Raw genomic sequence first — 55,662 nt, forward strand, 5'->3', positions numbered from 1 at the left:
AGTTGCCATCGGGGGGAAGGCGTCCGGAGATGGTGCTATTCAACACCGGGATTGCGGCGGAAGCCGGGCAACGCTGGGACCATGACGGGGCGATTGCTGCTAAATGCCACGCGTCACCATGCGGCGGGGGCCCCTTGCACAAGCGCCCAGGCCGCCCAGGGGGACGGCCATCCGGCTCACAACTCCTCGGGATCGGAGGGGTAGGGATCGCCGCCCTTGACCACATAGCCGCGTTCCGGGGGAAAGCGTTGCAGGGTCTTGGACACGGCCAGCTTGGCGCTGGAGGCCCACACCAGATAGCGCCGGCCCATGCGCCACGACGACACCACCGGCTCCGGCGCGCCGCGCGACAGCGTCTGGAAACTGGAATGGGTGATGGTGACGGTGAAGCCGCTGTCGTTGGGCATGCGGCGCTCGTCATAGACGTACAGCAGCGCCTCGTCCGCGCGGCGCGCCTCGGCCAGGCGGTCATGCTCGGTGACGCTGCTGCGCAGCTCCTCCAGCTCCGCCGTCATCTTGCGCTCCTCGCGCTTCAGATCCAGGGTCAGCTTGGCCTTGTCCCGCACCGCCTGGAACAGCTCATCCACCTGGCGGCGGCGGGCGCGGGTGTCGCGGCGCATGCGGCGGATGCGCCGGGCGGTGGAGCTGGCGACTTGCCCCGCGGCGGTGAGCCCGGCGGCGATACCGAACAGCAGGGAAAAGCTGATGGCCATGGCGCTCAGCCCCGCGGGGTGGAGGTGTCGGCCTCCGCCAGATGGATATCGCCGTCATCCATGCCCGGCCCATGATCCCCCGGGCTGTCTTGCGAGGGCTCGCGAATCTCGATGATGTGGAAGCCCATGGAGTGGGGGTAGTAGCTTTCCACCAGGGTCTTGGCGTCACCGACGTTGGGTGCCCAGGCATGGACGTTCTGGGTGCGCGCCCAACTGCGCGACAGGCCCATCACCTCTTTCTGCTCCATCACCGCGCGCTGCACATGACGGTTGATCACGGCCGCCACGAAATGGCGGGCCGGCCGGCCGGGGCGGGTGAAGGCATCCTCCTCCCCCAGCACGCGGATCAGCTGGTCGCGCTTGGCCTCCAGGTCGGCCACGCGGCGGGTGGACATGTAGTTTTGCCGCCGGGCGGATTTCAGCGCATTGTCCAGGCGGGCCACACGCGGCATGATCTTGCCGCCCCGGTCCTCGAACTTGCGGAACAGGATGTTGGCCTCCTGGAAGCGCTCGTCCACCCGGTCCACGCCTTCGCTCATGTGCAGATGACGTTCCACCAGGTGCGAAATGGCCAGCGCGGCGAGGTAGGACAGCCCCGCCACCATCATAAAGATCGCCACCGCCGTCAGCAGATCGCTCATAAGCCCGCTTTTAGTCGGATATGGTTGGTGAACTCCCCCACCCGCAAGGCAATCCCGGAGATCGGGGCGCTGTCAAGCGATGGCGGATCCAACCATTAGCATTACCCCCGCCGCTGCGATAGGTTTGCCGCCATGACCCCGCCCGCCCCCACCGCCCCCCGGCGCCTTGACGTGATCCTGGTCCCGGCGCTCAGCGACAACTACATCCACCTGCTGCGCTGCGCCGCCACGGCCAAGGTCGCCGTTGTGGACCCGGCGGAAGCCGCCCCGGTGGTAGCAGCGCTGGAGCAGCGCGGCTGGGGGCTGGATCTGATCGTCAACACCCACCACCACGGCGACCATGTCGGCGGCAACCTGGAACTGAAGGCCCGCTTCGGCGCCGCCATCGTCGGCCCCGCCGCCGACCGCGACCGCATCCCCGGCATCGACCGCGCCGTCGCGGATGGGGAGAGCTTCACCCTGGGTGCCTGCCCCTTCACCGGCATCGACGTGCCCGGCCACACGCGCGGCCACATCGCCTTCCATGGGGCTGAGGACGCCGTGCTGTTCTCCGGCGACACCCTGTTCTCCCTGGGCTGCGGCCGCCTGTTCGAAGGCACGCCGGACCAGATGTGGCACTCCCTGACCCGCCTGCGCGCCCTGCCGGCGGAAACCGCCGTCTATTGCGGCCACGAATATACCGCCGGTAACGGCCGCTTCGCCCTGACCCTGGAACCGGACAACGCCGACCTGGCGGCCCGCATGGCGGAGGTCACGGCCCTGCGGGCCCAGGACCTCCCCACCCTGCCCACCACCCTCGCCATCGAGCGGGCCACCAACCCCTTCCTGCGGGCCGACCTGCCGGCGCTGGCCGCCGCCGTGGGCCTGGACGGGCAGGATCCGGTGGCCGTCTTCGCCGAAATTCGCCGCCGGAAAGACAATTTCCGGGGATAAATGATCCTTGGCTCCCGCCTCTCTCGAAAGCCTGACCGTCCCATGAAGCTATTCTACAGCCAGACCTCCCCCTTCGTGCGCAAGGCGCTGATGGTCGCCCATGAGCGGGGCCTGGTTTCCCGGATCGAGCTGTCGCCCACCGATGTCTGGTCGCCGGACACGGTGGTGCCGACCCTGAACCCCCTGGGCAAGATCCCCACCCTGGTGACCGACGACGGCATGACCCTGTTCGACAGCCCGGTCATCGCCGAGTACCTGGACAGCCAGGGCACCCAGGGTCAGCCCCTGTTCTCCGCCGCCGGGACGGAACGCTGGCGCGCCCTGCGCCAGCAGGCCATCGCCGACGGCATCTGCGACGCCGCCATCCTGCGCCGGCTGGAGGGTCTGCGGCCGGAGAACCTGCGCTCCGCGAATTGGACGGAGCGCCAGCACCAGGCCATGACCCGCGCGGTCGAGCTGCTGGAGGCCGAGGCCGGCCAGTTGCAGGGCCTGACCATCGGTACCATCTCGGTCACGATCGCGCTGGCCTACCTGGACCTGCGGTGGGAGTGCGACCACTGGCGCCAGCGGGCACCCAAGCTGGCCACCTGGTTCGCCCAGGCCAGCGACCGGGAGAGCTTCCGCCTGACCGTGCCGCCCCGGGGGTAAGGAATGGAAGCCACTTCCCTGGACGCCGAGGGGATCATCCGCCTGCTGGGCCTGCGGCCGCATCCCGAGGGCGGGCACTATGTCGAGACCTATCGCCATGCCCCGGCGAACGGCGGCCGGGGTGACTCAACCGCCATCTACTTCCTGCTGAAAGCGGGAGAGCGATCGCACTGGCACCGGGTGCGCGACGCGGACGAGGTGTGGCACTGGCATGCCGGCGCGCCCTTGCGCCTGTCCCTGTCCGCCGACGGCGTCGCATCCACCCACCTGACCCTGGGCGCGGATCTCGCCGCCGGGCAACGGCCCCAGGGCGTGGTGCCGGCCGGCCAGTGGCAGGCGGCGGAGTCCCTGGGTAACTGGACCCTGGTGGGCTGCACCGTGGCCCCGGCCTTCGAGTTCCGCGCCTTCGAGATGGCGCCACCGGACTGGGCGCCTGGGGCGGGTTATCCGGCCTGATGGCGGACCTGCGTAACGGCGGTTTGCAATCCGGCCGTCTTTGCCCGATAAACGCGGCCAAAGCGGCCCCTTACACCTAGAGTATTCCCATGGGATTCAATTGCGGCATCGTCGGCCTGCCCAACGTCGGCAAGTCGACCCTGTTCAACGCACTGACCAGCACGGCGGCGGCGGAAGCGGCCAACTACCCCTTCTGCACCATCGAGCCCAATGTGGGCCGCGTCGGCGTGCCCGACCCGCGCCTGGACAAGCTGGCGGCCATCGCCAAGTCGCAGAAGACCGTCCCCACCCAGCTGGAATTCGTGGACATCGCCGGCCTGGTGCGCGGCGCCTCCAAGGGTGAGGGCTTGGGCAACCAGTTTCTGGCCAACATCCGTGAGGTGGACGCCATCGTCCACGTGCTGCGCTGCTTCGAGGACGGCGACATCACCCACGTCGAAGGCTCCATCCACCCCACCCGCGACGCGGAGACGGTGGAGACCGAGCTGATGCTGGCTGACATGGACAGCCTGGAAAAGCGCCTGCCCGCGCTGCAGAAGAAGGCCAAGGGCGGCGATAAGGAATCCAAGATTTTCGCCGACCTGATCGAGCAGGCGCTGGTCGTGCTGCGGGACGGCAAGCCGGCCCGGGTGGTCCAGGTGTCGGATGAGGACCGCCTGTACTGGCGCCAGCTGCAGCTGCTGACCGCCAAGCCGGTGCTGTACGTCTGCAACGTGGAAGAGGCCTCGGCCGCCACCGGCAACAGCCTGTCGGCCCAGGTGGCCGAGATGGCCAAGGCCCAGGGCGCCGTGTCGGTCGTCATCTCCGCCGCCATCGAATCGGAACTGGCCCAGCTGAGTGATGAGGACAAGGCCGAGTACCTGTCCTCCCTGGGGCTGGAGGAGCCGGGCCTGAACCGCCTGATCCGCGCCGGCTACGGCCTGCTGAACCTGCTGACCTTCTTCACCGTCGGCCCCAAGGAGGCCCGCGCCTGGACCGTGCGCCGCGGTGCCAAGGCCCCGGAGGCCGCTGGCGTCATCCACACCGACTTCGAACGCGGCTTCATCAAGGCCGAGACGGTGGACTTCGACAGCTACATCGCCCTGGGCGGTGAGGCAGGCGCCAAGGACGCGGGCAAGCTGCGCATCGAAGGCAAGGAATACGTCGTCCAAGACGGCGACATCTTCCATTTCCGGTTTAATGTTTGATCGCCGAGGCCCGCGGCTAAGGGCCATGGTTGCGCGAACGAAATGAAAAAGGGCGGCCAGGGAAACCCGGCTGCCCTTTCTGTTTTCAGCGCTCGCTGTCCAACGAGGCCATGGCGTGCGCGTTGTAGCGGTCGCCGGCGGCGCTGTCCTTGGGCACCGCCCGTTCGATGGCGGCCAGGTCATCGGGCGTGAGGGTCACATCCAGGGCGCCCAGGGATTCAGCCAGCCGATCGCGGCGGCGGGCGCCGATCAGGGGAACGATGTCCTGGCCCTGGGCCAGCACCCAGGCGATGGCGATCTGGGCAACGGTAACGCCCTTCTCCGCCGCCACCCGGCGCAATTCCTCCACCAGGGCCAGGTTATGGTCCAGGTTCTCCCCCTGGAAGCGGGGGCTGTGGGCGCGGAAGTCGACGCCTTTGCCCGTGTCATTCGTCCCCCGGCCCTTGCTCCAATGGCCGCTGATCAGCCCGCGCGACAGCACGCCATAGGCGGTGATGCCGATGCCCAGTTCCCGGCAGGTGGGCAGGATGTCCCGCTCCAGCCCGCGCGAGATCAGCGAGTATTCGATCTGCAGGTCGACGATGGGGTGCACGGCCGCAGCGCGGCGCAGGGTGTCCGACCCCACCTCGGACAGGCCGATGTGGCGGACGTAGCCGGCCTTCACCATGTCGGCGATGGCGCCCACCGTATCCTCGATGGGGACGTTGGGGTCCAGGCGGGCGGGGCGGTAGATGTCGATATGGTCCACCCGCAGGCGCCGCAGGGTGTAGGACAGCGCGTTCTTCACCGCCGCCGGCCGGGCGTCAAAGCCAATCCAGTTGCCGGCCGGGTCGCGCTGGGCCCCGAACTTCACGCTGATCTGCACATCGTCCCGCTTGTGGGTCCGGGTGAACCCGGCATCGGCCAGCGCGTCGCCGATCAGCATCTCGTTATGGCCCATGCCGTAGAAGTCGCCGGTGTCCAGCAAGACCACGCCGGCATCCGCCGCCGCGTGCAGGGTGGCGATGCTCTCGGCCCGGTCGCTGGGGCCGTACATGTCGGACATGCCCATACAGCCCAGGCCCAGGGCGGAGGTGGCGGGACCTTTGGCGCCTAACATACGCTGCAGCATCGTTTTTTCCTCAAGTGGCGGGAAGCTTGGCAACGGCGTCGGGCCGTTGATGAGCTGGACTATGCCGCCGAAGGTACCGCGTGATAATCTGGGCAATTATCAATGCGCTGTTCGATATTTCGAACAATGGCCCAGCCCGCGACAGACCCCATGCCCGCCCCCAATCTCGCCGACCTGGACCTTTTCCTGGCAGTGGCCCGCCACCGCAGTTTCCGCAGCGCCGCCAAGGAACGGGGCGTGGCGCCCTCCACCCTCAGCCTGGCGCTGAAGCGGCTGGAGGAGGATTTGGGCGTGCGCCTGCTGAACCGCACCACCCGCAGCGTGACGCCCACGGCGGCCGGGGAGCACCTGGTGGCCCGGCTGGCGCCGGTGTTCAGCGAGGTGGCGGAATCGCTGGATGAGGTGAACAGCTTCCGCGACACCCCCACCGGCCTGCTGCGCCTGAACGTTCCCATCGTCGTATCCTGGCTGATCCTGGCGCCCCTGGTGCCGCGCTTCCTGGCGGCCTATCCCGGCATCACACTGGAAATCATTGAGAACAACGCCTTCGTCGATGTCTTCGCCCAGGGCTTCGACGCCGGCATCCGCTATGGCGAGGCCCTGGCCCAGGATGTGGTGGCCGTGCCCATCAGCCCGCCGCAGCGCTACGTGCTGGCGGCCTCGCCGGCGCTGATCGCGCGCGACGGGGTGCCCGGCCATCCACGCGACCTGATCGGCCGCCCCTGCCTGCGCCACCGCTTCGCCGACAGCGCCGTGCAGCCCTGGGAGTTCGAGCGGGGGAACGAGGTGGTCCGCATCCAGCCCGACGGGCGCCTGGTGGGGAACAGCGTGCAGATCGCCATCAGCGCGGCCGAAGCGGGCCTGGGGTGGTTCTGCACCTTCGAAGGGTTCCTGGCGCCCTCGCTGGCCGCCGGGCGGCTGGTGCCGGCGCTGCAGGACTGGCTGCCCCCCTTCCCCGGCCCTTACCTCTACTACCCCAGCCGCCGCCACGTGCCGGCGCCGCTGCGCGCCTTCATCGACTTCATGAAGGAGAATTATGAGGCGGAGATGGGCGCCCGGTAGCGCGCCGGCGTCACGCCCGAGCGGCGGAAGGCGCTGACGAAGGCGCTGGTGCTGCCGTAGCCGGCCTCCAGCCCGGCTTGCGTACCGACAGGCCGGTACCCAACAGGCTGGCGGCGTGCAGCAGGCGCGGCGGTCGCGCGGCCCCGGACGGCGCTTACCAGCTGCTGTTGTCGCCACCGGAGCTGCCGCTGTCGAAACTGCTGGAGGACGACCCGCCATCGGACGAGCCACCCCAGCCGTCGCTGGACGATGAGCTGCTGCCGGAATCGTAATCCGGATCGGGGCGGCGGTCGTTCTCGTACACCCGGTTCTCGGTGACGTTGTTGATCACCGTCTCGTGCACCACGGTGTCGCGATGGCCGCCGCCGGACATCAGTTCGCCGGCCAGCACGCCGGTGAGGAAACCGGTGCCCAAACCCGGCTCCTGCACCACCACCGGGGCGTAGCCGGGCTGGCCGTAGGCCGGCGGATAGGGCGGCGGCACCGGGCCGGCGGTGGCGGGACGATAGGCGCCGCCGGAGGCCGGATTGGCCCGCCGAAAGACCAGGTAGATGGCCAGGGCGGCCAGCAGCAGCCCGCCCACCACCAGGATGACGGTCATGCCGTTGTCCGCCTCCGCGCGCGGTGGCGGTGCGGCCTGTACGGCGGTGTGCGATGGCGGCACGGGTTGGGCCGGGACCGTCTGGGCGGCCGGCTTGAGGAAAGACTCCTCGCGCGCCAGGTGCTGCTGGAAGGTTTCGGGGCTGCGGGCGAAGTGCAGGCTGGGATCGATCTTGCGCGCCAGCTCCAGCTCGCCCACCGCGTCCTGGTGCCGGCCTTCCAGGCCCAGCACCTCCCCCAGGTCGTAATGGGCGCGGGCGCTGTCGCCATGCTCGCGCACCACCTCGCGCAGCATGTTCTCCGCGGCAGGCAGGTCACCGGCATCCACCGCCTTTTTCACCTGCTCCGGGGAGGGGGCCGCCCATGCCGGGGTGACCCCGGCCAGCACGAGTCCCATGCCCAATCCCAGCAGTAAACCAGCCTTGTTGGCCGCCTTGGCGCGTGTGGTCATATCCCGCTCCCCCGCGATGAATATCCAGACATCTCAAGATGGTAGCGGTGATCGGCCGGTGGGGATAGCACCCTCTTGGGGGGTGCGGCCATCGGCCGGGGGACCGGCCGCCGTCAGAACCCCGCCCCGGGCTGGTCCAGATACTCCCGCTCCGCCGCTGTGCAGGCGCGGCCCAGGATGGCGTTGCGGTGCGGGAAGCGGCCGAAGCGGCGGATGACCTCGCGGTGGCGTTCGGCATAATCCAGGTGACGGCCTGCACCGATACGCTCCGCCACCAGGGCGACGCAGCAGTCCTGCAGCACGATCTCCTCCGCGTGCTCGAACGGCAGGTAGAAGAAAAGGCGGCGCTCCACCGGCTGTTCCAGGTCCTGCGCCCGGGCCACCGCGCGGCTGGCCAGCGCCTGCGCCCGCGCGTCGGTGGCGAAGGCCAGCGCGTCGCCCCGGAACAGGTTGCGCGGCACCTGGTCCAGCAGGATCAGCAGGGCCAGCGCCCCATCGGAGGTATCGGCCCAGGCGTCCAGCACCCCTTCCGCCGCCGCGTGATAGCTGTCGGCCAGGCGGTCGTGGATGCGCGCGTCGATGTCCGCCCCGCCGTTGAACCAATCGTCGGGCCTCAGCTCCTCAAACCAGAAGGCCAGAACCGCTGCCGCCGTCACCACGCCCATGCCACCCACCCTTGACAGGATTGCCAAACCCGCAACATCGCATCCATTGCGTGTGTCGTTCCCAAAAATTTCAGCTACAGTGGCGGAGCGGGCCTACCGGGGAACAGGCCGCGCTATCGCATGGGGGAACAATGCCTGACTCTGTCGATGTGTCCAACGCCGCGGACAGCCCGGCGCAGGGTAGTTCGCACGCCTTCCGTTTCCACGGCACGGGCCGCGAGTATTTCCCGATCTGGATCGTGAACCTGCTGCTGACCATCGTCACCCTGGGCGTTTATTCCGCCTGGGCCAAGGTGCGGACCCAGCGCTATTTCCACGAGGCGACGGAGTTGGCGGGCGCCCGATTCGGCTATCACGCCCGTCCGCTGTCCATCCTGATCGGGCGCATCATCGTCCTGGTCCTGTTCGTGCCTTACATCATCCTGGTCAAGATGCAGTCGCCCTACGCGCTGGTCTTCGCCCTTCTGCTGGTGTTGGCATCGCCGTGGCTGGTGGTGAAGGCCCTGCGCTTCCGCCTGCGCGTCACTTCCTATCGTGGGGTGCGCTTCAGCTTTTCCCATGAAAAGGGCGTGATGGCAGGCGCCTATCTTCGCTTCCTGGGCCTGCCCTTTCTCGGCGGCCTGAGCCTGGGCCTGCTATTCCCTTATGTCATCCACCAGCAATATCGCTGGATGGTGGACAACAGCCGCTATGGTGCCACGCCGCTGCGCATGGCGCCGGCCGTCGGCCGCTTCTACCTGCTGTCCGTGATACTGGGGGCCGCCTTCCTCGTGTTCGGCGGTGGCATCGCGGCGATCATCATCCCCATCGCACAGGCCGCCAAGGTCGACGCCGACATGTCGGCGGTGCATTACGCCACCTTCCTGCTTATTCCCTTCCTCTATGCGGGACTGTTCCTGGTGGCCATCGCCATCGGACTCAAGTTCCTGCAAACGGTGGTGGAGCGGACGGCGTTGAGCGACCTCAGCCTCAGCGCCGGCTGGCGGGTGGGCCCTTATGTCCTGCTGCAGTTCACCAATTTCCTGCTGATGATTTTCACCTTGGGCATCGCCTACCCCTGGGTGCGCTGCCGCACGGCCCGCTACATGCTGGAACGGGTAACGGTCCACGCGCCCACGGGCTTGGATCACTTCGTCGCCGGCGCCCAGGATGAGACCGGCGCCTTCGGCGACCAGGCGGCGGCCTTCTTCGACATCGACATCGGGATCGGCTTTTGACGCCTGAGACGACAAGTTCCGATTGGACGGGCCGGCTGTATCGCGCCGGCCTGTCGCGGGCGGAGACGGTCATGGTGCGCGCCAGCCCCCAAGGGCTGGTCCTGGATGGGGAACGCACGGTGCCCCGGCACACCCTGACCATCGTGCCGCCCGTTGGCGGCGACTATTGGCGATTCGAGTTCGCCAATGGCGACACGCTGGAGGTCATGGGCGGCGGCCCGCTGGCGGCGGCGCTGGGCCACACGCCCGGCCTGCTGTCTCGGCTGGAGGGGTCGTGGCGCTTGGCGCTGGCCAGCGTGCCGGTGCTGCTGGGCCTGGGGGCCGCCACCTGGTATTGGGGCGTGCCCTGGGCCGCCGACCTGGCGGCGGCGCACACGCCGCCCTGGGTGGAGCAAAAGCTGACCGACGCCGGCCTGGACCTGATCTTCCGGAATGAGAAGGAGCGGACGACCATCGACCCCGCCCGCCAGAAGCGGTTGGCGGACATCCTGGCCGACATGGTCGGGGCCCGGGAGGGCGACGCCTTCCGCCTGCATTTCCTGAACAGCCCCCTGGTCGGCCCCAACGCCTTCGCCCTGCCGGGTGGCGACATCGTCGTCACCGACCAGTTGCTGAAGATCCTGGACGATGAGGAGGTGGCGGCCGTGCTGGCGCATGAGGTGGGCCATGTGCGCCACCGCCACGGCCTGCGCCTGGCCCTGCGCGCCAGCGGCCTGTCCGTGCTGGCCGCCGTGGCCGTGGGCGATGCCAGCACCGCCGGCCATTTCCTGGTGGGCGCGCCCGTGCTGCTGCTGAACCTGCGCTTCACCCGGGAGTTCGAGGCGGAAGCGGACGCCGACGCCCTGGCCTGGCTGTCGCATAGCCCGGGCCCACACGAGCCCCCGCGCAGCCCCTGCGCCTTCGCCCGCGCCCTGCGCAAGATCGTGGACAGCCCGGAGGTGAAGCAGGCGGCGGCCATCGCCGGCCACATCCCCAGCTGGCTGGCCACCCACCCCATGACGGAGGAACGGCTGCGCCCCTTCGACGCCGCCTGCCCCGCCAAGATCTGATTGATCCCCCGCCAAATGATACCGGCGGCATGAGGTATAGCCTCATGCCGCTTAGGCCGCGACTGCGGCCGCCGGAGCGAGCACCCCCTGGGTTAACTCAAAGGAGGGCGAAGCGAGGAAGCCAAGCCAGCGGATGCTGACGCCCGGCGCCTGAGGGCGGCATTTGAGAGGGCACGATCAAATGCCGTGGGTATAAGAAAGGGCGCCCCGGTCATCCCGGAGCGCCCCTTTTCATGCCCTGACGGGGTGGGACCGGCTTAGTGCTGGTCCGCCCACACGGCGCGCTTGGCGGCATAGAGGATGCCGGCCAGCACGATCAGGAAGATCATGACCTTCAGGCCCATCTGGTGGCGGGCTTCCAGGTTGGGCTCGGCCGCCCAGGCGAGGAAGGTCGCCACGTCCTTGGCCTGCTGCTCCACCGTGGCCTTGGTGCCGTCGGCGAAAGTCACGCCACCATCCGACAGGGGCGGCGGCATGGCGATGACATGGCCGGGGAAGGCCTTGTTGTAGTTGCCGCCCGAAGGAACGGTGAAACCGGCCGGGGCCGTCTCGAAGCCGGTCATCAGGGCGACGATGTAATCCTCACCCCCCTTGCGCGCCTTCACGATCAGCGACAGATCCGGCGGGGCCTTGCCGCCGTTGGCGGCGGCTGCGGCCTTCTCGTTGGGGAACGGGGCCTTGAAGTGGTCGGCCGGCACACCCTTGCGGGTGAACATCTCACCCTCGTCATTGGGCCCGTCCGTCATGTCGTAGCCGGCGGCGATGGCGGTGATCTCCGCCTCGTTGTACCCCAGCGCGCTGAGGTTGCGGTACGACAGCAGGTTCATGGAATGGCAGGCGGAGCAGACTTCCTTGTAGACCTGGAAGCCACGCTGCAGCGCCTTGCGGTCGAAAGTGCCGAAGATGTTGCTGAAACCGCGGGTGACGGCACCGTGGCTCCATTCGTTCTTCGGGTACTCCATCTCTTCGCTGGCGACCGCGGGGGCGGCCGCAGCGACGGCGACGAGACCGGCGAGGATCAGGGACCGAAGACGGCGCATCAGGCTTTCTCCATCGGCTTGGCGGTAGCACCGGCGGCCGAGGCCCCACCGCCCAGGACGGGCTTGGCGATGCTGGCCGGCAGCGGCAGGGGCTTCTCGATCAGGCCGACGAACGGCAGCGACAGGAAGAAGCCGAAGTAAACGAGGGTGGCGAGCTGGCCGACATAGACCAGCGGGATCTCCAGGCCGCCGAGGTGCCAGGCGGCGTCGGCCGTCTGGGCGCCCACATACATCAGCAGGAAGAAGGCCACCAGGAAGGCCAGGATGCCCTTCTTGAAGATGGGACGGAAGCGGGCGCTGCGCACCGGCGAGGTGTCCAGCCAGGGCAGGATGAACAGGATGGCGATGGACCCGAACATGGCGATGACGCCGCCCAGCTTGGCCTCGATCAGCTTCAGCCCGGTGAAGGGGATGGAGATGTCGAAGGTGATGGAGCGCAGGATCGCGTAGTAGGGCAGGAAGTACCACTCCGGCACGATGTGCGGCGGGGTCACCATCGGGTTCGCCTGGATGTAGTTGTCCGGCTCACCGAAGAAGTTGGGGGCGTAGAAGACGAAGGCGGCGAAGATGGCCAGGTACACCACCGTGCCGAAGCTGTCCTTCACCGTGTAGTACGGGTGGAAAGGCAGCGTGTCCTGCGGGCCCTTGGGCTCGACGCCCAGAGGGTTGTTGGAGCCGGTGACGTGCAAGGCGGCCACATGCAGGAACACGACGGCGGCGATGACGAAGGGCAGCAGGTAGTGCAGGGCGAAGAAGCGGTTCAGCGTCGGGTTATCGACGGAGAAGCCGCCCCACAGCAGGGTCACGATGTCCTGGCCCACCAGCGGCAGGGCCGAGAACAGGTTGGTGATGACGGTGGCGCCCCAGAAGCTCATCTGGCCCCACGGCAGCACGTAGCCCATGAAGGCCGTGGCCATCATCAGCAGGAAGATCACCACGCCGACCATCCACAGCAGCTCACGCGGCTTCTTGTAGGAGCCGTAGTACAGCCCACGGAAGATGTGGATATAAACGGCGATGAAGAAGAACGACGCGCCGTTCATGTGGATGTAGCGGATCAGCCAGCCGAAGTTCACGTCGCGCATGATGCGCTCGACGGAGTTGAAGGCCAGGTTGGTGTTGGGCGTGTAGTGCATCGCCAGCACGATGCCGGAGACGATCATCGTCACCAGCATGATCATGGCGATGGCGCCGAAGTTCCAGAAGTAGTTGAAGTTACGCGGGGTGGGAAACACCCCGTATTCCTTCTGGATCATGGTGAAGATCGGCAGCCGCTGGTCGAGCCAGTTGACCACCGGATTCTTGAAAGAGGACGTTGCAGGGCCGTGGGCCATATCTCGCTCCCTGGAGGTCCGGCTTAGCCGATACGGATCGAAGTGTCGGTCTTGAACGCGTAGCCGGGCACTTCCAGGTTACGCGGCGCGGGACCCTTGCGGATGCGGCCGGACGTATCATAGACCGAACCATGGCAGGGGCAGAACCAGCCGCCGTACTCGCCGCGGGGATCGGAATTCTTCTGCCCCAGCGGGATACAGCCCAGGTGGGTGCAGATGCCGACGACCACCAGCCATTCCGGCTTCTTCGCGCGGTCCGCGTCCTTCTGCGGGTCGCGCAATTCGGAGACGTTCACGTCCGTGGCGGACTTGATTTCCTCGGGCGTCCGGTGGCGGATGAACACCGGCTTGCCGCGCCAGGTCACGGTGATGGACTGCCCCACCTGCACCGGCGCCAGGTCCACATCGGTACTGGCCAGCGCCAGGGTGTCGGCCGCGGGGTTCAGGCTGTCGATGAAGGGCCACACGGTGACGGCGGCGCCCACGACACCGGTCGCGGCGGCAGCCAAGTATATGAAATCGCGGCGCGAGGGATCCCCGCCGCTGTGAGAGCCGCTCCCCGGCCCATGCCCGGCCGTCTGGGTCGTGTCCGCCATACCAAGCTTCTCCTCGAAGTCAGGGGCACCTGAAAACGCCCCGGCGCCCGCCTCACAAGGGTTTCCCAATGTTCTTATATCCTTACCCAAGCGGACCAGCCTTGCGCAGGCCCACGGCGAATAAGGTTGACGGCCGGTGTCTTGTCCGGTCGCGGTAAATCCATATACATGCCCCCCAAGGCCTTGGGAAGCGTATGAATGTGCCCTCAACGCTATTCTTAGCTGCACAAGCGAAAGGTTTGGCGGCTTAAGAGCTAGTCTTTCCAACACCTTATCGGACTACCTTCCCGTGCGGATCGCCCTTTACCAACCCGACATCCCCCAGAACGCCGGCACCCTGATGCGCCTTGGCGCCTGCCTGAATGTGGGCATCGACATCATCGAACCGTGCGGATTCGTTCTGGACGATAAACGCCTGCGCCGGTCGGGCATGGACTACCTGGAGGGTGTGGATCTGGTGCGCCACACCTCCTGGTCCGCGTTCGAGACGCGTCGGCGGGCGAACGGTCAATCCCAGGGCGACGCAGGGCAGCCCTCCCCGGGGCGGGGCGGGTCCGCGCCCCGCCTGCTGCTGCTGACCACCCGCGCAGCCTTGTGCTACACCGATTTCGTCTTCCAGCCGGACGACATCCTGCTGCTGGGCCGGGAATCGGCCGGCGTGCCGGAGGAGGTGCACGCCGCCGCCGACGCCCGCCTCGCCATACCCTTGCGCCCAGGCCTGCGTTCGCTCAACGTCGCCATGGCCGCCGCCATGGTGGTGGGCGAGGCCGTCCGCCAGTTGGACGCCTGGCCCCGCTGACCTCTGGAACCTGCCTACCTGGAACCCATTGATGACCGACATTCCCCTGTCCTCGAGCCTGCTGCCCGCCGAAGCGCTAGCCGGCGACGCCCCTCTGGCGGAGGAGCGCAAGGCCCGGGCATCCGCCTGGTTCCAGGATCTGCGCGACCGCATCTGCGCCGCCTTCGAGGCCATCGAGGATGAGGCGGCCGCCCTGCCCGCCTATGGCGAGGGCGCGCCGGGCCGGTTCGAGCGCAAGGCCTGGGCCAGAGTTACTGAGACGGGCCCCGATGCGGATGGCCAGACCAAGGGCGGTGGCGGCGTCATGTCACTGATGCGCGGCCGGGTGTTCGAGAAGGTGGGCGTCAACATCTCCACCGTCCACGGCACCTTCTCCGAGGAATTCCGCGCCCAGATCCCGGGGGCGGCCACCACCGGCCGCTTCTGGGCGAGCGGCATCAGCCTGGTGGCGCACATGCGCAGCCCCCTGGTGCCGGCGGTGCACATGAACACCCGCCATCTGGTGACGGAGCAGGCTTGGTTCGGCGGCGGCGCCGACCTGACGCCCATGTTCCTGGACAGCGCCGAGACGGCGGAGGACGCCGCCACCTTCCACGCGGCGCTGAAGGCCGCCTGCGACGCACACGGCGCCGACTACTACGTCCGCTTCAAGGAGTGGTGCGACCGCTACTTCTTCCTGCCCCACCGCAACGAGCCGCGCGGCGTGGGCGGCATCTTTTACGACCGGCACGACACCGGCGACTGGGAGGCCGACTTCGCCTTCACCAAGGCCGTGGGCCAGGCCTTCCTGGATGTCTACCCCCTGATCGTGCGCCGGCGCCTGGGCCTGCCCTGGACGGAAGCGCAGCGCCACCACCAACTGGTGCGCCGGGGCAGGTATGTGGAGTTCAACCTGCTGCACGACCGGGGCACCCTGTTCGGCCTGAAGACCGGCGGCAACATCGAGGCCATCCTGATGAGCCTGCCACCCGAGGTGAAATGGCCGTAAGCGCAATCTGACCTGAGCACACCACCCCAGCGGCGAAACCCCTGGTCGCCCGCGACTGCGGACGCCGGAGATTTCTGAGGAGCCGAGGGCGGACTGGAAATCGAGAACAGGGCAGGACGCGGATGTGTCCGCCCGCCGTCCGAGGGCGAAAAACAAGGGCCCCGAGGACATCACCCCGGGGCCCGATAAAAAGAGCCGGTCGACGGAAGGGGAAAGGAGGCCGCCATTCCGCCCGTCGCGCCACACGACTAGCGCGCCGCCGACCGGCTGTACGGTGCCCTGTCTAAACGGGGGCGAGGACTCCGCATCGCCCAGGCCCCAGGCACCGATAGGAATTCAACACAACTCAGGGCGCCTTGCCGGCGTCCGCACGATCTTTGTCCAGCAGGGGCTTGAAGGCGGCGGCCAGGGCCACGTCAGCCTGGTCCACCTTCTGGTCGCCGTTCTTGTCGTGGAAGCCGAACATGCGCCAGCCGGACGCCATGAACTCCTCCCGCGACATCTTCTGATCGCCATCCAGGTCGATGGCGACGAAGCGGATGTGGGTCTGCTTCAGCTGCTGGGCCTTGCGCTCCGGCGCCACGTTCTCCTTGTTCAGCCGCGCCTCGAACTCGGCGGTGTATTCCGCCTCACTCACCCAGCCGTCGCCGTTGGTATCCAGCGCCTTGAACTGCTGGTCGCGCACCGCCTGGTATTCCTGGGCGGTGACCACACCATCGCCGTTCCGGTCATGCTCCTTGATGAAGCTGGCGATGTCGTGCGAGGCCGCACGAGCGACGCCGGTGGCCAGCAGGGCGGCGCCGATCAACGTGGTCGCGGCGAAGCGGGCGGGGCTGCGGGCAAAAGCGCGGCGGTTGGGGGCCATGACGGAAAATCCTTGGGAAAGCGGGCATCGGTGACGGGCGCCGGGGGCGTCCCACGTTGGCCCCCACGCCGCGTCCATCAGCGTCGGGCACTACCAATAATGATAGTCATTCTCATTTGCAAGCTGAAAAATGATCCTTGCGTCGGGTGGCGGCGCGGCCCCTCAATGAGAGCCAATTGCTATTCTTAAGAGAAAATCTAATGGATCAAAGCTCGTGTATATATCCCGCAGCGTAACAACCTCTGAGGGAGATATCCATGCCAAGCCCAACCATCACCTACCACGATATCCTGCCGCCCAACTCCTTCGTGACCGGCATCCGCCAGGATGGCGGCGGAGGCCAGCCCGTCGTGCTGTCCGGCAATTACCAGCCCACCGGCGGCGGCAAGCCGCAGGCGATGCTGTATCGCGGGCCGCTGTATCCCACGGACAGCAACGGCATCTTCCCGTTCCTGCCCGCCTTCCCCGGGCAAACCGTCGTCACCTCGACCTTCTACGGCCCCAACACCGCCCTGTTCGACCCCAGCCTGGGCCACGGCAACGTGCGGGCGGTGGGCAGCTACCAGTATGAGGAAAGCGGCCAGGGCGACCACGGCATGATCTACCAGGGGCCGCTGGACGGGTCAGGCATCTGGACGCAGATCGACGTGCCCGCCGACGTGGCCGGCGGCACCGTGGCCAACACCCTGGCGCACAGCACCATGGGCGACCTGGTGGTGGGCAACTACGACCTGACGGGCCAGCCCGGTTCCGGCAACGGTTTCATCTACAACGTGAAGACCGGCACCTTCCAAGTGTTGGACATCGGCGCCCTGGCCACCCTGTACGGCATCTGGCAGAACGGGCCCAAGGACCTGGCGCCCTACACGCTAGCAGGCGGCTACAAGCAGGGCCACGGCCTGAACACCGGCCTGCTGGCGGACTACGACCCCGCCACCGGCACGCTCAGCCGCGTCACCTCGCTGAGCTATGAGGGCAAGCCCGGCATCGTCACCCATTTCGAGGGCATCAGCGCCGTGCCCGGGGGCTATGCCCTGGCGGCCACCACCGACGCCGACGGCGCCTTCGTCCATGTCGACCGCCTGGCCGATGGCGGCTTCGGTCCGGCGCGCTGGCTGCCGGCCGCCAACCCGGCCAGCGCCAGCATCAGCACCGCCAACTCCATCCTGCGCAACAACCTGGTCGGCATCTACCACCCCGCCAGCGGCGGCGTGCAAAGCTACGTGGCCACGCTGGCGGACTGACCGCCCAGCGAAGGGACGCCCATCGGATTGACAGCCCCGCTGGCCCATGCAACGCTGATCAGCCGTCGGTTGATCACGGTTTCACCGGACCGGCGGGGTATCAAAAAACGGGCATTTATTCCAATAAACTCAATCAACTGCGAACCGGCGCCACCAAGGCCGCCGGGCCGATAAGACGGGGAGGCTCGCCGCACTTCAAAAATAATGGAGGCGGAACGGGCATGGGTTTTAGGGACATGAAAAGGCGCGACCTGCTGAGCCTGATCGGCACGGTGGCGGGCAGCGCCGTGATGTATCAGGCGGCCACCAGCCTGGGACTGGCGGCGGAGACCACCTACAAGGGCCCCATCAAGCTGGACGGCGACGCCAAGGGCGCGTCCATCCTGATCCTAGGCGCCGGCGTGGCCGGCCTGGTGGCGGCGATCGAGCTGCGCAAGGCGGGCTACAAGGTCCAGGTGCTGGAGTACCGGGAGAAGGCGGGCGGCCGCAGCTGGAGCTTGCGCGGCGGCGACACCTACACCGAGCTGGGCGGCTTCAAGCAGACGGTGGGCTTCGACAAGGGGCTGTACATCAACCCCGGCCCCTGGCGCATCCCCTACCACCACCGCGCCGTGCTGGATTACTGCCACCGCTACGGCGTGGCGCTGGAGCCGTTCAACCAGGTCAACTACAACGCCTATCTCCATTCCGCCAAAGCCTACGGCGGCAAGCCGCAGCGCTTCCGCGAGATCCAGGCCGACTATCACGGCCACGTGGCGGAGCTGCTGGCCAAGCTGACCCACCAGAACGCGCTGGACGGCACGGTCACCAAGGAAGACCAGGAAAAGCTGCTGGAATCGCTGCGCGGCTGGGGCGGGCTGGACAAGAACTACGCCTATGCCGCCAGCCTGGAATCCAGCAACGTGCGCGGCTATGAGAAGGCGCCCGGCGGGGGCATGAACGGCGCGCCGGTGCCCTCCACGCCTGCGTCCTTACGCGACGTGATGCAGGGCGGCCTGTGGCGCTTCCTGGGCATGGGCCTGAGGGATGAGTTCCAGTCCACCATCTTCCAGCCGGTGGGCGGCATGGACCAGTTCCCCACCGCCCTGGCGCGGGAGGTGAAGGATCTGATCCGCTTCAACACCAAGGTGACGGAGATCCACCAGGACGACCACGGCGTCACCGTCACCTATACCGACACTGTAAAGGGCGGGGCAGCGCAGACAGCCAAGGCGGACTGGTGCCTGTGCACCATCCCCCTGTCGGTGCTGAGCCAGATCAAGCTGAACGTGGGACCCAAGATGGCCAGCGCCATCAGCGCCGTGCCCTATGAGGCCGCGGCCAAGGTGGGCCTGCAGTTCAAGCGCCGCTTCTGGGAACAGGACGAGGCCATCTACGGCGGCATCAGCTTCACCGACCTGCCCATCGCCATGATCGGCTACCCCAACAGCGGCTATGGCAGCCCGGGCAAGGGCGTCCTGCTGGGCACCTACGTCTTCGGCGCCTACGCCATGGAATACACCGCCATGCCGCCGGAGGAGCGCATCAAGCGCGCCCTGGCCTACGGCGCCCAGATCCATCCGCAATACACCAAGGAGTTCGACACCGGCGTGGCCGTGGGCTGGCATCGCGTTCCCTGGACCCTGGGCTGCCACGCGTCATGGACCGAGGAGACGCGGGCCGCGCATTACCAGGACCTGTGCCAGGTGGACGGGCGCATCGCCCTGGCGGGTGAGCACGCCAGCTACATCACCGGCTGGCAGGAGGGGGCGGTCCTGTCCTCCCTCGACGCCATCACCCGCCTGCACCAGCGGGTCGTGACGGCCTGACGCCCCCTATCCCGAGAGACACGCCATGACGATCTTCAAGTCTTTCACGGTGAAGGCGGCCGGCCTGACGGCGCTGCTGACCGCCCTCCATGTCGCGGTGGGGGTCCTGCCCCATCCGGCCCACGCCCAGGCGTCGGACGCCAGCTCCGCCGCCTTCGCCAGCCCGCGCCATTTCGGACAGAAGGACGGCGCCGCGCTGTACCAGGCCATCTGCCAGGGCTGCCACATGCCGGACGCCAAGGGCGCCACCGGCGCCGGCACCTACCCCGCCCTGGCCGGCAACCCTAACCTGGAAGCGGCGGGCTATCCCGTCGCCATGGTGGTGCACGGGCAAAAGGCCATGCCGCCCATCGGGGAGTTCCTGGATGACGACCAGGTGGCGGCAGTGGTGAATTATGTCCGCACCCACTTCGGCAACCACTACACCGACACGGTCACGGCCGCCGATGTGAAGGCGGCCAGATGAGGTTACAGGGCCGGGATCGGACCGTTCGATCCCGCCTTGTTCCCTATTATTCCCCGGCCCCTATTGTTCCCCGGTGGAGGCGCCGGCGGACAGGCGCCGCTCCAGCTCCGCCAGGCAAGCGTCGCGGTCGGGCTGGAAGTCGTGGGCGATCCACCAGCGCTCCAGCTCGCCCATCAGGCGGCCGACCTCCGGCCCCGGCGGCTGGCCCCTGTCCAGGATGTCCTGGCCGCGCAGGGGGAAGGGGATTTCCCGCCAGGCGGAGGCCTCGGCCAGGGGTTCGAACAGCTCGAAGGCCGGCGTGCCCATGGCGGCGGCCGACAGCAGCAGCACGGCGCGGTAGATCTCCGGCCCCAGGCGGTGCAGGGCGATGCGCCGCGACTTGAAGGGCAGCTCGGGGTGCACGTCCACCACCGGGGCGGCGATGGCCGCCAGCCGGTCGCGCTGGAAGTTGGAGAAGCGCAGCCGGTCGGCCACCGCCTCCGCCGCGCTGTGGGCCAGGGGGCCGGCCGGCAGCAGCGCCGCCAGGCGGGCCAGCGGCTCCGTCTCCCCCACCATCCATTCCAGCCGGTCCAGCGCCGCCAGGCGGTCCACCGCCACGGCCTGGGGCAGGACCTGCTCCATGATCCCCTGGTCGACCATGATGCGCCAGACCTCGGCGGCCCGGTCGGTGGCCAGCAGCTTCAGCAACTCTTCCCGCACGCGCTCCCCCGACAGGCCGCCGACCAGGGGCGCCAGGCGGGTGCAGGCGTCCAGCGCGGCCTGGTCCGGCGGACCCTTGCCCAGGCGGGCGTAGAAACGGAAAAAGCGCAACAGGCGCAGCACGTCCTCGCGGATGCGGGTCTCGGCATCGCCGATGAAGCGCACGCGCCCCGCCGTCAGGTCGGGCACGCCGCCGAAGGGGTCGTACAGCTCGCCATCCACGGTCAGCGATAGGGCGTTGAAGGTGAAGTCGCGCCGCGAGGCATCGGCCAGCCAGTCGTCGGTGAAGGCCACCCGGGCGCTGCGGCCGAAGGTTTCCACATCCTGGCGCAGGGTGGTGATCTCGAACGTCTCGTTGCCGATGATGGCGGTGACGGTGCCGTGCTTCAGGCCGGTGGGCACGACACGGATGCCGTCGGCCTTCAGCCGCCGCATCACCTCCTCCGGCGGCAGGGGGGTGGCGATATCGATGTCGGCCGCCTGGATTTCCAACAGGCAATCCCGCACGCAGCCACCGACGAATCGCGCCTCCTGCCCGGTGCGCATCAGGGATTGCAGGACACGGCGGCTGGCCACGGAAGCCAGCGGGCCCGTGGGCACCAGGGAGCGGACGGAGGTCATGGCGCCTTAAGGTTGTATTTTATCGCAATTTTATCAAGTCCGGGCGGCGGGGGCAACGACCGCGCCCAGGACATACGACATGCCGCCGCCGTCAACCGGGCAATCCCAGCACCTCACACAAGTTCACCAGCATCCCAGCCGTGGCCCCCCAGATGTAGCGGTCATCATAGGGGAAGACCCAGAAGTGCCGGAGGGCGCCCTTGAACTCGCGGGACTGCCGCTGGCGGCTGCCGGGATCCAGGATGAAGCTCAGCGGCACCTCGAACACCTCCTGCACCTCGAACGGGTCCGGCTGCAGGAAAAAGGGCGGGTTGACCAGGCCCACCACCGGCACGACGCGGAAGCCGGTGCGGGTGTGGTAGGTGTCCAGCCGGCCCACCACCTCCACCTGGGTGGGGGCCAGCCCCACCTCCTCCTCCGTCTCGCGCAGCGCGGTGGCGATGGCGTCAGTGTCCTCAGGCTCCACCCGGCCGCCGGGGAAGCTGATCTGGCCGCCATGGGCCGCCAGGTGGGCGCTGCGCTGGGTCAGCAGCACCGTCATGCCCTCCGGCCGGTCGATCAGGGGCACCAGCACGGCCGCATCGCGCACCGTCGGCGGCGGATCGAACACGCCGCCCACATCCACCTCGTTGCCGTCGCGGTCGCCCCGGGCGCCGATGCCCGGCCCCTCGAACGCGAAGGCCCCCTCGTGCCGGCCGCCTTGGGGCCCCTGGGCGAAGGCGCGGCGGACCGCCGCCGCCGCCGTCATGCCCCCTCCAACCGGAAGAACACGCCCTGGCTCCATACCCCGGCCGGGCCATCCCCGGCCCCCTCTTTGGCCCCATCTTTGGCCCCATCTTTGGCCAGGGCCATGTCGGCCAGCTCATAGAACACCGGGCGGTTCAAGCGCGCCTCCAACCCGCGGCCGATGTCGCCGCGCACGTGAATGTAGGGGCTGGGCTCCCCCGTCGCCGGGTCGATCGCCACCCGAATCGGATGCTCCGCCCCAGCCGTGACCCAGTGGTCCAGGTTGGTGCGGAAGGACAGGGCCTGGCCCCGCCCCTCGCCCTCGCGCCGCATCTCCACCGCCACGAAAGGCGCGTCATCGACGCGGATGCGTCCCCGCTCCGCCGGGGTGATCAGCCAATAGTCCCCCGCCTCGTCCCGCCGCAGGACGGTGGAGAACAGCTTGACCAAGGGCAGCCGGCCAATGGGGCTGCCGTGATAGAACCAGGTGCCGTCGCGGGCGATGCGGATGTCATATCCTTCATCCGGCCGGGTGTCGGACCCACCGTCGCCAGGGCCGCGCGCCGCCCGCAGGCCGGCCAGGTCGGCGGGACCTTCCGGGGCGGTGGCGGGTTTGTCCGCGGCGTCCTGGCCGATTCCAGGACCAGCATCGGGCTTGCTTTCCGTCATGACGCAATCAACCATCAAGCCAAAAGTCCGTCCCATCAGCCTATCGGCCGATGCGGGGGGACCGGAAATTTTTCCGATTCCGGCCACAAAGCTAGCATAAAGGGGGCTGGCATAAAGGCCCGGAGCCGGCGTTCTGGCATTGCTGGCGAACAATTGCACTCTTGGGAGACCCCGCGTTGAGCATCACCGACCTGCCCCGTGACCAGGTTTACCCGGATGCGAGCCTGGCTTTGGACATCGAAAACACCGGCCTGAAACTGGCCGGCGTGCGCGCCATGATCGGCCAGGCCATCTTCGGTCAGGAAGAGGTGATCGACCTCAGCCTCGTCACCCTGCTGGCGGGCGGCCACCTGCTGCTGGTGGGCGTACCCGGCCTGGCCAAGACCCGCCTGGTGGAAACGCTGGGCATCGTGCTGGGCCTGGACGAGCGCCGGGTGCAATGCACCCCCGACCTGATGCCCGCCGACATCCTGGGCTCCGAAGTGCTGGAGGAGGGGGAGCACGGCCGCCGCGCCTTCCGCTTCATTCCCGGCCCCGTCTTCGCCCAGCTGCTGATGGCGGATGAGATCAACCGCGCCAGCCCGCGCACCCAGTCGGCCCTGCTGCAAGCCATGCAGGAAGGCCGGGTTTCGGTGGCGGGGCAATACCATCCCCTGCCCCGCCCCTTCCATGTCCTGGCAACCCAGAACCCGCTGGAGCAGGAGGGCACCTATCCCTTGCCGGAGGCGCAGCTGGACCGATTCCTGCTGCAGGTGGACGTGACCTATCCCGAGCGCGACGCCGAACGGCTGATGATGATCGCCACCACCGGCGCCACCGCGGCCGCCGTGCGCCCGGTGCTGACGGCGGCGGAACTGCAGGCGGCGCAGGAGCTGGTGCGCCGGGTACCGGTGGGCGACAGCGTGGTCGATGGCATCCTGGACCTGGTGCGCAGCGGCCGGCCCGAGACCAGCGAGATGGCGGAGGTGCGCCGCCACGTGGCCTGGGGCCCCGGCCCCCGCGCCGCCCAGGCCCTGATGCTGGCCAGCCGCGCCCGGGCCCTGATGGACGGGCGCTACACCCCGTCCCTCGACGATGTGGTGGCCCTGGCCAAGCCGGTGCTGCGCCACCGCATGGCGCTGAACTTCAGCGCGCGGGCCGAGGGCGTCACGCTGGACGCCGTCATCGACCACCTGTGCGCGCCGCTGGCTTGATGTCCGCCGCCATCCCCAAGCCCCCCCAGGATCCCGCGGATCCCGCGCCGGCGGCCCCTGGGCAAGCCGCTGGCCGCCTGCGCGACCGCGCCGATGCCTTGGCCCAGCGCCTGCCGCCGCTGCTGGTGGCGGCGGAACGGGTGGCCGCCGCCGTGACGCCCGGCCTGCACGGCCGCCGCCGCGTGGGCACGGGTGAGGCCTTCTGGCAGTTCCGCCGCTATCAGCAGGGCGACGACACCGACCAGATCGATTGGCGCCAGTCGGCCAAGGGCGATCATGTCTATGTGCGGGAAAACGAGTGGGAGGCGGCACAAACCGTCTGGCTGTGGCGCGACGCCGGCCCGTCCATGGACTGGCGGTCGGACCGGGAGCTGCCGCTGAAGCGGGAACGCGCCGACCTGCTGGCCATGGCGCTGGCCTGCCTGCTGGTGCGCGGGGGGGAGCGCGTGGGCCTGATGGGCGGCCCCCGCCCCCTGCCCGGCCGCCCCGCGCTGGAGCCCCTGGCCCTGGCGCTGACGCGTGTCCCCTCCGCGCCGCCGCCGCCGGTGCCGCCGGCTCAACCCCTGGCCCGCCACGCGCGGCTGGTGGTGATGGGCGACCTGCTGGCATCCCTGGACGACATACAGGCCGCCGTCGCCTTCCACGCCGGGCACGGCGTGCGGGGCCATCTGCTCCAGATCCTGGATCCGGCGGAGGAAACCCTGCCCTATGAGGGGCGCGTCGAGTTCCGCGCGGTGGAGGGCGAGCAGCGCCTGCTGGTACCCCGGGTGGGCGGCCTGCGCGGCGCGTATCAGGAACGGCTGGCCGCCCACCGCGCCGGCCTGGCCCAGATCGCGCGCGCCAGCGGCTGGTCCTTCTCCCTGCACCACACCGACAAGCCGCCCCAGGCCGCGCTGCTGGGCCTGTGGGGCGCCCTGTCGCAGGAAAGCGTGAGGAACGCGGCTGCCCATTCCGGCGTCACCCACGCGCCCACCAGTTGGACAAACGAGGGGGGCGTCTGATGGCCTTCGCCAGCCCGCTGGTGCTGTGGGCCCTGGTCCTGCTGCCGGGGCTGTGGTGGCTGTTGCGGCTGACGCCACCCGCACCCAAGCGCGTCACCTTCCCGGCCCTGCGCCTGCTGCTGGGCCTGACCGCGAAGGAGGAAACGCCGGCGCGCACGCCCTGGTGGCTGCTGGTGCTGCGCCTGGCGCTGAGCGCCCTGCTGATCATCGGCCTGGCCCGGCCGCTGCTGCACCCCGACGCCACGTCCGCCGCCGGCACCGCCCCCCTGTTGCTGGTGGTGGACACCGGCTGGGCGGCGGGGCGTGACTGGCCGGAGCGGCAGCAGGCACTGGACCGGCTGGTGACCCAGGCGGAACGCCAGGATCGCCCCGTCCTGCTGCTGGCCACCGCCGCCGGTGCCGGCGGCGAAGCGCCACAGGTGCAGGGTCCCATGAGCGCCACGGCCGCGCGCCGGCTGGTGCAGGCCCTGGCGCCACAGCCCTGGCCCAGCGACCGCGCCGCAGCCCTGGGCGCCCTGGATACCGCCCAGAAGACCGGCCCCCTGACCGGGATCGCCGCCGACAGCTATTGGCTGGCCGACGGCCTGAACGACGGCAGCGTGGCCACGCTGGCCGGCCGCCTGCGCGCCCTGGGCCGCGTCACGGTGATGACGGCTGGCGCCGACCATGGCCCCTTGCTGGTGCGCGCGCCGAATAACGACGCGAGTGCCCTGATGGTGCCGGTGGAGCGGGCCGAGGGGGCCGAGGCCCAGCCCATCGCCGTGGAGGCGCTGGGTGAGGATGGCCGCGCCCTGGGCCGGGCGGAAGGCATCTTCGCCCCCGGCCAGCGCCAGCTGACCCTGCCCCTGACCCTGCCGGGGGAACTGCGCAACGCCGCCGTCCGCCTGCACCTGGAGGACCGCACGGGCGTGGGCGCCAGCCTGCTGCTGGACGATCGCTGGCGCCGCCGCCCCGTGGGCCTGGCCACCGCCGGCCCCGGCGGCGACAACCAGCCCCTGCTGTCCAGCCTCTACTACCTGGACCGGGCTCTGGCCCCCTATGCCGAGGTGCGGCGCGGCACCATTTCCGCGCTGCTGGACGGCGGCGTCTCCATCCTGGTGCTGCCCGACAGTGGCGCCCTGACCGACAGCGACACCACCCGCCTGGCCCGCTGGATCGACCAGGGCGGCGTGTTGCTGCGTTTCGGCGGCACCCGCCTGGCCCATGAGTCGGAGCCCATGGGCGCGGAAACCTTGCTGCCCGTGCGCCTGCGCGGCGGCGACCGCTCCCTGGGCGGCGCCCTGTCCTGGACCACGCCCGCCCACCTGGCGCCCTTCGACGACAAGAGCCCCTTCGCCGGCCTGGCGGTGCCGTCCGACGTGACCGTCAGCCGCCAGGTACTGGCCGAACCCGGGCCGGACATGGGTGACAAGGTCTGGGCGCGGCTTGAGGACGGCACGCCCTTGGTGACGGGCGAACGGCGGGGCAAGGGCTGGCTGGCGCTGGTGCACACCAGCGCCGATCCCGCCTGGTCCAACCTGGCGCTGTCGGGCCTCTACGTCGACATGCTGCGGCGCCTGGTGGGCCTCAGCGACGGCTTGCCCGGCGGCATCGGCGGCAATGCCGGCGGCGCCCTGCCGCCCCTGTCGCTGCTGGATGGCCAGGGCCGGCTGATCGCCCCCTCCGCCGTGGCCCAGCCGCTGGAGCCGGAAGGCAAGGATGAAGCCAACGGCACCCCGGTGGGGCCGCTGCACCCGCCGGGCTATTACGGCGTGGGCGACCGGCGCCGCGCCCTGAACCTGGCTGGATCCGTGGCGCCGCTGGTGCCCATGGAGCCGCTGGCCGGCGTCGCCTACCAGGGCTTCGGCGGCACCCGGGAAACGGACCTGCGCCCCTGGTTCCTGGGCCTCGCGGCGGCGCTGTGGGTGGCCGACCTGTTCCTGTCGCTGCTGGTACGGGGCCTGCTGCCCACCTCGCTGCGGCCCAATGCACGCTGGCGCCGGGGCGGCGCCGCGGCGGCACTAGCGCTGGCAACGGTGCTGACCGCCCCGCGCGGGCACGCCGCCACGCCGGAGGATGAGATCGTGAAGGCCACCACCGCCAACTGGCTGGCCTATGTCGAGACGGGCGACCGCGCCGCCGACGCCACCACCAAGGCCGGCCTGCTGGGCCTAGGCCAGCAGCTGAACCGCCGCACAGCGGTGGAGGTGGCGGGCGCCATGAGCGTGAACGTGGAAAAGGACGATTTGGCCCTGTTCCCCCTGCTGTACTGGGTGGTGACGCCGGGCCAGGCCGCCCTGTCCGACGCGGCGGTGGCCAAGCTGAACCAATACTTGCACGCCGGCGGCATGATCCTGTTCGACACCCGCGACCAGGGCGCCCCGGACGCCGGCATCCAGGCGCGCCTGCGCGATCTGACCCACGGCCTGGACATTCCACCCCTGGCCCCGGTGGGGCCGGAGCATGTGCTGGGCCGCACCTTCTTCCTGATGCAGGACTTCCCCGGCCGTCAGGCGGGCGGCCAGGTATGGGCTGAAGCGTCGGAGGGTCGCGTAAACGATGGCGTCTCGCCCGTGCTGGTCGGCGGCAACGACTGGGCCGGCGCCTGGGCCGTCGATGGCCAGGGCCGGCCGCTGAACGCCGTGGTGCCCGGCGGGGAACGCCAGCGCGAGATGGCCTACCGCTTCGGCATCAACCTGGTGATGTACGCCCTGACCGGCAACTACAAGGCCGACCAGGTGCACGTGCCGGCCATCCTGGAGCGGCTGGGCCAATGATGAACCTGTTTTCCGGCCTCAGCCTCAGTTTCGAACCGCTGCTGCCCCTTTGGCTTCTGATCGGCCTGGGCACCTTGTCGCTCATCGGCCTGGCCCTCATGGCCTGGCGCCGGGCGCGCGGCCTGACCTGGCGCGCGGTCACCCTGGCGGCACTGGCCCTGCTGCTGCTGGACCCTGCCCTGGTGCGGGAGGACCGCCACCCCCTGAAGGACGTGGCCGTTGTGGTGGTCGATACCTCCGCCAGTCAGAACGTGGGCCATCGCAAGGAACGCACGGACGCGGCCCTGGCCGCCCTCAAGGCCAAGCTGTCCCAGGTACCCGACCTGGACCTGCGGGTGGTGGAGACCGGCACCTCCACCGCCGGCGGCAGGGGGGAGGAGACGCGGGCCATCGACGCCCTGACCCAGGCCGTGGCCGACGTGCCCCGCCGCCGCCTGGCCGGCGCCATCCTGCTGACCGACGGCCAGGTGCACGACGTGCCGGAAAAGCCGGAGAGCCTGGCCGACCTGGGCCCCGTGCACACCCTGCTGACGGGCGAGCATGGCGAGGGCGACCGCCGCCTGGTGCTGGTGCGCGGCCCCAGCTATGGCATCGTCGGCAAGACGGTGACGGCCACCGTGCGGGTGGAAGACCTGCCGGCGCGAAAGGGTGCGGAGAGCGCCCTGCTGACCATCCGCCAGGACGGCCAGCCCGAGCGCCAGGTGCCGGTGCCGGTGGGGGAGGACGTGCCCCTGACCATCACCGTGGGCCATGGTGGCCCCAACCTGCTGGAACTGTCGGTCAACGCCGGCCCGGCCGAGCTGTCCATGGCCAATAACCGCACCGCCTTCATCGTCAACGGCGTGCGCGACCGGCTGCGCGTGCTGCTGGTGTCGGGCGAGCCCCACGCGGGCGAACGCACCTGGCGCGACCTGCTGAAGGCCGACCCGGCGGTGGACCTGGTGCATTTCACCATCCTGCGCTCGCAGGAAAAGTCCGACAGCACGCCCATCCGCGAGCTGTCGCTGATCCAGTTTCCCATCCGCGAGCTGTTCGAGGTGAAGCTGAACGACTTCGACCTCGTCATCTTCGATCGCTATCGCCAGCGCAACGTCCTGCCCATGGGCTATCTCGCCAACATCGCGGAATATGTGCGCAACGGCGGCGCCTTCCTGGAGGCCAGCGGCCCCGCCTACGCCACGCCGCTGTCGCTGTACCGCACGCCGCTGGGCGACATCCTGCCGGGCGAACCCACGGGCACGGTGACCGAGCAACCCTACACCCCCACCCTGACCGAGGCCGGCCGCCGCCATCCCGTCACGGCCGGCCTGGACGGTTATGGCGAAACGGCGCCGACCCAGGGAAACCAGCAGAAGGCCCCCTGGGGGCGCTGGTTCCGCCAGATCGACATCGTGCCGCGCCAGGGCACGGTGGTGATGAACGGCGCCAACAACCAGCCGCTGGTGGTGCTGGACCGCGTGGGCAAGGGACGCGTGGCCCAGATCGCGTCCGACCATATGTGGCTGTGGTCGCGCGGCTTCGAGGGCGGCGGGCCGGCGGCGGAACTGCTGCGCCGCCTGGCCCACTGGCTGATGAAGGAACCCGCGCTGGAGGAGGACGACCTCAAGGCGCACGTGGACGGCGACCACCTAGTGGTGGAACGCCGCTCCCTGAAGCCGGATGCCGACCCGGTGGAGGTGCGGTCCCCCAGCGACGCCGTCACCAGCCTGCCCCTGGCCGACAGCCCCGATGGCGTCGCGCGCGGCAGCCTGGCGGCGACCGAGCCCGGCCTGTGGCGGGTGAAGGACGGCGACCGCACCGCCCTGGCGGTGGTGGGCGCCCTGAACCCGCCGGAACTGGCCGACATGCGCACCACCCCCGACCGCCTGGCCCCGCTGGCCAAGGCCACCGGCGGCGGCGTGTTCTGGCTGGCGGATGGATCCGGCGCGGGCGGCCTGCCCGACCTTCGCCGGGTCGGCCCCGGCCAGAACGCCGCCGGCGGCGCCTGGCTGGGCCTGCGCGCCAACGGCGACTACACCGTCACCGGCGTCGCCCGCGTGCCCCTGGTGCCGGCATGGCTGGCCCTGCTGACCCTGGCCGCCCTGCTGGTCCTGGGCTGGCGACGCGAGGGACGATAAACATCCAAAACCCTTTATCAGCACTTTAACTGACATTTATCAGCATGATATCGACGTTTTAAATGACATCAGCCGGTAAGCTGGCCAACATGGCCCCATGTACCAACCCCATTTCACCATCACGCCCGGCATCACCAAAGCGCTGATGTCCATCGAGGCAGCGCGCCAGACCATCCTGGCACTGCCCATTGATATCGACATGTTGGCTTCTCTACGGGAAACGGCGCGGCTGGTCGCCACCCACTATTCCACCCAGATCGAAGGTAACCGCCTGACCCAGGCGGAGGTGCACCAGATCCTGGCCGGCACACATATTCCGGGACGAGAGCGCGACCAGACGGAAGTGCGCAATTATTATCGTGCCATTGAGGAGGTGGAGCGCCTGGCCCAACGGCCGGACGTACCGGGTGAGCGGGACGTGCGGCGCCTGCACGGCTTGGTGATGCACGGCAAGGCCACCCCCACGCCCTATCGCGACGGCCAAAACGTCATCCGTGAGGCGGCAACCGGCCTGATCATCTATATGCCCCCCGAGGCGGCGGACGTGCCGGCGCTAATGGCGGATCTGATGGCCTGGATCCAGATGGAAATGGATCGAGACGAACTGCCCGCACCCATCATCGCCGCCATCGCCCACTACCAGTTCGCCACCATCCATCCCTACTACGACGGCAATGGCCGTACCGCCCGGCTGCTCACGACATTGCTGCTGCATAATGCCGGCTACGGGCTGAAGGGTATTTACAGCTTGGACGAATATTATGCGCGCAACCTACAGGGCTATTACCGAGCACTGACCGTTGGGCCGTCACACAACTACTACATGGGCCGGGCGGAGGCCGACATAACGGGGTTCATCGCCTATTTCTGCGAGGGCATGGCCGATGCCTTTGCCGCTGTGCGCTTCCAAGCCGACAGGGCGGCAACACGAGGAGCGATGGACCAGAGCGGCGTGTTGCGGCGCCTGGACCCACGGCAGCGGCGGTTATGGGAATTACTGCGCCGGCAGGGCACCGCGACCAGCGCCGAAATCGCCGCCAACCTAGGCCTCAGCCAGCGCACCGTGGTCGGACTGTGTCGGGATTGGGTAGACAACGGGTTTCTTGAGGTACATGACCCGTCGCGCAAAAACCGCGCCTATCGGCTGGCGCACGCTTTCGACGCCAAGTAAACGCCCCTCACGCGCCCCGCTGCCAGACCTTGGTCACCAGGAAGTGCTGGGCCAGGAACTGGTAGGTCTTCTTCAGTCGCGCCTCCAGTTCGGGGCCGCGCTCCAGCGGTTCGCCGTCCCAGGCGTAGATCATGTCGTCCCACAGCATCAGGCGGGTGTGCAGCTCATCGCGCATGCGGCGGATGAAGGCCACCTGGCTGTCGTAGGATTTCAGCACCGCCATGATTTCGCTGGTCTGGGCATCCAGCTGGCCGAAGATGTCCTCGAAATCCAGGATGGGTTGCTTGACCAGGGCCATCATGCGCGTCATGTCGGCCTGCAGTTGGCGGTCGGTCTTGTAGATGCGGCCGGCCTGGGCCACGCCGGCGATGATCTGCTGTACCTGGCCGTAACGGTCGCGCAGCGCTTCGATATAAGACAGCTCGCGGGCGATCGATTCGACCTTGTCCACGATCTCCTGCTTGCGGTCGTCGGGCAGGCCGAAGCGGCGGGCCAGTTCGCTGAAGGCCTGCTGGGCGCGCTGCTTGGTTTGCGGATCCTCCACCACCTGCTCCAGCTGACCGCGGTCGGTGATCAAGGTTTCCTTGCCCGTGATCCAGGACACCAGCTGCACGGTGATTCGGCCGCGCGCGATCTGCAGGTGGCTGTCCTCCACCCGCCAGGACGCGCTGCCGTCCAGCAGTTCGCGCGGGATGCTGTCGCCGGGCCGGATGGTCTTCACATATTTCAAGCCGCGCTCGACCACACCCAGCAGGGTGGCGTCGGCGCTGTTGTCGTCGATGCCGAAGGCCTCGCGCAGGGTGCGGAAGGGTATCTTGCCCCACACGTCGCCCAGCTGAACGTTGTAGACGGCCTCATTGGTGTCGCGGGTGAAGGAGAAGAAGGCGCCGGGAACGGCGAACACCTTGTTCTCGAACATGAAATGCGTGCTGCGGCTGGCCTCGGCCTCATCCGAGGCGGCGCGCGATGCGCCAGCGGCACCGTCACCAGCGCCTTCCTCGGCCGCGGCCGCCTGCACCGGATAGTCACGTCCCAACATCGTCTCCGGTCAGTTCCGCCCCACACGCCGTCCCGGTATCGGCCCGCGGGAACGACCCTGCGCTCCCCCGGCCGCAACCGGATGGCCCCTAGGCAGAAGGTGACACAGATTTGCCAGCCCGGCGATAACCTCATTTTAATGAGGCAAGCTTACCAGGTAGTTAAGCCAGCGGCGGCATAAGCCGGCCGGGACTCGCCTGTCAGTCGTCGTTCATCACCTGCGCCGTCTTCAGCGCGTCCCGCACCAGGACGCCCTTGCGCAGGATGTTGTCGATGACGCGGCCCTGCACCAGGCTGATGCCCATCTTCTCCGCCCAGATGAGGCCGGAGACGGTGCCGCAGCGGGCCAGGATGTAACGGCAGTTTTCCTGTTGCCGCACCTTTTCCTGCAGCGCGTCGATCTCCTCCTCCGTCATGCTTTCCATGTCGGGGGACCAGATGATCTTGGCGTAGTCGCAGGCCATGTATTCCAGGTCCATATGGGTGACCCAGAAGTCGTTCAGCCCGTCGATGCAGATCTTGTAGCCACGGGTGGCGGCGAAATCGACGACCTCCTTGTACATCGAGACGTTCTCGATCAGGTCGGTCTTGTTGATTTCCAGGATGACGTTGCCCCGCAGGTCCGTCGTCAACCGCTCATCGAACTTCACGAAGCTGGCCGACAGGATGGTGGCCAGGTTCAGGTTCAGGCCCAGCCGCTTGCCGCGCAGGAAGTCCACGCCGTAGTTCAGCGCGCGCAGGACCGACAGGTCCAGTTGTGAGGTGAAGTAGCTGAACAGCCAGCGGTTGGCAGTGATGTCGAAGTCGGGCGATAGCCGCTCCTCCAGCGCCTTGATGGCGATGTAGAGCTCGAAATACTCGTACTCGTTCTCGGTGGGGTTCTGGATGTTCACCACCGGCTGGTTCAGCATGAAGGGCGACAGGTCGAACATCTGCACGGCGCGTTCGATCTTGCCCAGTTCCTCCAGCGTGATGGGGGGCTTGGTCTGCTCCACCGGTGCGTCGCCGCCCTCGCCCTTCTGCAGGCCTTCGATGAAGCGGATGACGCTGACGAAGTTGAGCGACAGCTCCATGATCGAATAGAGGCTGTCTTCCCGGTAGGGATTCTGCTTCGTCATCGTCGTGCGCGACAGCAGCAGCTTTTCAATCTTGGAGCAGACGTCGCTGATCAGCGAGAACTTGATGCCCTTGTAAAGGACGATGACGTCGTCGTTGGACAGGTTGAAGACCTGCAGGTACGAGGAATTGTCCGCCGTCTCCTGCATGGCCCGCTTGATGGACATGAGGTCGAGGTTGCTCTTGTCCTTCAGCAGGGACAGATGCAGGTGGATGAGACGCAGGCCCTGCAGTTCCCGCTTGGCGGATTGCAGCAGGGTCAACAGCTTCTGATCGTCGTGTTCCGGCTTTTCAGGCAACGCCACCGGACGCTCGCCGGGCTTTACCCGGACCCAATCCCGTTTCGGCGCATTCGGACGATTCATCTCATCTCCGCAACCGGATGCTTCCAAGGCCCCGGGCAACAACTAGGACGCGCAATTTTTCCACAGTGGACCGGGCCCACGCCCCTGAGCCCGAAGCAATCCGACACACGTTCACCGCCGGCGCCAAAAGGCTGGGGCCGCATCGCCGCCGCGTCCCCCGGGCCATCCGCGCACAACCTTCCCTGACAGGATATCATGGCCGATACTTTGGCCAATTCAATATCCCGCTATCCCTCAGGATGGCGCCCCCAGCGGGCAAACCTATCCTTGCGGCAATAATACTTTGGAAGAGGCGGTCACGATACCTAAAATTTGACGAATCCTGACATTGCGCCCCACCGACACCGCGCCGCCCTCGAATCGCGCAGTATAGGCAGCCGCCACGCCAATCGCATTGGCCGCGCCGGCAGTAATACACGCCAAAGTGGCGCGCCTATCCTGTGATTCGAGAGAATAGCCGGGGGAGATGGCTGGGGCGGGAGGGATCGAACCTCCGCATGGCGGAATCAAAATCCGCTGCCTTACCGCTTGGCGACGCCCCATCACCGGGCCTCCCGTCAGGGAGGGCGGCACCATAATCAGAAAGCCCGGCGGACGCAACGCCCCAAATCGCCCAGACCTTTTCCGCGAAGCGCTGGCGCCGATCCCCCGGCGTGGCACTATGGCGGCACCTCCTTCACCCGGCCACCCCATGCCCCTCCCGCCGTATATCCCCGCCCTGGCCCTCCTGCTACTGACTGGGACCGCCCTGGCGGCCCCGGACGCCCCGCCGCCCACGCCGCCCACCGCCGCCGACGCCGGCCTGCTGGCGCTGGACGCCCGGGCGCGCGCCGGCGACGCCCAGGCGCAATTGGACCTGGCCGACGCCTATGGCGACGTCCCCTTCGACCGCCCCACCGACGTAGCCCGGGCCAGCGCCTGGTACCGCCTGGCCGCCGCCGCCCCGGATACCGACATCCGCCGGCAGGCCTGCGCCGCCCTGGGCACGCTGGAGGCCGGTGGCATGGGCTGGCCGGAGAACATCAGCGCCGCCCTGCCCTGGTACCGCTGCGCCGCCGACCTGGGCGACACCCAATCGCAGTTCAATCTGGCGCTGCTGTATGACGAGGGCGTGGACATCCCGGCGGACACGCCGCAGGCCGTCCGCTGGTACCGCCGCGCCGCCGAGGGCGGCCTGGTGCTGGCGCTGGAACGGCTGGGGGCGCTGGCCGAACGCGACCATGACCGGGACGGCGCCGCGCGCCTATATGGTGAAGCGGCGGCCAAGGGCGACATCGCGGCCGCCCAGGCCCTGGCCCGTCTCAAGCGGGGCGAGCCGTCGCCGCAGGTGGTGGGCATGGGCCTGGCGGCGCAGTCGCAGGACCCCGCCACCGTCAAGCCGCCGCCCAAGCCTGTCCCCGGCCAGCCGCGCACGCCGCCGGCCGCCGTTGGCGGGGACGGCCTGCGCCTGATCCAGCGGCGCCTGCGCGACCTGGGATACCTGCACGGGCCGGCGGACGGCCGCCTGGGGGCCCGCACCGCCAACGCCATCCTGGCCTATGAGGTGGCGCATCCGGCGGTTTGGGACGAGACGGCCCCGCCGCCGGACGGCTGGCCGAGCCGCGACCTGCTCGCGCGGCTGGCCCGGCACTGAGCCTCAGGCGTCCGCGACCACCTCGGCCGCCGGCACCTCGGGCAGCAGGGCGGTGGCCTTGACCCACCAGGTCGGGCGCACGCGGTTGATCAGGGCGGCGGCCGAGGCCGCCGCCGCGACATCGGCATAGAGGCCGACACAGGTGGCGCCGCTGCCCGACATGCGGGCCAGCAGGCAGCCCGGCGTGGCATCCAGGGCGGCCAGCACGTCGGTGATGGCGGGCGACAGGCTTTCGGCGGCGGCGCCCAAATCATTGCCCCGCGCCCGCAGCAGCTGGGCGAAGTCGGCCACGTCCACGGGATCGCGCTCCAGCCGGCCGGCGGTGGACCAGGCCCCGGTCCGGGCGGCGAAGACGTCCTTGGTCGGCATGTGTACGCCGGGGTTCACCAGCAGCAGGGCGGTCGGCGGCAGGATGGGGCCCGCCACCACCTGCTCCCCCGCGCCGCCGAAATAGGCGGTGCGGCCGAACAGGCACACGGGCACATCGGCGCCCAGCGTGGGGGCCAGCTCCACCAGGCGAGGGTCGTCCTGCGCCACGCCCCACAGCTCGGCCAGGGCTTTCAGCGTGGCGGCGGCATCGGCCGAACCGCCGCCGATGCCGGACGCCACCGGCAGGTTCTTGGTCAGGCGGATGGCGACATGCGGATCGCGCCCCAGGACGTCGGCCAGGGCGTGGGCCGCGCGCGACACCAGGTTGCGGCCCGTGCCCTCGGCCACCAGGGTGCTGCCGAAGGGGCCATCGATGGCCAAGCTGAACCCCGGCGCCTCGGTCACGGTGATCAGGTCGTGGGCGGTGGCGAACACCACCAGGCTGTCCAGCTCATGATAGCCGTCGGGCCGCTTGCCCAGCACGTGCAGGTACAGGTTCAGCTTGGCGGCGGCGGCGGCGCTTACCGTGGTCACGGGGATTGGTCCTTCAACAAATCTCGGGTATCGGAATTATCGCGGCGCGGCGGGGTCGCGCTTCAACTTTTCATCCAGGGCCGCCTTCAGGCTGTCGTCCGGGTTCTCGCGCGCGGCACGCTGCCACTGATAGTGCGCTTCGAGCCGGCGGCCGGTGGCCCAGTAGGCGTCGCCCAGATGGTCATTGATGGCCGGATCGCGGGACTTCAGCTCCGCCGCGCGCTCCAGCAGATCGACCGCGCCGGGGATGTCGCCGGCGCGATACTTGGCCCAGCCCAGGCTGTCGATGATGGCGCCATCGTTGGGCCGCAGCTTCACCGCCTGCTCCAGCAGCTGGCGGGCCTGGTCCAGCTTCACGCCCTTTTCCGACCAGGCATAGCCCAGGTAATTCAGGACGCCCGGCTGGTTGGGCTGCAGTTGCAGGGCGCGCAGCAGGTCGGACTCGGCCTCCGGCCAATGCCCCATCTGGTCCTGCACCGTGGCGCGGGCGTAGTAAAGGAACCAGTCGCCGCCATTCGGGCGGCCGCCCAGGCGTTCGATGGCCTGGTTATAGGCGGTCAGGGCTTCGGGAAGCTTATGGTCGGCGCGCAGCAGATCGCCCAGGCGCACCAGGGCGTCGCTACGGTCCGGCCGCTCGGACGCCATGGCCCGCAGGATGCCGGCCGCCTCCTGCGTCTTGTTCAGGCGGGCCAGGGCGTCGGCCTGGCGCAGGCGCGCCGCCCACAGCAGGCCCACGTCCGCCTTCTCCCCCGTCTTCATGCCCAGGTCGGCGACCACGGCGGCGTATTCGGCCGCGGCCTCCTGGTCCCGGTCCATTTCCGTCAGCGTTTCGCCCGCCAGCATGCGGGCGGGGGCCAGCGACGGGTCCAGGTGCAGGGCCAGGCGGGTGTAGAGCAAAGCCACCTCCGCCACCTTTTCCTGGTTGATGGCGGCGGCCACATCGAACAGCGCCTCCGCCAGGCCCTCGGTGGCATTGGCCACCATGCGGCCCGGGTGGGGGCGGGACAGCAGGGCGCGAGCGGCATCACCCATGGGGCCCCTGGGGTCCGCCTGCAGAATGGCCGCCACCGCCGCCTGTGCCAGGTCGGCATGGCCCATGCGCATCTCGAAATTGGCGCGCAGCATGGCGACGCGCAGCACCTGGCCGCCGTCCGAGGCCTGGGCGTACCAGCTGCGGGCCGCATCCTCGTGGCCCGCCAGATCCTCGATCAGGGCGGCGTGCAGGGCCGCCATGGCGCGGAAGGACTGCTGCGCCTCCAGCGGTTCCAGCGCCGCCTTGGCGGCGGCCCAATCGCCCTTGCGCGCCTTGACCCAGGCGGTCACCAGCGGCCGCATGAAGGTGCCCAAACCGTCCTGGGGCAGGGCGTCGATGGCGCGCAGCGCGCCGGGCTCGTCCCCCGCCGCCACCGCGTCGGCCGCCAGCAGGGTCAGGGCCACGGGGTTGCCGTCCTTGGCCGTCACCAGGCGCTTGGCCAGCGGCAGCGCCACCTTGGTGCGCCCCAGGCCGACATTGATCAGCACGGCACGGCGCAGCAGGGTCAAGTCATCGGGGTCGGACTTGAGGCTGAGGGCCAGGAAGTCGGCCGCGGCCGCCCAGTCACCCGCCCCTTGCGCCACCTTGCCGGCCACGAAGGCCGCCAGCGGATCGGGGCCGCCCGCCTGCTCCGGCGCCTTGGCCGCCCAGGCGGAATGCCCCCAAGCCCCTGTCAGGCCCGCCGTCAGCAGGCCCGCCATGACTACCGTTGATGTCCGCCGCAAAAACCGCACGAGATCGCCGCCGTCTATTCTTAAGTCTGGGCCCCCAAGCTAATCGGGAAACGCGGCCGGAACAACCGCGCCGGTCGGACCCGGGCGGAAACAGAAAAGGCGCCCGGTGCGGGGCGCCTTTTCCTGAAGCGGGCCTGGGCCGGCTCACATGTTGGGATAGTTGGGACCCCCGCCGCCCTCCGGCACCGTCCAGTTGATGTTCTGCGTCGGGTCCTTGATGTCGCAGGTCTTGCAGTGCACGCAGTTCTGCGCGTTGATGACGAAGCGCGGGTTCTGGCCGTTGTCGTCGCGCGTCACCTCGTACACCCCGGCGGGGCAGTAGCGCTGCGCCGGCTCGTCATATGTGGGCAGGTTGAAGGCGATGGGGACGGTCGGGTCCTTCAGCTTCAGGTGCGACGGCTGGTCTTCCTCATGGTTGGTGTTGGAGATGAACACCGAGGACAGCCGGTCGAAGCTGATGACGCCGTCGGCCTTGGGATAGGCGATCTTCTTGGCGTTGGCCGCCGGCACCAGGCTTTCGTGGTCCGGCTTGCCATGATGCTGGGTCCAGCCCACCAGGAAGCCCAGCTTCAGGTCGTTCAGCCACATGTGCAGGCCGCCCAGGGCCGTGCCCAGCCACATGCCGTGCTTCAGGCTGGGCTTCACGTTGCGCACCTTGTACAGGTCCTGGAAGACCCAGCTCCGGCGCCACGCGGCCTCCAGCGCCATCAGCTCGTCATGGCCCTCGCTGCCCGCCGCCAGGCGCTCGAACGCCGCCTCGGCCGCCAGCATGCCGGTCTTCATGGCGTTGTGGCTGCCCTTGATGCGGGGCAGGTTGACGAAGCCGGCGGCGCAGCCGATCAGCGCGCCACCGGGGAAGGCCAGCTTGGGCACGGACTGCAGCCCGCCCTCGTTGATGGCGCGGGCGCCATAGGACAGGCGCTTGCCGCCCTCCAGATAGGGGCGGATCAGCGGATGCTGCTTGAAGCGCTGGAATTCCTCGAACGGCGACAGGTAGGGGTTGGTGTAGTTCAGGTGGACGACGAAGCCGATGGCCACCTGGTTGTCCTCCAGGTGGTACATGAAGGAGCCGCCGCCGGTCTTGCTGTCCAGCGGCCAGCCCTGGCTGTGCAGCACCAGGCCCTGTTTATGCTTGGCGGGATCGATCTGCCACAGCTCCTTGATGCCGATGCCGTACTTCTGCGGGTCCACGCCGTCGCGCAGGTTGAAGCGGGCCATCAGCTCCTTCGACAGGTTGCCGCGCACGCCCTCGGCGAACAGCGTGTACTTGCCGTGCAACTCCATGCCGGGGGTGTAGCGGTCCGTCGGCTCCCCATCCTTGCCGATGCCCATGTCGCCGGTGGCGATGCCCTTGACCGAACCGTCGTCGTGGTACAGCACCTCGGCCGCGGCGAAGCCGGGGTAGATTTCCACACCCAGTTCCTCGGCCTGTTGCGCCAGCCAGCGGCAGACGTTGCCCAGACTGACGATATAGTTGCCGTGATTGTTCATCAGGGGCGGCAGCAGCGCATTGGGAATGCGCATGGAGCCGACCTCGGTCAGGATGTAGAAGCGGTCGTCGGTGACCGGCGTGTTGAGCGGCGCGCCCTTCTCTTTCCAGTCGGGGATCAACTCGTTCAGGGCGATGGGGTCGATGACGGCGCCCGACAGGATGTGGGCCCCGACCTCCGAGCCCTTTTCGATGACGCAGACGCTGATGTCCTTGTCCGCGGCGGCGGCCAGCTGCTTCAGCCGTATCGCGGCCGACAGCCCCGAGGGGCCGGCGCCAACGACGACGACGTCATACTCCATCGACTCCCGTTCCATGTCTTTCGCCTTCTTTTTCCCAGGTTACCGGTGCGGAGTTCCGTGGCTTGATTGCGGGGGCTTGATTGCGGGGGCTTGCGTGCGGGCCCTCGCGGACGAACCCTATGGGGAGCGCGTCATTTTCGCGCGCGCTCGCCCCATGCGGTTGATGAAGAAACACAACGGCGATGGTAGGGTCAAATCATGATTGACACGGCAAAAGCCGTCACGGATCTGGCCTGGCTGGTCGAGATCGGTGCCGACGAAGCGATCAACGACCAGCCGACGGACTGGACCCAGGTGGCCAGCCGCAGGACGCCTACTGCGCGCGACGCCGGCCCGACCCGCCGGCCGGCCGACGCCCCGTCCGCCGCCGCCCCTGGCGGTTCCGCCACACCGCCGGAAAAAAGTTTCAGCGCGCCGCCACCCATGGGCGCGCCTGCCATGGCCGCCGCCGATGGCCCCCTGGGTGGCCCCCTGGGTGGGAACGAGGCCAAGGCCAGCGCCCGCAGCGCCGCCATGGCCGCCACCACGCTGCCGGATCTGAACAAGGCCCTGCTGGCCTTTGATGGCTGCCCCCTGAAGCAGACCGCCAGCTCCACCGTCTTCGCCGACGGCAACCCCAAGGCGCGCGTCATGCTGGTGGGCGAGGCGCCGGGGGAGCAGGAGGACCGCCAGGGCAAGCCTTTCGTCGGCCCCGCTGGCGCGCTGCTGGACAAGATGCTGGCCGCCATCGGCCTGGACCGCCATGCCGAGGAGCCGGACAAGGCCGTCTACATCAGCAACATCCTGCCCTGGCGCCCCCCCGGCAACCGCAACCCCACGGACAGCGAAATCGCCGCCTGCCTGCCCTTCATCCAGCGGCATGTGGAAATCGCGGATCCCGACATCCTGGTCTTCCTGGGCGGCATCTCGGCCAAGACCCTGCTGGCCAAGACGGAAGGCATCACCCGCCTGCGCGGCCGGTGGTTCGATTACGGCAGCCCCGGCCTGACCCGCCCCCTGCCCGCCCTGGCCCTGCTGCACCCCGCCTATCTGCTGCGCAACCCGGGCGCCAAGCGCGAGACCTGGCGGGACCTCCTGTCGCTGCGCCAACGTCTTCAGGTCTTGCCGCCCCGACTGTAAGGCCGCATAAACGACGATCATCCCTTGCGCCGCCTCGGCGCTCGTGTTCTACATATGTTCCATAGCCCTCTTCACTTTAATTCCCGGCCAGTGATGAACGGACGGATGGACGGCAAGCCGGCATGACCCTCCCTGTGACCTCCGCCCCCTCCCCCGCCACGCCTGACCTAGACCCGGCGCGCGACCTGCTGGCCGTGGCCGGCAAGAAGCGTTTCGCCACCGTGCTGGCCGACCCGCCCTGGCGATTTGTGAACCGCACCGGCAAGATGGCGCCGGAGCATCACCGCCTGTCGCGCTATGGCACAATGTCGGTGGAGGAGATTTGCGCCCTGCCGGTCTCCAAGGTGCTGGCCGACACGGCCCACCTGTACCTGTGGGTGCCCAACGCGCTGTTGCCGGAAGGGTTGCAGGTCATGCAGGCCTGGGGCTTCCAGTACAAGACCAACCTGGTGTGGCACAAGCTGCGCAAGGACGGCGGGTCCGACGGGCGCGGCGTGGGCTTCTACTTCCGCAACGTCACCGAACTGATCCTGTTCGGCGTGCGCGGCAAGAACGCCCGCACCCTGGACCCGGGCCGCACCCAGGTGAACTATCTGGGCACCCGCAAGCGCGAACATTCGCGCAAGCCCGATGAGCAGTATGAGCTGATCGAGGCGTGCAGCCCCGGCCCCTATCTGGAGATGTTCGCCCGCGGTGCCCGTCCCAAATGGACCGTGTGGGGCAACCAGGCCGACGACAGCTATGAGCCCACCTGGGACACCTACGCCCACAACTCGGCCACCCAGCGCAGGGTCGCGGCGGCGGAGTAAGGCAATTCACCCCGGGTCGCGGCTGCCTACAGACCGTGCCTGACCCGGGAAGGCCCTTATCGCCCCCGCCGGCCCCAGAAGCGGGGCTTGCGGCTGGCCTGGTCCTCCAGGAAGGACTCCTCCAGCGCCGCCATCTGGTCGGCGGTCAGGCCCAGGGGCAGGTAGTCTATGCCCGACAATTGGCGCAAGGCTTGATCATCCATGGCCGCCTGAGTGCCGGAGGCCCGCTTACCGTCATCCCTGAACAGACGCCTCATTCCAGATACCTCGGACACCACCGCCAAGCGCGCCATGACCAGCGTTGGCCCGGCTGCGGCTCCCTGAAAGCCCGCAGCCGGACACCAAAGGGATGACGTTTTTCAACGGCCAAGGCCATGTAGCAAAAGGTTAGGCTGCTGCAACCGACAGGTCTAAGCCACGGATTAGGCCCCAGGATTAGGCCAGGGTAGTGCTAAGGGCGGCGTCCAGGTCGGCGATCAGGTCGTCCACATCCTCGATGCCCACCGACAGGCGCACCAGCCCGTCGTCGATGCCGGCCGCGGCCCGCAGCTCCGCCGGGATGGAGGCGTGGGTCATGATGGCCGGATGCTCGATCAGGCTCTCCACCCCGCCCAGGCTTTCGGCCAGGGAGAACAACTCCGTCCGTTCCAGGAAGCGCTTGGCGGCTTCCAGCCCCCCCTTCAGGCTGACGGACACCATGCCGCCGCCGCCCCGCATCTGGCGCTTGGCCAACTCATGCTGCGGATGGCTGGCCAGGCCGGGATAGCGCACCGCCGCCACCGTCGGGTGGCGTTCCAGCCACTGGGCGATGGCGGCGGCGTTGGCGCTGTGCCGCTCCATGCGCAGGGATAGGGTCTTCAGGCCGCGCAGGGCCAGGAAGCTGTCGAAGGGCCCGGCCACGGCGCCCACGGCGTTCTGCAGGAAGCCCAGGCGGTCGGCCAGATCCCCCTCCTCCCGCACCACGGCGACGCCGCCCACCATGTCGCAATGGCCGTTCAGGTACTTGGTGGCCGAATGCACCACGATGTCGAAGCCCAGCTCCAGCGGCCGCTGGGCGTAGGGCGTGGCGAAGGTGTTGTCGCACACGGAAATCAGCCCATGCCGCCGGGCGAAGGCGGCCACCGCCTCCAGGTCCACCAGCTTCAGCAGCGGGTTGGTCGGCGTTTCCACCCACAACAAGCGGGTGTCGGGCGTCAGCGCCGCCTCCAGCTTGGCCGGGTCGGTCATATCGACGAAGCGGGAGGTCAGGCCCATGGAGCGCTTGCGCACCCGTTCCAGCAGGCGGTAGCTGCCGCCGTAGAGGTCGTCCATGGCGATGATGTGGCTGCCGGCGTCCAGCAGCTCCAGGATGGTGGCCTCCGCCGCCAGGCCGGAGGCGAAGGCGTAGCCCCGCACCCCACCCTCCAGATCCGCCACGCAGCGCTCATAGGCCATGCGGGTGGGGTTCTGGCTGCGGCTGTACTCATAGCCCTTATGGACGCCGGGGCTCTCCTGCACGTAGGTCGAGGTGGCGTAGATGGGCACGGTGATGGCGCCGGTGCTGGGGTCCGGCTCCTGCCCCGCATGCACGGTGCGGGTGGCGAAGGCCCGTTGGTTCGACAGGGGGCGATGGTGGCTGCGGTCGGCCATGGGGGTTCCTTAACGGGGTGAAGCCAGAGGGGCAGGCGGACGTCAGCCCAGCTGGCGGCGCAGATGGTTCAGCAGATCGACGCGGGTCAGCAATCCCAGGAAGGCGTCGCCCTCCGTGACCAGGGCCACCATGTTGCGGCTGAAGATGGCGTCCAGCGCACTGATGGGCGCCGTGACCGGCACGGTTTCCAGCCGCGACGTCATAGCCTCCCGCACCGCCTCGCGGAAGCGCGACGGGTCGGGCTCGACATGCAGCAGCAGGTCGGACTCGTCCAGCAGGCCCACCACGCGGCCGTCCTGCATCACCGGCAGCTGCGAAACGTCGGAGATGCGCATGCGCTTGTACGCCGTCAGCAGGGTGTCGTCGGGGGAGACGGTGACCACCTGGCCCTTGTCCACCCGGCGGGTGATGAGGTCGCGCAGATCGCCGGTGCGGGTGCTGGGCAGGAAGCCCTGGTCGGCCATCCAGCCGTCGTTGAACATCTTGGACAGGTATTTGTTGCCTGTGTCGCACACCAGGGTGACCACGCGCTTGGGCGTCGTCTGCGCCCGGCAATAGCGCAGGGCGGCGGCGAACAGGGTACCGCTGGAGGAACCGCCCAGGATGCCTTCCTTGCGCAGCAGTTCGCGCGCCGCGTTCAGGCTCTCGGCATCGGGGATGGTGTATGCGTCCTCCACATACTGCAGGTCGCAGTTGGGCGGCACGAAATCCTCGCCGATGCCCTCCACCACCCAGCTGCCGGGCTCGTCATGCCGACCGGTCTTCACCAGGTCGCGCAGGATGGAGCCCTGGGGGTCGGCCAGCACCAGGCGGGTGCGCGGACTGGCCTGCCGGAAATAGCGGCCCAGGCCTGTCAGCGTGCCACCGGAGCCCACGCCCACCACCACGGCGTCCAGGCGCCCGTCCATCTGGCGCAGCAGTTCCGGCCCCGTCCAGCGCTCATGCGCCGCCGGGTTGTCGGGGTTGGCGAACTGGTTCATGTAGACGGCGCCGGGGATCTCGGCCGCCAGCCGCTCCGCGATGTCCTGGTAGTAGTCGGGATGGCCCTTGCCCACGTCACTGCGCGTCACGTGGATCTCGGCACCCAGGGCCCGCAGGTGGTTGATCTTCTCCGCCGCCATCTTGTCGGGGATGACCAGCACCAGGCGATAGCCCTTGGCGGCGCAGACCAGGGCCAGGCCCAGGCCGGTGTTGCCGGCCGTCGCCTCCACCACCGTGCCGCCGGGCTTCAGGCGGCTGGACCGCTCCGCCCCCTCCACCATGGCGAGGCCGATGCGGTCCTTGATGGAGCCGCCGGGGTTCTGGTTTTCCAGCTTCAGGTACAGCTCGCACGGGCCGGTATCGATCTTGGTGACGCGGACCAGCGGCGTGTTGCCGATCAGGGACAGGATGGCGGGACCGTCGTGGCCCTGGCCGCCCGAAGGGCTGTTATCGGTGGACTGAATGGGGGCGGACGACGCGTGCGCGATCGACATGGGGTACCCTCTCGGTCTGTTCGTTAAGCAAAACAGTGACCGATGGGCGGGGTACTTACAATCCCCCGTCAGTATAGACCCTCGCGGCGCCCCCTCCTGGCCACCGGCCAGCGGAAAGTCTTATTGCCTTTGCCGCAACGCACAATATTATAAGCTTGCGACGCGTGGCATTACTTCGAAATGTTCTGGCGGAATGGGGCGGTAATTCGCATCAATCAATCCGCGTTGGCGCAAATTGGCCAGATTGTCAGCCAGATTGTCGATGCAAGCGGCGCGGTCCCAGCCTTCCAGCCAGTTCTGCTCCAGGAAGGCCATGATGGCGGGCTGGCCCAGCTCCACCTCCCACAGGATGCCGATGAGGGAAGACAGGGCCTCTTCCTCGATCTGGGTTTCCTGGTCGACGCAGATGGCGGCGTTGGCCTCCTCCACCCGGCCCGTCTCCGGCCCGGCGCCCAGGCCGAAATCGACCAGGCCCCGCCGCTCCGGCGGCGCCACCAGCCAGTGGCCGATCTCATGGATCAGCACATAGGACTCGCTCTGGGTACGGATGGCGCGGCCATCCCAGCTGTAGGCCGCCATGGGCAGCTCATCGACGGTCTCGATGCCGAAGCGGTGGGCCAGCGCGATGCCGTCCGCCCGGTGCCGGGGCGTGTCCACGCCCAGGGGCACCAGGTTCAGGGTGCCGGCGATGCGCTCGAACACCTCGGCGACCAGCGGATCGGCGCCGGTCAGGCGGCCGCGCAGGTCGGCCAGGATGGCCGGCAGCTCCTCCAGCGCGATGGGGGTGAGGATCATGCCCGCTCCAGCACCACAAAGCTGTGCGCCGGGGCGGGATCGACCTCCACCTCCAGCGCCGGCACGTCGCGCCGCGACACCTCCCGCCACTCCGCCCGGTCGAAGGTGGGGAAGAAGGCGTCGCCCTCGGGGCTCGCGTGCACCTCGGTCAAGTACAGGCGGTGCGCGGTCTTCAGCGCGGTGGCGAACAGCAGCTCGCCGCCGATGACCATGACCTCGGCGGCGCCATCGGCCGCCGCGATCAGGCGGGCCTGTGAGAGGGCGGCGTCCAGGCTGTGGCAGACCACGCCGCCGTGGGCGCGGTAATCCTGCTTGTGCGTCACGATGATGTTGGTGCGGCCCGGCAGCGGCTTGGCCCCGATGCTCTCCCACGTCCGCCGGCCCATGACCACCGGCTTGCCCAGGGTCATCTCCTTGAAATACTTCAGATCCCCCTTCAACCGCCACGGCAGGCGGTTCTCCACGCCGATGACGTTGTTGGTCGACACGGCGGCGATGAGAGCCAAGGGAATGGACGCCAAAGGGATTGACGGGGAATCGGTCATGGGTGCGCGGAGCCTGGCTGATGAACGCTCAAGGCCTGCGGTTTTACGGCAAACCGCGGAGGGTGAGAATGCGGAAGATCAAGGGGCGGGGGTGCGTGCGTCAGTCGGCAGGGCACCAGCCCGCTCTGGTCAACTCGACGCGGCAAACTTCCGCCAATGCCGGCAGGCTCACCTTGACCGTTTCCCACAGGATGGCGCTTTCCCGCATGAAGTATTCATGGCCAACAGGTTACGCATGCCGAGGACTTGCCGCCACGGCACGTGCGGATGCCGAGCCTTCAGATCCTCGTTCAAATCCTTGGAGGATTCGCCGATGGCCAGGATGCGATAGGCGGTGGCGTCCTGAACATCCATGTCGCTTAGAAACGCTTCCCGGTCCAACGCCGCGACCTGGCGTTCGATCCGGTTGATCAGTTCCAGAATGTCCAGAAGCGTGTCGATGGCCGTAGCATCCGCCATCAAAACACCCGCACGGCATCCGCTTCAATCCGCCCTCGCCGCCGGGGATGGATGGCGTCGCGGGTCATGACATCCACCTTGGTGCACAGGATATCCTGCAGGCGTTCCTGTACCGCCGCCAGGCTGAACAGGGTGAAGCCTTGGGGCCGGTCCAGGTCGAAAAAGACATCAACGTCGGACGTGTCGGTCGCCTCATCCCGCGCGACGGAGCCGAACAGGAACAGCGCGCCGATGCCGGCGCGGCGGAATTCCGGTTCATGCTGCTTCAGCAGGGCAAGGACATGGTCGCGCTGCATGGGCCCAGGTGCGATCAAGGACGGTCACCATAATGGTAAGTCCGCCGCCGTCCCTGTCCACGCCCTCACCCACCCGCCTTCAGCGCCACCAACCGCCGCTCGGCGTTCTGGTTCTTCGGGTCCAGTTCGAGGGAGCGCTGGTAGGCCAGGATGGCGGCGGGCTTGTCGCCGGTCGCCGCCAGCGCCTCGGCCAGGCTGTCCTGGGCGTTGCCGCTGTCGGGGTAGAGGTCGGCGGTCAGCTTCAGGATGGCCAGGGCGTTCCGGGGCTGGCCGTTGCTGAGCAGGCGGTAGCCCCAGTCGTTCAGCTCCGCCTCCGGCAGCGTCACGCCTGGCTCACGCGCCTTCATCGCGGCGTAGAGGGCCGGCACCTGGTCGAAGCCGTGGCGCTGGATGTCCACGCGCAGGGCGGCCAGGCCGGCCAGCTTGGCGCCGTAGAAGGCGGCCACCTGGTCGATCATGTCCTCGGGGCTGGCGCCGGACAGGTTGGTCAGGATGACCACGCCGACATCATCCTCGGGATAAAGGAAGAAGGCGGAACGGCCGCCACCGGTCATGCCCACGGCGCGGTGGCCGCCGTGGTCCAGCACCTCCCACCCCAGGCCCCACTGGCCCGGGCGGCCGTCGTTGAAGGCGGCGGGCGTCCACAGCAGGCGCAGGCTGTCGGCGTCCAGCAGCTGGCCTTGGGACAGGGCGATCATCCAGCGCGCCATATCCTCCGCCGTGCTGTCCAGGCCGGAGGAGGCGCGGTGCATGGGGCGGAACAGCTCATAGACCGGGTGGGGTGTCGCCACTTGGGCGCCATCCGGGGCGCCATCCGGCCCCGCCGCATAGCTGTTGCGGTAGCCGGCGGCCTTGCCGGGCGTCACCATGCTGCTGTCGCCATAGGCGGTGTGGGTCATGCCCGCCGCCTCGATCTCCCAGCCGATGATGGGCGTGTCGGACGGCTGGCCGGTCAGCCTATCCACCACCCGCTGCACCAGGGTGTAGTTGGTCTGGCAGTAGTCGAAACGTTCGCCGGGGGTGAACTTCATGGGCTGGGCCTGCACCCAGGCCCAGATGGCCTCACCCCCCACCCGCTCATCCCGGTCGCCGGGCGCGCGGTTGATGTCGGGCAGGCCGGACATGTGGGCCAGCAGCTGGCGGATGGTGATGGGGCGCCAGGCGGCGGGCAGGTCGTCCAGGTACTGGCCCACGGGCGCATCCAGGTCCAGCCGCCCGGCCTGCACCTGCCGCATCGCGGCTACGCCGGTGAAGGCCTTGGTGATGGAATTGACGGCGAAGATGGTCTCGTTCGTCACCGGCACCGGCGTCTGCAGGTTGGCCACGCCATAGCTGCGCGACAGCACCAGGCGGCCATGCCGGATGACCGCCACCTGCAGGCCGGGGATGCCCAGCGCCCGCATCTGCTCCTGCAGGAAGGCGTCCACCTGGGCCGCCACCGGGTCCACCGCGACGGCGGCCGGTGCGGCCCTGTTGGCGGCCACCACCGCCTTGCCCGTGGCCGCCTGGGCCACCATCGGCACCCCCGTCAGCAGCAGCAGCGCCGCCAGCCCCCTCATCCCGCGCATGATCCCTCCCCGCATCAACATTTGAGCCGCGGCATGCTAGCCGGCGGGCGGGGGGACGCTGAGGGCCACTCCGGTGGCCCCAAGCCCCCAAGTGGCGTCACTCGTGGCGTCACAGTGGCACCACCGCTGGATCAGACCGCCACGTCGGCCTTGATGTGGGCGTGAGGGTCGTAGCCGGTGATCTCGAAATCCTCGAAGCGGTAGTCGAACAGGCTGTCCGGCTTACGCTTGATCACCAGCTGGGGGAAGGGTCGCGGCTCACGCGTCAGCTGTTCTTCCGCCTGGGGGATGTGGTTGAGGTAGAGGTGCACGTCGCCGCCCTGCCACACCAGGTCGCCCACGCCCAGGTCGCACTGGTGGGCCAGCATGTGGATCAGCAGCGCGCCCTCGCACAGGTTCCAGGGCAGGCCCAGCAGGGTGTCGGCGCTGCGCTGGAAGATCAGGCCCGACAGCTTCCCGTCGGCCACGAAGAACTGATAGGTCATGTGGCAGGGCGGCAGTGCCATGTCCGGCAGGTCGGCCACGTTCCAGCCGGTGAACAGCAGACGCCGGCTGGTGGGGTTGGTGCGGATGCCGTCCACCAGTTCCTGGATCTGGTCGATGACCTTGCCGTCCGGCCCCTGCCAGCGGCGCCACTGCTTGCCATAGACAGGCCCCAGGTCGCCCCACTGAGCGGCGAAGGCCTCATCGGCCAGCACGCGGGCCTCGAAATCCTCCTGGCTGATGTCCTCGCCCGTCTTCCTGCGATAGTTGGCCAGGGGCCAGTCGGTCCAGATGCGCACCTTGTTGACCAGCAACGGACGGATGCTGGTGTCGCCCGACAGGAACCACAGCATCTCGTGGATGGCCTGGCGGTGGAAAATCTTCTTGGTGGTCAGCAGGGGGAAGCCGGCCGACAGGTCGAAGCGCATCTGCTCGCCGAACAGCGCCTTGGTGCCCACGCCCGTGCGGTCCACCCGGGCGGCGCCCTGGTCGATCAGGCGGCGCAGCAGCGACAGGTACTGGTATTCCGGATGCGCCATGGCGGCCCTCAACAAACGATCGCCGGGCGGCCCGACGCGGAAACGGTATCACTACATAATGTAGCGCCCGGGCATCCGGAACCCCATATCTCAAGAAGCGGTACGGGCCGGCCGCGCGGGCGCCCGACTGGCCCGCCCGGAAAAGGGCGCGGCCCTGCCATTCCCCGAAGGGCTTTCACTTTTGGTTCCGGGTCCCTATATTAGGGATGTCGGGCTTGCCCGACTATGGCGATAAACGCCTTGCGGAATAAGCGTTGCGGACCCGGGGGCGGTACCCGGCGCCTCCACCATCATGGGGGCGAATCAGGATCGACGTGCGTGGTAAAGGCATGGTTTTCGCTCGGCATGGTTCCGCCGTTATCGGGCCGTTTCATAGGTGCCAACGATAATTCGGCGCCTGCTCTTCGCATGGCCGCCTAATACCCTCAACGGGGTATTAGCGGAAAGCTAAGAACGGGGTTCGGGGGGCACCCGGCAACAGAAGCCCCCCACTGAACGGCCCCGATTGGCGAATATCCAACCCGCCGGTCGGCCCGTCCTTTGGCCCACCCGCTGGCGTTTTCGCGCGCCTAAGCTTGCAAATCGCGCGCCGGGCGGGTCTATTGGTGACGTTATACCCCGCTACCGGAGCGTTTTGCCTGCCATGTCCACTGATCTCCTTCGCTACGACCGTATGGTCGAGGCCGCCCTGCGCCGCGTCGTGCGCGACGCGCTGAAGGAAGTGCAGGAGCATGGCCTGCCCGGGGAGCACCATTTCTTCATCAGCTTCCGCACCCAGTATCCGGGCGTGCGCATGCCAGAATTCCTGCGCGCCAAGTACCCGGATGAGATCACCATCGTCCTGCAGTACCAGTTCTATGGCCTGGACGTGAATGACGAGCGGGTGGAAGTGACACTGAGCTTCAACGGCAGTCATGAGCGCCTGGTGGTACCCATGGCGGCTATCACCACCTTCGCCGACCCCTCGGTCAACTTCGCCCTGCAGTTCCAGCCCCCCGATGAGGAAGAGGCGGAAGAGGGCGAGGAGGAGACCACCGCCGAGGAAGAGACGGCACCCGAGGGTGAGGACGACGACACGCCCAAGCAGGGCGGCACCGTCGTGGCGTTGGACGCCTTCCGCAAGAAGTAAGTTCCACGGCGGGGGGAGCAGCGACCATGCCCGTCTCCCCGGATTTCCTGGACTACATCCTGGATCTGCTGGCACCCCTAGGGCCGGTCGAGGCGCCGCGCCTGTTCGGCGGCCGGGGTTTAACCCTGCACGGCCGCAACTTCGGCCTCATCACCCGTGATGACACCCTGTACCTGAAGGCCGACGCCGTCAGCCAGCCGACCTTCGAGGCCGCCGGCTGCATCCGCTTCGCCCCCTGGGCCGACAAGCCCCACCGCTCGCTGGGCTACTACACCCCGCCCGAGGGCGCCATGGACGAGCCTGAGGAGCTGCTACGGTGGGCCCGCTTGGCCGTGGACGCCGCCCTGCGCGCGCCTGCCAAGGCGCCGAAGAAGGCGAAGGCGCCGGCGAAGAAGAACCTGGCGGACATGCTGCTGGGGTAGCGGGTGCGGTCCCGCGATCAGTCTTCGTGGCGTTCCACGTATTCGCGCAGGGCCTGATTGATCCGGCTTTGATACCCCCGGCCTTGGGGGTGCTCACGGAACCAGGCAACCAAGTCCGCATCCAGGCGCAGGGTCAACTGCTGCTTCATTGGCCGGAACATACCGCGCCGCGCCCCGGTCCAGTCGGTCCGCTCCGGAATGTCGATCGTATCGATTTCCTCATCCGGCATCGCCACCAAGGCCTTGATCTGCGCCTCCAGATCGGGGGTCAGATCAGGAGATGGAGCGGCAGCGGATCCGCGCCGCTTGCGCGCCCTGAAGACCGCCCGCTTCTCAGCCAGCTTCATAGTCAGCCCTTTCCCTCGCCGTCGCCTTCCGGACGCTGATGATCCGGCCGGCCCTTCCTCCGCATCGGGGCCGCCCCTTCCTCCGCATCGGGAAGGGTATGGACCACGAACAAGATCAGATCCGCGGCACCTTTGACCACGGAGCACACAGTGTCCCAGCGTTCCTCATCGGGATATGGGTCTTCCATGGTCAAGGCATAAGGATCATCAAGCGCCAAGGCCGCCAGATCGAAACCGACCTTGTGTTTCCTTAGATTCGCCTCGGCCTTCCTTGGATCCCATGTCCAACGCAAGCGTCACATTCCCGATTTGTAGCTACATAGATGTAGCTACAAATCGGCCTTATCGCAAGGCGACCCAAACAAAAAGGGCGGCCCCAGCGGGACCGCCCTTTTTGTTTACGCGCCCAACCCCGGTGGGGATCAGGTGTCCAGGAAGCTGCGCAGCTTGCGCGAGCGGGACGGGTGCTTCAGCTTGCGCAGCGCCTTCGCCTCGATCTGGCGGATACGCTCGCGGGTCACGCTGAACTGCTGGCCCACCTCTTCCAGGGTGTGGTCGGTGTTCATGCCGATGCCGAAGCGCATGCGCAGCACACGCTCCTCACGCGGGGTCAGCGAGGCCAGGACGCGGGTGGTCGTCTCGCGCAGGTTCGCCTGGATGGCGGCGTCCAGCGGCAGGACGGCGTTCTTGTCCTCGATGAAATCGCCCAAGTGGCTGTCTTCCTCGTCGCCGATCGGCGTCTCGAGGCTGATGGGCTCCTTGGCGATCTTCAGGACCTTGCGGACCTTCTCCAGCGGCATCATCAGCCGTTCGGCCAATTCCTCCGGCGTGGGCTCGCGGCCGATCTCGTGCAGCATCTGGCGCGAGGTGCGCACCAGCTTGTTGATCGTCTCGATCATGTGCACGGGGATGCGGATGGTGCGGGCCTGATCGGCGATGGACCGGGTGATGGCCTGGCGAATCCACCAGGTGGCATAGGTCGAGAACTTGTAGCCGCGGCGGTATTCGAACTTATCAACGGCCTTCATCAGGCCGATGTTGCCCTCCTGGATAAGGTCCAGGAACTGCAGGCCGCGGTTGGTGTACTTCTTGGCGATGGAGATGACGAGGCGCAGATTGGCCTCCACCATTTCCTTCTTGGCGCGGCTGGCTTCCTTCTCGCCCTTCTGCACCGTGGAGACGATGCGGCGGAACTCGCTGATCGGCAGGCGCACGCCTTCCGCGATCTCGTTGATGCCCTCGCGGACCTTCACGATCTCGGTGGCGCTGCGCTCGGCGAACTTGGCCCAGGCCTTGGAGTTGCCCTTCACCCGGTCCAGCCAGTTGGGGTCCAGCTCGCTGCCGTAATAGTGGTGCAGGAAGTCCTCGCGCTTGACCTTGCAGTCGGTGGCCAGGCGCAACAGCTTGCCCTCGAAGCCCATGAGGCGGCGGTTCATGCCGTACAGCTGCTCGACCAGGGCCTCGATGCGGCTGTTGTTCAGCCGCACGGAGTTGACCAGCTCGGTCAGCTCGGCCTTCAGCTTGTCGTACTTCTTGTCCTGGGCCTTGCCCAGATCCTCGCCACGCTGGATGGCCGCCAGCCGCAGCTCCTGCATCTTGTGCAGCTTGTCGTAGGTGTCCTCGATGGTCTGGAAGGTCTCCAGCACCATGGGCTTCAGCTCGGCTTCCATGGCGGCCAGGGAAATGCCGCCCTCCTCCTCGCCGCCTTCGCCGGGCTCACCGCCCTCGGCCCCCTCGGGGCGCTCACCGCCCTCGCCGTCGCCGGCACCCTCGCCACCCTCTGCCGCACCTTCCTCGCGCGGGGCCTCCTCGGCGCCCAGCACCGCCTCGGTCAGTTCACCCGACTCCGGATCGACGCCATAGGTCGCGTCCAGGTCGATGATGTCGCGCAGCAGCATCTTCCCTTCGTTCAGGGCCTCGTGCCACTGGATGATGGCGCGGATGGTCAGCGGCGATTCGCAGATCGCGCCGATCATCATCTCGCGGCCGGCCTCGATGCGCTTGGCGATGGCGATTTCGCCCTCGCGCGACAGCAGCTCCACCGAGCCCATCTCGCGCAGGTACATGCGCACCGGGTCGTCGGTGCGGCCGATATCGTCATCGTCCAGGTTGCCGGAGACGCGGCCCTCGCCGTCGCCACCGCCTTCGCCGCCGGCCTCGGAATCCTGCTCTTCCGATTCGATGACGTTGATGCCCATCTCATTGAGCATGGCCATCGTGTCCTCGATCTGCTCGGAGGAGGACTGGTCGGGGGGCAGGGCCGCGTTCAGTTCGTCATAGGTGACGAACCCCCGCTCCTTGCCGCGCTGGATCATCTTCTTGACGGCCAGGCCCATGCCATCCATCAGCGGGCCGTCCACCTGTTCCTCACGCGCCTCGGAAACGTCCGCACTCTGCGCTGCTTTCGTGGCCATTCGCTCAATGTCCCCGACTAACTGAAATGCAAACCAACTGAACGCCGGTTCAACCCTGACGGCCGGCCTTCATGGGCGCCGGCCCATACCCTTCACTCATAGACACGCAACTCAAGACACGCGCCTGGGGCCTAAGCCCGTCGACACTGCGACCCCATCGACATGGGATCCGCCGACACGGGGTGCCGGACTAAACTGGTGCTTCCGATACCCAAAGAAAGCGCCGGTTCCCACCAAAAACAGGGGTTGGGACGAAAAAAAGGCGCCGCACCGGGCGAAAACCCCGGTAACGCCACCCCATCATCGTCCCTAACCGTCCGTCCTGGCCGGACCCGCATCGCCTTGTCGCGTAATCGTCGCTCCCCAGCGCAGCATCACTTCCAACCTCATCCGGCCGGCCCGCCGGTGGATCATGCCACCGGGAGGAACCGTCCGCCCCCGTCCGGTGCGGAGGTACCTTGGGGTGGTGGCGTCAGACGCCCTCACCCTCCGGATCCAGGGCATGGCCCCGGCGTATCAACTCTTCCCGTTTAAGGGCATTCACCCGGGCCAGGGTTTCCTCATTGAAATCCTCGGCCAGGCGTCTCTCCGCCTCGCGCAGCTCGGCCTGGAATACCAGGTCCTGAAAATTCAGCCACAGCTCCTGCCAGCCCGCGCGAGCGGATTCAGGCGTCGCCTCCGGACGGGCGTAAGAGGGCAGGTCCGCCCCCAGCGTCTCATCCAGTTCCTCGGCAAAGCCGCAAGCTGACAAGTGGCGTCGTAAACCCTCGGCGTCAAGTCCCGAATCGTGGAACAGGCGTTCGACCAGCGCCTGGCGCAGCCGTTCCAGCCCCTCGGTGGCAAAGCTGATCATGGCCAGCGTCTCGCCCACGGCCTCGAACAGCGCCGGGTGGTTCAGCACGACGGCCAGCAGCAGGCGCTCGCGCCCGCGCACCGATCCGATCCCCATGCCGACGCGATAGCGCTTGTCCCATTTCCGCGCCACCGGGAAGGGATTGTCGCCCGGCCGCGGTCCCCGGGTGTAACCGCCCTGGAACGCCGGGCGCGCGGCACGGCCCAGCTGGTACAGCCGATCCTTGAAGGCGCGCTGGTAAGCGTTGCGCACTCGCACATCGGGGATGCGCTCCAGCTGGGCGTCCAGTGCTGCCTGCATACCGGCCTGGGCATCGGGCTGGGTGAGGTCGCGGTCCGCCGCCTCCATGTCCCACAGCACATCCGTCAGGGGCCGGGCGCGGTCCAGCACCGCCTGGAAGGCGGCGGCACCGCCGGCGCGAATCAGGCTGTCGGGATCCTCCTTCTCCGGCATGAAGGCGACACGCACGGAATGGTCGGGCAGCAGCAGCGGCAGCACCCGCTCCACCGCACGGAAGGCGGCGCGCCGGCCGGCGTTGTCGCCGTCGAAGCACAGGATGGGCAGGCGCTGCCCCTCGGGCGCCAGCTTCCACAGCGCCTGGATCTGCGTCTCCGTCAGCGCCGTGCCCAGCGGCGCCACCGCGCCCTCGAACCCCGCCATGACGCTGGCGATGACGTCCATATAGCCTTCGGTGACGATCACCGGCTTGCCATCCGCCGCCGCCTGGCGTGCCCGGCTCATGCCGTAGAGGATGTCGCCCTTGTGGAACAGGGGGTTCTCGGCGGAATTGATGTACTTCGGCCCCTCCCCCTCCAGGATGCGGCCGCCGAAGGCCACCACCCGGCCACGCCGGTCGGTGACGGGGAACAGCACCCGGTTGCGGAAGAAGGGAAAGGGCGCGCGGCCGTCGTCCGGCCGCTTGAACAGCCCGGCCTCCACCATGTCGGCCTCGGTGTAGCCGGCGGTCACCAGTTCCGCGCGCAGGGCCGCGCCGTCGCTGGGCGCGTAGCCCAGGCGGAAGCGGGCCATGGCCTCGTCATCCAGGCCCCGGCCGCGCAGGTAGGCCAGGCCGTGGCGGCCCGCGGGGGCGCGCAGCTGCGCCTCGAACCAACGGGTGGCGCGCTCCACCAGGTCATACAGCGACTTCTCGCGCTCGAACCGCTCCCGCTCCTGCGGGCTGGCCTTGGGCACCGTCAGGCCGGCCTCGGGCGCCAGCGCCTCCACCGCCTCCATGAACGACAGATTGTCGTTGCGCATGATGAAGCCGATGACGTCGCCGTGCGCGCCGCAGCCGAAGCAATGGAAAAAGCCCTTCTGGTCGTTGACGTAGAAGCTGGGCG

General features: G+C 68.3%; 52 protein-coding genes, 1 tRNA gene and 1 other RNA gene (1 of these 54 running past the window's edge). 23 read left to right on the forward strand and 31 right to left on the reverse strand.

The features are described from left to right. Window positions 1–176 precede the first annotated feature (176 nt). Together FBZ89_RS10220 and FBZ89_RS10225 are read right to left on the reverse strand one after the other, a co-directional pair. Window positions 177–713 (reverse strand): hypothetical protein, encoded by a 537-nt coding sequence (locus FBZ89_RS10220; RefSeq protein WP_145749892.1) that lies wholly within the window; start codon window positions 711–713, stop codon window positions 177–179. Between the two features lie 5 nt (window positions 714–718). Continuing rightward, entirely contained in the window at window positions 719–1,354 is a 636-nt protein-coding gene (locus FBZ89_RS10225) for a hypothetical protein (RefSeq protein WP_145749893.1), read from the reverse strand. A 132-nt stretch (window positions 1,355–1,486) separates the two neighbouring features. Between FBZ89_RS10225 and gloB the strand changes: the two genes are divergently transcribed. From gloB to ychF, 4 genes are all read left to right on the forward strand, one after another. Then, the gene (gloB, locus tag FBZ89_RS10230) at window positions 1,487–2,287 is read left to right on the forward strand and encodes a hydroxyacylglutathione hydrolase (RefSeq protein WP_145749894.1); all 801 of its coding nucleotides are present in this window, start codon (window positions 1,487–1,489) and stop codon (window positions 2,285–2,287) included. 42 nt (window positions 2,288–2,329) lie between these two features. Continuing rightward, window positions 2,330–2,935 (forward strand): glutathione S-transferase N-terminal domain-containing protein, encoded by a 606-nt coding sequence (locus tag FBZ89_RS10235; RefSeq protein WP_145749895.1) that lies wholly within the window; start codon window positions 2,330–2,332, stop codon window positions 2,933–2,935. A 3-nt stretch (window positions 2,936–2,938) separates the two neighbouring features. Then, window positions 2,939–3,391: a cupin domain-containing protein gene (locus FBZ89_RS10240; protein ID WP_211115180.1), complete on the forward strand. Its 453-nt coding sequence runs from the start codon at window positions 2,939–2,941 to the stop codon at window positions 3,389–3,391. 89 nt (window positions 3,392–3,480) lie between these two features. Continuing rightward, on the forward strand, window positions 3,481–4,578 hold the full coding sequence (gene ychF, locus FBZ89_RS10245) for a redox-regulated ATPase YchF (protein WP_145749896.1): 1,098 nt from the start codon (window positions 3,481–3,483) through the stop codon (window positions 4,576–4,578). An 85-nt stretch (window positions 4,579–4,663) separates the two neighbouring features. Here the strand turns inward: ychF and FBZ89_RS10250 are convergent, their stop codons facing one another. After that, window positions 4,664–5,689: an aldo/keto reductase gene (locus FBZ89_RS10250; RefSeq protein ID WP_145749897.1), complete on the reverse strand. Its 1,026-nt coding sequence runs from the start codon at window positions 5,687–5,689 to the stop codon at window positions 4,664–4,666. Between the two features lie 150 nt (window positions 5,690–5,839). On the opposite strand from FBZ89_RS10250, the gene FBZ89_RS10255 reads away from it, so the two are divergent. Next, window positions 5,840–6,751 (forward strand): LysR family transcriptional regulator, encoded by a 912-nt coding sequence (locus tag FBZ89_RS10255; RefSeq protein ID WP_145749898.1) that lies wholly within the window; start codon window positions 5,840–5,842, stop codon window positions 6,749–6,751. 154 nt (window positions 6,752–6,905) lie between these two features. On the opposite strand, the gene FBZ89_RS10260 is transcribed toward FBZ89_RS10255, so the two are convergent. Both FBZ89_RS10260 and FBZ89_RS10265 read right to left on the reverse strand, forming a co-directional pair. Then, on the reverse strand, window positions 6,906–7,802 hold the full coding sequence (locus FBZ89_RS10260) for a tetratricopeptide repeat protein (RefSeq protein WP_145749899.1): 897 nt from the start codon (window positions 7,800–7,802) through the stop codon (window positions 6,906–6,908). Window positions 7,803–7,915: 113 nt separating this feature from the next. Beyond that, window positions 7,916–8,467: a DUF924 family protein gene (locus FBZ89_RS10265; RefSeq protein WP_145749900.1), complete on the reverse strand. Its 552-nt coding sequence runs from the start codon at window positions 8,465–8,467 to the stop codon at window positions 7,916–7,918. Window positions 8,468–8,598: 131 nt separating this feature from the next. On the opposite strand from FBZ89_RS10265, the gene FBZ89_RS10270 reads away from it, so the two are divergent. Together FBZ89_RS10270 and FBZ89_RS10275 are read left to right on the forward strand one after the other, a co-directional pair. Next, entirely contained in the window at window positions 8,599–9,684 is a 1,086-nt protein-coding gene (locus tag FBZ89_RS10270) for a YjgN family protein (protein WP_145749901.1), read from the forward strand. Then, complete coding sequence (locus tag FBZ89_RS10275) at window positions 9,681–10,733, forward strand: M48 family metallopeptidase (RefSeq protein ID WP_145749902.1); 1,053 nt, start codon at window positions 9,681–9,683, stop codon at window positions 10,731–10,733. Before FBZ89_RS10270 ends, FBZ89_RS10275 begins: the two co-directional genes overlap by 4 nt. Before the next feature lie 257 nt (window positions 10,734–10,990). Here FBZ89_RS10275 and FBZ89_RS10280 read toward each other — a convergent pair whose 3' ends face one another. The 3 genes from FBZ89_RS10280 to petA are packed head-to-tail and all read right to left on the reverse strand — an operon-like array spanning window position 10,991 to window position 13,703. Then, complete coding sequence (locus FBZ89_RS10280; protein WP_211115181.1) at window positions 10,991–11,773, reverse strand: cytochrome c1; 783 nt, start codon at window positions 11,771–11,773, stop codon at window positions 10,991–10,993. Then, complete coding sequence (locus FBZ89_RS10285) at window positions 11,773–13,107, reverse strand: cytochrome b (protein WP_145749903.1); 1,335 nt, start codon at window positions 13,105–13,107, stop codon at window positions 11,773–11,775. Before FBZ89_RS10285 ends, FBZ89_RS10280 begins: the two co-directional genes overlap by 1 nt. 23 nt (window positions 13,108–13,130) lie before the next feature. After that, window positions 13,131–13,703: a ubiquinol-cytochrome c reductase iron-sulfur subunit gene (gene petA, locus FBZ89_RS10290; RefSeq protein ID WP_145749904.1), complete on the reverse strand. Its 573-nt coding sequence runs from the start codon at window positions 13,701–13,703 to the stop codon at window positions 13,131–13,133. A gap of 289 nt (window positions 13,704–13,992) precedes the next feature. Between petA and FBZ89_RS10295 the strand changes: the two genes are divergently transcribed. Further along, window positions 13,993–14,502, forward strand: coding sequence for a tRNA (cytidine(34)-2'-O)-methyltransferase (locus FBZ89_RS10295; RefSeq protein ID WP_145749905.1), 510 nt, complete (start codon window positions 13,993–13,995; stop codon window positions 14,500–14,502). Window positions 14,503–14,533: 31 nt separating this feature from the next. Then, window positions 14,534–15,490 (forward strand): oxygen-dependent coproporphyrinogen oxidase, encoded by a 957-nt coding sequence (hemF, locus tag FBZ89_RS10300; RefSeq protein ID WP_246172126.1) that lies wholly within the window; start codon window positions 14,534–14,536, stop codon window positions 15,488–15,490. A gap of 346 nt (window positions 15,491–15,836) precedes the next feature. Here hemF and FBZ89_RS10305 read toward each other — a convergent pair whose 3' ends face one another. After that, the gene (locus FBZ89_RS10305) at window positions 15,837–16,355 is read right to left on the reverse strand and encodes a CREC-EF hand family protein (protein WP_145749906.1); all 519 of its coding nucleotides are present in this window, start codon (window positions 16,353–16,355) and stop codon (window positions 15,837–15,839) included. A gap of 257 nt (window positions 16,356–16,612) precedes the next feature. Here FBZ89_RS10305 and FBZ89_RS10310 point away from each other — a divergent pair, with 257 nt between their 5' ends. The 3 genes from FBZ89_RS10310 to FBZ89_RS10320 all read left to right on the forward strand — a co-directional run bounded on the left by FBZ89_RS10310 (window position 16,613) and on the right by FBZ89_RS10320 (window position 19,873). Continuing rightward, window positions 16,613–17,599, forward strand: a complete 987-nt coding sequence (locus FBZ89_RS10310; RefSeq protein ID WP_145749907.1) for a hypothetical protein — start codon at window positions 16,613–16,615, stop codon at window positions 17,597–17,599. A gap of 236 nt (window positions 17,600–17,835) precedes the next feature. Continuing rightward, window positions 17,836–19,407, forward strand: a complete 1,572-nt coding sequence (locus FBZ89_RS10315) for an NAD(P)/FAD-dependent oxidoreductase (RefSeq protein ID WP_145749908.1) — start codon at window positions 17,836–17,838, stop codon at window positions 19,405–19,407. A gap of 25 nt (window positions 19,408–19,432) precedes the next feature. Next, a complete protein-coding gene (locus FBZ89_RS10320) occupies window positions 19,433–19,873 on the forward strand; it encodes a c-type cytochrome (protein ID WP_145749909.1) in 441 nt (146 codons plus the stop codon). Between the two features lie 60 nt (window positions 19,874–19,933). Here FBZ89_RS10320 and FBZ89_RS31910 read toward each other — a convergent pair whose 3' ends face one another. The 3 genes from FBZ89_RS31910 to FBZ89_RS10335 form a co-directional block, all read right to left on the reverse strand. Continuing rightward, a complete protein-coding gene (locus FBZ89_RS31910) occupies window positions 19,934–21,193 on the reverse strand; it encodes a CCA tRNA nucleotidyltransferase (protein ID WP_145749910.1) in 1,260 nt (419 codons plus the stop codon). Between the two features lie 91 nt (window positions 21,194–21,284). After that, window positions 21,285–21,941 carry a CoA pyrophosphatase gene (locus tag FBZ89_RS10330; RefSeq protein WP_145749911.1) on the reverse strand — a complete coding sequence of 219 codons (657 nt, stop codon included), beginning with the start codon at window positions 21,939–21,941 and terminating at the stop codon, window positions 21,285–21,287. Then, on the reverse strand, window positions 21,938–22,588 hold the full coding sequence (locus FBZ89_RS10335; RefSeq protein ID WP_145749912.1) for a DUF1285 domain-containing protein: 651 nt from the start codon (window positions 22,586–22,588) through the stop codon (window positions 21,938–21,940). Before FBZ89_RS10335 ends, FBZ89_RS10330 begins: the two co-directional genes overlap by 4 nt. 176 nt (window positions 22,589–22,764) lie before the next feature. Here FBZ89_RS10335 and FBZ89_RS10340 point away from each other — a divergent pair, with 176 nt between their 5' ends. From FBZ89_RS10340 to FBZ89_RS10360, 5 genes are all read left to right on the forward strand, one after another. Next, window positions 22,765–23,781, forward strand: a complete 1,017-nt coding sequence (locus FBZ89_RS10340; RefSeq protein WP_425465955.1) for an AAA family ATPase — start codon at window positions 22,765–22,767, stop codon at window positions 23,779–23,781. After that, on the forward strand, window positions 23,781–24,782 hold the full coding sequence (locus tag FBZ89_RS10345) for a DUF58 domain-containing protein (protein WP_145749913.1): 1,002 nt from the start codon (window positions 23,781–23,783) through the stop codon (window positions 24,780–24,782). Before FBZ89_RS10340 ends, FBZ89_RS10345 begins: the two co-directional genes overlap by 1 nt. Continuing rightward, window positions 24,782–27,538 carry a DUF4159 domain-containing protein gene (locus FBZ89_RS10350; RefSeq protein ID WP_145749914.1) on the forward strand — a complete coding sequence of 919 codons (2,757 nt, stop codon included), beginning with the start codon at window positions 24,782–24,784 and terminating at the stop codon, window positions 27,536–27,538. The genes FBZ89_RS10345 and FBZ89_RS10350 overlap by 1 nt, the downstream gene beginning before the upstream one ends. Then, a complete protein-coding gene (locus FBZ89_RS10355; protein WP_145749915.1) occupies window positions 27,535–29,655 on the forward strand; it encodes a hypothetical protein in 2,121 nt (706 codons plus the stop codon). Before FBZ89_RS10350 ends, FBZ89_RS10355 begins: the two co-directional genes overlap by 4 nt. Window positions 29,656–29,752: 97 nt before the next feature. Next, complete coding sequence (locus FBZ89_RS10360) at window positions 29,753–30,826, forward strand: Fic family protein (RefSeq protein ID WP_145749916.1); 1,074 nt, start codon at window positions 29,753–29,755, stop codon at window positions 30,824–30,826. A 7-nt stretch (window positions 30,827–30,833) separates the two neighbouring features. Here FBZ89_RS10360 and FBZ89_RS10365 read toward each other — a convergent pair whose 3' ends face one another. The 3 genes from FBZ89_RS10365 to FBZ89_RS10375 form a co-directional block, all read right to left on the reverse strand. Next, window positions 30,834–31,865: a hypothetical protein gene (locus FBZ89_RS10365; protein WP_145749917.1), complete on the reverse strand. Its 1,032-nt coding sequence runs from the start codon at window positions 31,863–31,865 to the stop codon at window positions 30,834–30,836. A gap of 199 nt (window positions 31,866–32,064) precedes the next feature. Further along, the gene (locus FBZ89_RS10370; protein WP_145749918.1) at window positions 32,065–33,345 is read right to left on the reverse strand and encodes a hypothetical protein; all 1,281 of its coding nucleotides are present in this window, start codon (window positions 33,343–33,345) and stop codon (window positions 32,065–32,067) included. A 467-nt stretch (window positions 33,346–33,812) separates the two neighbouring features. Continuing rightward, window positions 33,813–33,887, reverse strand: a tRNA-Gln gene (locus tag FBZ89_RS10375). Window positions 33,888–34,036: 149 nt separating this feature from the next. Here FBZ89_RS10375 and FBZ89_RS10380 point away from each other — a divergent pair. Continuing rightward, window positions 34,037–34,978, forward strand: coding sequence for an SEL1-like repeat protein (locus FBZ89_RS10380; RefSeq protein WP_186457286.1), 942 nt, complete (start codon window positions 34,037–34,039; stop codon window positions 34,976–34,978). Window positions 34,979–34,981: 3 nt separating this feature from the next. Here FBZ89_RS10380 and FBZ89_RS10385 read toward each other — a convergent pair whose 3' ends face one another. From FBZ89_RS10385 to FBZ89_RS10395, 3 genes are all read right to left on the reverse strand, one after another. Beyond that, a complete protein-coding gene (locus tag FBZ89_RS10385) occupies window positions 34,982–35,881 on the reverse strand; it encodes a 4-(cytidine 5'-diphospho)-2-C-methyl-D-erythritol kinase (protein ID WP_186457287.1) in 900 nt (299 codons plus the stop codon). A gap of 36 nt (window positions 35,882–35,917) precedes the next feature. After that, the gene (locus FBZ89_RS31500) at window positions 35,918–37,615 is read right to left on the reverse strand and encodes a tetratricopeptide repeat protein (RefSeq protein ID WP_246172127.1); all 1,698 of its coding nucleotides are present in this window, start codon (window positions 37,613–37,615) and stop codon (window positions 35,918–35,920) included. A 177-nt stretch (window positions 37,616–37,792) separates the two neighbouring features. Continuing rightward, entirely contained in the window at window positions 37,793–39,454 is a 1,662-nt protein-coding gene (locus FBZ89_RS10395) for an electron transfer flavoprotein-ubiquinone oxidoreductase (RefSeq protein ID WP_145749921.1), read from the reverse strand. 183 nt (window positions 39,455–39,637) lie between these two features. Here FBZ89_RS10395 and FBZ89_RS10400 point away from each other — a divergent pair, with 183 nt between their 5' ends. Together FBZ89_RS10400 and FBZ89_RS10405 are read left to right on the forward strand one after the other, a co-directional pair. Continuing rightward, window positions 39,638–40,558: a uracil-DNA glycosylase gene (locus tag FBZ89_RS10400; RefSeq protein ID WP_145749922.1), complete on the forward strand. Its 921-nt coding sequence runs from the start codon at window positions 39,638–39,640 to the stop codon at window positions 40,556–40,558. Between the two features lie 122 nt (window positions 40,559–40,680). Then, window positions 40,681–41,367 carry an MT-A70 family methyltransferase gene (locus tag FBZ89_RS10405; protein WP_088871914.1) on the forward strand — a complete coding sequence of 229 codons (687 nt, stop codon included), beginning with the start codon at window positions 40,681–40,683 and terminating at the stop codon, window positions 41,365–41,367. Window positions 41,368–41,423: 56 nt separating this feature from the next. On the opposite strand, the gene FBZ89_RS10410 is transcribed toward FBZ89_RS10405, so the two are convergent. From FBZ89_RS10410 to thyA, 9 genes are all read right to left on the reverse strand, one after another. Further along, a complete protein-coding gene (locus FBZ89_RS10410; RefSeq protein ID WP_145749923.1) occupies window positions 41,424–41,624 on the reverse strand; it encodes a hypothetical protein in 201 nt (66 codons plus the stop codon). Between the two features lie 178 nt (window positions 41,625–41,802). Then, on the reverse strand, window positions 41,803–42,996 hold the full coding sequence (locus FBZ89_RS10415) for a cystathionine gamma-synthase (RefSeq protein ID WP_145749924.1): 1,194 nt from the start codon (window positions 42,994–42,996) through the stop codon (window positions 41,803–41,805). 42 nt (window positions 42,997–43,038) lie between these two features. Further along, window positions 43,039–44,472, reverse strand: coding sequence for a pyridoxal-phosphate dependent enzyme (locus FBZ89_RS10420; RefSeq protein ID WP_246172128.1), 1,434 nt, complete (start codon window positions 44,470–44,472; stop codon window positions 43,039–43,041). Between the two features lie 147 nt (window positions 44,473–44,619). Then, window positions 44,620–45,267 (reverse strand): elongation factor P hydroxylase, encoded by a 648-nt coding sequence (locus tag FBZ89_RS10425; RefSeq protein ID WP_211115183.1) that lies wholly within the window; start codon window positions 45,265–45,267, stop codon window positions 44,620–44,622. Beyond that, window positions 45,264–45,773: a dihydrofolate reductase gene (locus tag FBZ89_RS10430; RefSeq protein WP_246172129.1), complete on the reverse strand. Its 510-nt coding sequence runs from the start codon at window positions 45,771–45,773 to the stop codon at window positions 45,264–45,266. The genes FBZ89_RS10425 and FBZ89_RS10430 overlap by 4 nt, the downstream gene beginning before the upstream one ends. Window positions 45,774–45,980: 207 nt before the next feature. Continuing rightward, window positions 45,981–46,271, reverse strand: a complete 291-nt coding sequence (locus FBZ89_RS10435; protein WP_145749926.1) for a HepT-like ribonuclease domain-containing protein — start codon at window positions 46,269–46,271, stop codon at window positions 45,981–45,983. Continuing rightward, window positions 46,271–46,585: a nucleotidyltransferase family protein gene (locus tag FBZ89_RS10440; protein WP_246172130.1), complete on the reverse strand. Its 315-nt coding sequence runs from the start codon at window positions 46,583–46,585 to the stop codon at window positions 46,271–46,273. The genes FBZ89_RS10435 and FBZ89_RS10440 overlap by 1 nt, the downstream gene beginning before the upstream one ends. Window positions 46,586–46,632: 47 nt before the next feature. After that, a complete protein-coding gene (locus tag FBZ89_RS10445) occupies window positions 46,633–48,135 on the reverse strand; it encodes a serine hydrolase domain-containing protein (RefSeq protein WP_246172131.1) in 1,503 nt (500 codons plus the stop codon). Window positions 48,136–48,266: 131 nt separating this feature from the next. Continuing rightward, window positions 48,267–49,157 (reverse strand): thymidylate synthase, encoded by an 891-nt coding sequence (gene thyA, locus FBZ89_RS10450; RefSeq protein WP_145749927.1) that lies wholly within the window; start codon window positions 49,155–49,157, stop codon window positions 48,267–48,269. 169 nt (window positions 49,158–49,326) lie between these two features. On the opposite strand from thyA, the gene ssrA reads away from it, so the two are divergent. The 3 genes from ssrA to FBZ89_RS10465 all read left to right on the forward strand — a co-directional run bounded on the left by ssrA (window position 49,327) and on the right by FBZ89_RS10465 (window position 50,708). Further along, window positions 49,327–49,650: a transfer-messenger RNA gene (gene ssrA / locus FBZ89_RS10455) on the forward strand. A 150-nt stretch (window positions 49,651–49,800) separates the two neighbouring features. Further along, on the forward strand, window positions 49,801–50,286 hold the full coding sequence (locus FBZ89_RS10460; protein ID WP_145749928.1) for an SspB family protein: 486 nt from the start codon (window positions 49,801–49,803) through the stop codon (window positions 50,284–50,286). 26 nt (window positions 50,287–50,312) lie between these two features. After that, complete coding sequence (locus tag FBZ89_RS10465; RefSeq protein ID WP_145749929.1) at window positions 50,313–50,708, forward strand: TfoX/Sxy family protein; 396 nt, start codon at window positions 50,313–50,315, stop codon at window positions 50,706–50,708. A 17-nt stretch (window positions 50,709–50,725) separates the two neighbouring features. On the opposite strand, the gene FBZ89_RS10470 is transcribed toward FBZ89_RS10465, so the two are convergent. From FBZ89_RS10470 to dnaG, 4 genes are all read right to left on the reverse strand, one after another. Continuing rightward, window positions 50,726–51,055 carry a BrnA antitoxin family protein gene (locus tag FBZ89_RS10470; RefSeq protein ID WP_145749930.1) on the reverse strand — a complete coding sequence of 110 codons (330 nt, stop codon included), beginning with the start codon at window positions 51,053–51,055 and terminating at the stop codon, window positions 50,726–50,728. Window positions 51,056–51,057: 2 nt separating this feature from the next. After that, window positions 51,058–51,348, reverse strand: a complete 291-nt coding sequence (locus FBZ89_RS10475; protein ID WP_211115184.1) for a BrnT family toxin — start codon at window positions 51,346–51,348, stop codon at window positions 51,058–51,060. Window positions 51,349–51,477: 129 nt separating this feature from the next. Next, window positions 51,478–53,469 carry an RNA polymerase sigma factor RpoD gene (gene rpoD / locus FBZ89_RS10480; protein WP_145749931.1) on the reverse strand — a complete coding sequence of 664 codons (1,992 nt, stop codon included), beginning with the start codon at window positions 53,467–53,469 and terminating at the stop codon, window positions 51,478–51,480. Between the two features lie 472 nt (window positions 53,470–53,941). Further along, on the reverse strand, window positions 53,942–55,662 hold the 3' portion of the coding sequence (dnaG, locus tag FBZ89_RS10485; protein ID WP_145749932.1) for a DNA primase. 133 nt of this gene lie beyond the right edge of the window; 1,721 of the gene's 1,854 nt are visible here — the last part of the coding sequence; its start codon lies beyond the right edge, outside the window; the stop codon is at window positions 53,942–53,944.

This window comes from Nitrospirillum amazonense (genome assembly GCF_007828045.1).
Taxonomy (GTDB): domain Bacteria; phylum Pseudomonadota; class Alphaproteobacteria; order Azospirillales; family Azospirillaceae; genus Nitrospirillum; species Nitrospirillum amazonense_C.

Excerpts from the sequence above, each read along its gene's own strand:
- FBZ89_RS10425 (WP_211115183.1), bottom strand. The coding sequence starts at position 45,267 with ATGATCCTCACCCCCATCGCGCTGGAGGAGCTGCCGGCCATCCTGGCC.
- FBZ89_RS10420 (WP_246172128.1), bottom strand. The coding sequence starts at position 44,472 with ATGTCGATCGCGCACGCGTCGTCCGCCCCCATTCAGTCCACCGATAAC.
- hemF (WP_246172126.1), top strand. The coding sequence starts at position 14,534 with ATGACCGACATTCCCCTGTCCTCGAGCCTGCTGCCCGCCGAAGCGCTA.
- FBZ89_RS10400 (WP_145749922.1), top strand. The coding sequence starts at position 39,638 with ATGATTGACACGGCAAAAGCCGTCACGGATCTGGCCTGGCTGGTCGAG.
- FBZ89_RS10395 (WP_145749921.1), bottom strand. The coding sequence starts at position 39,454 with ATGGAACGGGAGTCGATGGAGTATGACGTCGTCGTCGTTGGCGCCGGC.
- FBZ89_RS10225 (WP_145749893.1), bottom strand. The coding sequence starts at position 1,354 with ATGAGCGATCTGCTGACGGCGGTGGCGATCTTTATGATGGTGGCGGGG.
- FBZ89_RS10330 (WP_145749911.1), bottom strand. The coding sequence starts at position 21,941 with ATGACGGCGGCGGCGGCGGTCCGCCGCGCCTTCGCCCAGGGGCCCCAA.
- FBZ89_RS10315 (WP_145749908.1), top strand. The coding sequence starts at position 17,836 with ATGAAAAGGCGCGACCTGCTGAGCCTGATCGGCACGGTGGCGGGCAGC.
- FBZ89_RS10370 (WP_145749918.1), bottom strand. The coding sequence starts at position 33,345 with ATGAATCGTCCGAATGCGCCGAAACGGGATTGGGTCCGGGTAAAGCCC.
- FBZ89_RS10265 (WP_145749900.1), bottom strand. The coding sequence starts at position 8,467 with ATGGGCGTGGTGACGGCGGCAGCGGTTCTGGCCTTCTGGTTTGAGGAG.
- FBZ89_RS10270 (WP_145749901.1), top strand. The coding sequence starts at position 8,599 with ATGCCTGACTCTGTCGATGTGTCCAACGCCGCGGACAGCCCGGCGCAG.
- FBZ89_RS10415 (WP_145749924.1), bottom strand. The coding sequence starts at position 42,996 with ATGGCCGACCGCAGCCACCATCGCCCCCTGTCGAACCAACGGGCCTTC.
- gloB (WP_145749894.1), top strand. The coding sequence starts at position 1,487 with ATGACCCCGCCCGCCCCCACCGCCCCCCGGCGCCTTGACGTGATCCTG.
- FBZ89_RS10335 (WP_145749912.1), bottom strand. The coding sequence starts at position 22,588 with ATGACGGAAAGCAAGCCCGATGCTGGTCCTGGAATCGGCCAGGACGCC.
- FBZ89_RS10365 (WP_145749917.1), bottom strand. The coding sequence starts at position 31,865 with ATGTTGGGACGTGACTATCCGGTGCAGGCGGCCGCGGCCGAGGAAGGC.
- FBZ89_RS10240 (WP_211115180.1), top strand. The coding sequence starts at position 2,939 with ATGGAAGCCACTTCCCTGGACGCCGAGGGGATCATCCGCCTGCTGGGC.
- FBZ89_RS10380 (WP_186457286.1), top strand. The coding sequence starts at position 34,037 with ATGCCCCTCCCGCCGTATATCCCCGCCCTGGCCCTCCTGCTACTGACT.
- FBZ89_RS10305 (WP_145749906.1), bottom strand. The coding sequence starts at position 16,355 with ATGGCCCCCAACCGCCGCGCTTTTGCCCGCAGCCCCGCCCGCTTCGCC.
- FBZ89_RS10470 (WP_145749930.1), bottom strand. The coding sequence starts at position 51,055 with ATGAAGCTGGCTGAGAAGCGGGCGGTCTTCAGGGCGCGCAAGCGGCGC.
- FBZ89_RS10355 (WP_145749915.1), top strand. The coding sequence starts at position 27,535 with ATGATGAACCTGTTTTCCGGCCTCAGCCTCAGTTTCGAACCGCTGCTG.
- FBZ89_RS10405 (WP_088871914.1), top strand. The coding sequence starts at position 40,681 with ATGACCCTCCCTGTGACCTCCGCCCCCTCCCCCGCCACGCCTGACCTA.
- FBZ89_RS31910 (WP_145749910.1), bottom strand. The coding sequence starts at position 21,193 with ATGACCTCCGTCCGCTCCCTGGTGCCCACGGGCCCGCTGGCTTCCGTG.
- FBZ89_RS10255 (WP_145749898.1), top strand. The coding sequence starts at position 5,840 with ATGCCCGCCCCCAATCTCGCCGACCTGGACCTTTTCCTGGCAGTGGCC.
- FBZ89_RS10360 (WP_145749916.1), top strand. The coding sequence starts at position 29,753 with ATGTACCAACCCCATTTCACCATCACGCCCGGCATCACCAAAGCGCTG.
- FBZ89_RS10445 (WP_246172131.1), bottom strand. The coding sequence starts at position 48,135 with ATGCGCGGGATGAGGGGGCTGGCGGCGCTGCTGCTGCTGACGGGGGTG.
- FBZ89_RS10460 (WP_145749928.1), top strand. The coding sequence starts at position 49,801 with ATGTCCACTGATCTCCTTCGCTACGACCGTATGGTCGAGGCCGCCCTG.
- FBZ89_RS31500 (WP_246172127.1), bottom strand. The coding sequence starts at position 37,615 with ATGGCGGGCCTGCTGACGGCGGGCCTGACAGGGGCTTGGGGGCATTCC.
- FBZ89_RS10320 (WP_145749909.1), top strand. The coding sequence starts at position 19,433 with ATGACGATCTTCAAGTCTTTCACGGTGAAGGCGGCCGGCCTGACGGCG.
- FBZ89_RS10260 (WP_145749899.1), bottom strand. The coding sequence starts at position 7,802 with ATGACCACACGCGCCAAGGCGGCCAACAAGGCTGGTTTACTGCTGGGA.
- petA (WP_145749904.1), bottom strand. The coding sequence starts at position 13,703 with ATGGCGGACACGACCCAGACGGCCGGGCATGGGCCGGGGAGCGGCTCT.
- FBZ89_RS10465 (WP_145749929.1), top strand. The coding sequence starts at position 50,313 with ATGCCCGTCTCCCCGGATTTCCTGGACTACATCCTGGATCTGCTGGCA.
- FBZ89_RS10310 (WP_145749907.1), top strand. The coding sequence starts at position 16,613 with ATGCCAAGCCCAACCATCACCTACCACGATATCCTGCCGCCCAACTCC.
- FBZ89_RS10435 (WP_145749926.1), bottom strand. The coding sequence starts at position 46,271 with ATGGCGGATGCTACGGCCATCGACACGCTTCTGGACATTCTGGAACTG.
- FBZ89_RS10345 (WP_145749913.1), top strand. The coding sequence starts at position 23,781 with ATGTCCGCCGCCATCCCCAAGCCCCCCCAGGATCCCGCGGATCCCGCG.
- FBZ89_RS10250 (WP_145749897.1), bottom strand. The coding sequence starts at position 5,689 with ATGCTGCAGCGTATGTTAGGCGCCAAAGGTCCCGCCACCTCCGCCCTG.
- FBZ89_RS10410 (WP_145749923.1), bottom strand. The coding sequence starts at position 41,624 with ATGAGGCGTCTGTTCAGGGATGACGGTAAGCGGGCCTCCGGCACTCAG.
- FBZ89_RS10350 (WP_145749914.1), top strand. The coding sequence starts at position 24,782 with ATGGCCTTCGCCAGCCCGCTGGTGCTGTGGGCCCTGGTCCTGCTGCCG.
- rpoD (WP_145749931.1), bottom strand. The coding sequence starts at position 53,469 with ATGGCCACGAAAGCAGCGCAGAGTGCGGACGTTTCCGAGGCGCGTGAG.
- thyA (WP_145749927.1), bottom strand. The coding sequence starts at position 49,157 with ATGGCGCATCCGGAATACCAGTACCTGTCGCTGCTGCGCCGCCTGATC.
- FBZ89_RS10220 (WP_145749892.1), bottom strand. The coding sequence starts at position 713 with ATGGCCATCAGCTTTTCCCTGCTGTTCGGTATCGCCGCCGGGCTCACC.
- FBZ89_RS10285 (WP_145749903.1), bottom strand. The coding sequence starts at position 13,107 with ATGGCCCACGGCCCTGCAACGTCCTCTTTCAAGAATCCGGTGGTCAAC.
- FBZ89_RS10280 (WP_211115181.1), bottom strand. The coding sequence starts at position 11,773 with ATGCGCCGTCTTCGGTCCCTGATCCTCGCCGGTCTCGTCGCCGTCGCT.
- FBZ89_RS10235 (WP_145749895.1), top strand. The coding sequence starts at position 2,330 with ATGAAGCTATTCTACAGCCAGACCTCCCCCTTCGTGCGCAAGGCGCTG.
- ychF (WP_145749896.1), top strand. The coding sequence starts at position 3,481 with ATGGGATTCAATTGCGGCATCGTCGGCCTGCCCAACGTCGGCAAGTCG.